This is a genomic window from Kitasatospora sp. NPDC056076, from assembly GCF_042266305.1.
Lineage (GTDB): Bacteria > Actinomycetota > Actinomycetes > Streptomycetales > Streptomycetaceae > Kitasatospora.
On the sequence record NZ_JBHJWG010000001.1, the window covers coordinates 240094 to 297764 of the forward strand.

A 57671-nucleotide genomic window follows, 5' to 3' on the forward strand; every position below is an offset into this window, starting at 1 on the left:
CGCCCCGCACGGCCCGAGCGTCACCCGGGGCCGCAGCGGTGCCAGGGCGCCCGTCAGGCGGGCGAGTTGGGTCGCGTTGGCGGCGGTGGTGTGCAGGTCCACCGGGCAGTCCGCCTCCCGGGCGGCCTCCAGCAGCAGTTGGACGTACCCGGCCGGGTCCGGGTCCAGCTCCGGGCAGCCGCCGGCCGCCGTGGCGCCCAGCTTGAGGGCCTCGCGCAGCTGGGCCCGCCCGTCCGTGCCGGCCCGGCCGGTGAGCAGTCGGGGCATCGCCACCGCCTGGAGTTCGGCCAGGCCACGCAGCGCCTGGCGGGCGGTGAGCACCGCCTCCAGCTGGCGCAGCCCGTGCACGTCGCCGATCCGGACGTGGGTGCGCTGGGCGGTGGCGCCGTAGCCGAGCGAGGTGAGCGCGGCCTCGGTGATCCGGCGGGTGAGGTCGGCGGGGGTGTCCGGGGGCGGGGCGGGCAGGGCGGCGGAGAAGGCGCAGTCGTAGTGGGCGTGCGCCTCGGCGGGGGCGGGGAGCAGCAGGTAGCCCTTGAGGTCGATCCGGGCGCCGGTGGTGACGGTGGGGGCGCCGGGCAGGGCGGGCAGCGGGCCGAGGCTGCCGACGGTGCCGACCGCCTGGATCCGGTCGCCGCTGACCCGCACGTCCACCACCCGTCCGTCGGCCAGCCGGGCCCCAGTGAGCAGGAGGACCGGGCCGTGCCCGAGCGGGTTGGCCGCCGGGCCGGGGCCTGAGTGCGGCCCGTCGGCGGCTGCGCTGTCCATCGCCGGCTCCTTCTCGCGCTGGCCAGTGGGCCCGTGGGGGATCGGGCCGGTGCCCCGGCCAATGAGCGTCGAGCCTATGGCGCACGGGGGCGGGGCGCCGGGAGGCGGGCAATAGTCGTATCGGCTCGGGGCGCACGGCTCGTCGGCCGATCGAACGCCCGGCCTTGGATCGTCCGTCCGTGCACCTCGCCGACCTGCGGTCTTCGCCCCGGGATACGGATTTCACCTCTGGGCGCGGAACGTGTAATCTCTTCCTCGTTCGCCCCTATAGCTCAGTCGGTAGAGCGTCTCCATGGTAAGGAGAAGGTCTGCGGTTCGATTCCGCATGGGGGCTCTGGTGAAAGGCAGTTCGGCTTCGGCCGGGCCGCTGATCACTGTGGCGGTGTAGCTCAGTTGGTAGAGCAAGCGGCTCATAATCGCTGTGTCACCGGTTCAAGTCCGGTCACCGCTACCCCGCGTAGTCGGTCGGGAGATCGCACTCCCGGTCGGCTACTCTTGTTGTGTTCTTATTCGTTGTCCAAGGAAGGCACTCCCGTGGCTGCCACCGACGTCCGCCCGAAGATCACGCTGGCCTGCGTGGAGTGCAAGGAGCGGAACTACATCACCAAGAAGAACCGGCGTAACGACCCGGACCGTCTTGAGATGAAGAAGCACTGCCCCCGCTGCAACTCGCACACCGCGCACCGCGAGACCCGCTGACCCTGCTGCAGGGCGCCGGGCCTGTGTGATTCAGGTCTTCGACTCCGGGCCGTATCCCTCAACAGGGGATGCGGCCCGGAGTCTTTTTTCGTACCCGTCCGGGTATCCACCCGCGTTCCGAGGAGCTGCCGTGGCACTCGACCCCTCTTTCATCGGGCGTAGCTACCCGCCCACCGCCCCGTACGAGGTCGGCCGGGAGAAGATCCGCGAGTTCGCGGTCGCGATCGGGGACGCCAACCCGGCGTACACCGACGCGGAGGCCGCGAAGGCGCTGGGCCACCGGGACGTGATCGCCCCGCCGACCTTCCCGTTCGCGATCGCCTTCCAGGCGGCCGGCCAGGTCGTCGAGGACCCGGAGCTGGGGCTGGACTACAGCCGGGTGGTGCACGGCGACCAGAAGTTCCAGTACACCCGCCCGGTGCAGGCCGGCGACCGGCTGACGGTCGCGGTGACCATCGACAACATCAAGTCGCTGGCGGGCAACGACGTGCTCACCGTGCGTGGCGAGGTGGCGGACGAGATCGGCGAGCACGTGGTGACGGCGATCATGACGCTGGTGGCCCGGGCCGCCGACGAGGCGGGGGAGTGAGCGCGATGGCGATCAACTACGACGAGGTCGAGGTCGGCACCCAGCTGCCGGCCCAGTCCTTCCCGGTGACCCGCGCCACACTGGTGCAGTACGCGGGCGCCTCCGGTGACTTCAACCCGATCCACTGGAACGAGAAGTTCGCGCTGGAGGTCGGCCTGCCGGACGTCATCGCGCACGGCATGTTCACCATGGCCGAGGCGATCCGGGTGGTCACCGACTGGGTCGGCGACCCGGCCGCGGTGGTCGAGTACGGCGTCCGCTTCACCCGGCCGGTGCCGGTGCCGAACGACGGGGTCGGCGCGGTGATCGAGGTCTCCGCCAAGGTCGCCAAGAAGCTGGACGACCGCAAGGTCCAGGTCGACCTGCTGGCCACCTCGGGCGGCCAGAAGGTGCTGGGGATGTCCCGGGCGGTCGTCCGGCTCGCCTGAGGCCTTCGTCACTCCGACCGCCCCGGGGCCCGTTCGACGGGTTCCGGGGCGGTCGGGTTTTTTCGGTGCCGAGCCCTTGCCGAGATAGTGATTGGTCACTAACTTAGAGCCCATGGCGAAGACGAGCATGCGGATGAGCGCGGAGGAGCGACGCGAGAGCGTCGTCCGGGCCGCGATGATCGAGTTCGCCAGGAACGGCTACCGCGGGACGTCCACCGAGTCGATCGCCCGCCGGGTGGGCGTCTCGCAGCCGTACCTGTTCCGGCTGTTCCCGGGCAAGCAGGCGATCTTCACGGCGGCCGCCGAGCGCTGCATCGAGGAGACCTGGAAGGTCTTCGACGTGGCGTCGGCCGGGCTGACCGGCGAGGAGGCCGCCGCGAAGATGTCCGAGGCGTACATGGGCCTGGTCGAGGACGGCGAGCAGCTGATGATGCAGATGCAGCTGTACGTCTCGGTGTTCGCCTCCCGGATGGCCGGCGAGGACGAGATCGGCGAGACCGCCCGGCGGCTGTGGGGGGAGCTGTTCGAGCGGGTGCGGGAGCGGGTCGGCGGCGACGTGCAGGGGACCACCGAGTTCTTCGCGTACGGGATGCTGATCAACGCCCTGGTGGCGCTGGGCTTCCCCCGGGAGCACCGGATCTGGGACGGCTTCGGCGAGCGCGAGGAGGCCGGGTAGCGGGTCGCGCGGCGCGGTCCGGGCGGCCCATTTTTCGGCCCTCGAAAGTTAGTGATCAATAACTATCCGGGAAATCCTGGGGGGACGTTCATGACGGAGCACACAGCAGGAAGCGCGACCGGGGCCGAGGCGGCGGAGGCGGCCGAGGGGGCCGAGGTGGCGAAGGCGACCGGGGCCGAGGTGGCGGCCACGGAGCGGCCGGGCCTCGGCCGCACCGGCGTCTGGACCTTGGTGATCACCGCCCTCGCGGGCTTCATGGCCGCGCTGGACAACCTGGTCGTCACCACCGCGCTGCCCTCCATCCGCGAGGAGCTCGGCGGCGGGCTGTCCGACCTGGAGTGGACGGTCAGCGCCTACACCCTCTCCTTCGCCGTGCTGCTGATGTTCGGCGCGGCGCTCGGCGACCGCTTCGGCCGCCGCCGGATGTTCGTGATCGGGCTCACGCTCTTCACCGTCGGCTCGGCCGCGGCCGCGCTCTCGCCCGGCATCGGCGAGCTGATCGCCGCCCGTGCCCTCCAGGGCGTGGGGGCCGCGGTGGCGATGCCGCTCACCCTCACCCTGCTGACCGCCGCCATCCCGGCGGCCAAGCGCGGGATGGCCTTCGGCATCTGGGCCGGTGTCAACGGCCTCGCCATCGCCACCGGACCGCTGGTCGGCGGCACCCTGACGGAGAACTTCTCCTGGCAGTGGATCTTCTGGGTGAACGTCCCGGTCGGCGTGGTCCTGGTGCCGCTGGCCGCCGTCAAGCTGCGCGAGAGCCGGGGCGCCAACCCGGCCCTGGACGCGGTCGGCACGGTGCTGGTGAGCCTCGGCCTGTTCGGCGTCGTGCTCGGCCTGATCCGCGGCAACCCGGACGGCTGGACCAGCCCGCTGGTGCTGGGCGCACTGGCCGGCGGCGTCCTGCTGCTGATCGCCTTCGTCCGGTACGAGCGGCGCGGCGCGAAGCACCCGATGCTCCCGATGCGGCTGTTCCGCAACCGGACCTTCACCGCCGTCAACGCCTCCGGCCTGCTGATGTCGCTCGGGATGTTCGGCTCGATCTTCCTGATCAGCCAGCACCTGCAGACCGTCGGCGGCTACACCCCGGAGGAGGCTGGCGTCCGGATGCTCCCGTGGACCGGGGTGGGGCTGATCGTCGCCCCGCTCGCCGGGATCCTGGCCGACCGGCTCGGCGGCCGCCCGATCGTGGTGCTCGGGCTGGTGCTGCAGGGCGTCGGCCTGGCGCTGTACGCGGCGATCAGCGTCGGACTCGGGCACTACGCCTACGGCCCGGTGGTGCCCGCCGTGGTGATGTGCGGGGTCGGCATGTCGATGTACTTCGCGCCGACCGCCGCCATGGTGATGGACAGCGTCCGGCCCGAGGAGCAGGGCATCGCCTCCGGCGCCAACAACGCGCTGCGCGAGGTCGGCGGCGCGCTCGGGGTGGCCGTGCTGGCGGCGGTCTTCTCGGAGCAGGGCGGGGACGGCTCGGCCGGGACCTTCGTCCACGCGATGGGGCCCGCGCTGTACGTCGGAGCCGCGGTGGTGCTGGCGGCCGGGGCCTGCGCGCTGCTGCTGCCGGGCCGGACGGCGAAGGCCGGGGCGGTGGTCGCCGGAGCGGTGGCCGCCGAGCAGTCCGCCGCGATCGAGCGGGCGGCGGACACCGAGGGCGTCGAGGGCATCGAGGGCGTCGAGGGCATCGAGGGCGTCGAGGGCGTCCAGGGCGCCGAGGAGGCCGTCCCGGCCGAGGCCTCGAAGGCCTGAACGGTGGGGTGCGGGTCACGGGGGCGGCCGAGCGGCCGCCCCCGTCCCCGTACGCTGGTGGGCGTGCTGGTAGAAAACGACGCCCCCCTCGCCCCGCTCACCACGCTCCGGCTCGGCGGCCCGGCCCGTCGGCTGGTCACCGCCCACACCGACGACGAGGTGATCGCCGCCGTCCGCGAGGCCGACGCGGCCGGTGAGCCGCTGCTGGTCCTCGGCGGCGGCTCCAACCTGGTGATCGGCGACGCCGGCTTCCCCGGCACGGTGCTGCGGGTCGCCACCACCGGGTTCGCCCTGGACGGCACCGTGCTGGAGCTGGCGGCCGGCGAGGTGTGGTCGGAGGCGGTCACCCGCGCGGTGCGCGAGCACGGCCTGGCCGGCATCGAGTTCCTGGCCGGCATCCCCGGCTCGGCCGGTGCCACCCCCGTGCAGAACGTCGGCGCGTACGGCCAGGAGGTGGCCCAGACCGTCACCGAGGTGGTCGCGTACGACCGCACGGCGGGCGAGGTGGTCACCCTCTCGAACGACGAGTGCGGGTTCTCCTACCGGCACAGCCGCTTCAAGGCCCGGCCGGACCGCTACGTGGTGCTGCGGGTGCGGTTCGCCCTGGCGGACCACGCGGGGCTCTCCACCCCGGTCAAGTACGCCGAGGTGGCCCGGCACTTCGGTGTCGAGCAGGGCGAGCGGGTGCCGCTGGGCGAGGCGTACGACGCGGTGCTGGGGCTGCGCTCCGGCAAGGGCATGGTGCTGGACCCGGCGGACCACGACACCTGGTCGGCCGGCTCCTTCTTCACCAACCCGGTGCTCACGGCGGCGCAGTACGAGTCCTTCCGCACCCTCCCGGGTGCCCAGGACGCCCCCGCCTACCCCGCCCCGGAGGGCTGCACCAAGACCTCGGCGGCCTGGCTGATCGACCGGGCGGGCTTCGCCAAGGGCTACGGCGACGGCCCGGCCACGCTCTCCACCAAGCACACCCTGGCACTGACCAACCGCGGCGCGGCCACCGCCGAGGACCTGCTGGCCCTGGCCCGGGAGATCCGGGACGGGGTCCGCGAGGCCTTCGGGGTGGAGCTGGTGAACGAGCCCGTGATGGTGGGCGTCAAGCTCTGAGGCGTGTCCAGGGGCCCTGGCGGGCCCGTCTCCAGGGGCTCTAGCGGGCCGGGTGCCCGTCGACCAGCCAGGCGTCGATGTCCGCCAGCAGCTCCTTGCGGACGGCCTCCGGGGCGCACGAGCCGCGGACCGACTGCCGTGCCAGCTCGGCGAGTTCGGCGTCGGTGAAGCCCAGGGCGTCGCGGGCCAGGTCGTACTGGGCGACCAGCCGGCTGCCGAACAGCAGCGGGTCGTCCGCGCCGAGCGCCAGCGGCACCCCGGCGTCGAACAGCCGGCGCAGCGGTACCTCTTCCGGGTGTTCGTAGACGCCGAGCGAGACGTTGGAGGACGGGCAGACCTCGCAGGTGATCTGGCGGTCCGCCAGCCGGGCCATCAGCCGCGGGTCCTCGGCGGCCCGCACGCCGTGGCCGATCCGGCCGGCGCCCAGGTCGTCCAGGCAGTCCCGGACGGACTCCGGCCCGGCCAGCTCGCCGCCGTGCGGGGCGGCCAGCAGCCCGCCCTTGCGGGCGATCTCGAAGGCCCGGTCGAAGTCCCGGGCCAGGCCGCGGCGCTCGTCGTTGGAGAGGCCGAAGCCGACCACGCCGTGGTCGGTGTAGCGGACGGCGAGCCGGGCCAGCGTCCGGGCGTCCATCGGGGACCTCATCCGGTTCGCCGCGACCAGCACCCGGATGCCCACCCCGGTGGCCGCGGCGGCCTGCTCGACCGCGTCCAGGATCAGCTCCAGGGCGGGGATCAGCCCGCCCAGCCGGGGCGCGTAGGAGGTCGGGTCGACCTGGATCTCCAGCCAGCGGGAGCCCTCCCGCCGTTCGTCCTCGGCGGTCTCCAGGACCAGCCGGCGGATGTCCGACTCGTCCCGGAGCACCGAGCGGGCGGTGTCGTAGAGGCGCTGGAAGCGGAACCAGCCGCGCTCGTCGGTGGCGCGGAGCTTGGGCGGCTCGCCGGAGCTGAGCGCCTCCGGCAGGCGGACGCCGTGCTTGTCGGCCAGCTCCAGCAGGGTGGCGGGCCGCATCGAGCCGGTGAAGTGCAGGTGCAGGTGGGCCTTCGGGAGGCCCCTGACGTCTCGCGGGTTCAACAGGCGTTCCATTTTCCGATACTGCCGTATGAGGCCCCCAAACGGGAACCGCCCTCTTTCCGTCCCCCGAAGGGGTGAAAGAGGGCGGTGCGGCGGGTGAATCCGCCGTGTCCGGTTGACGTCGGACGTCAGTCGCGGGCCTCGCCGAGCAGCTTCTGGAGCCGGCTGATGCCCTCGACCAGGTCCTCGTCGCCGAGCGCGTAGGAGAACCGCAGGTAGCCGGGGGTGCCGAAGGCCTCGCCCGGGACGGCGGCGACCTCGACCTCGTCCAGGATCAGGCTCGCCAGCTCGGCGGAGGTCTGCGGGCGCTGACCGCGGATCTCCTTGCCCAGCAGGCCCTTGACCGAGGGGTAGGCGTAGAAGGCGCCCTCGGGCTCGGGGCAGAGGACGCCGTCGATCTCGTTGAGCATCCGCACGATGGTCCGGCGGCGGCGGTCGAAGGCGGTGCGCATCTCGTGCACGGCGGACAGGTCGCCCGCGACGGCGGCGATCGCGGCGCGCTGGGCGACGTTGGAGACGTTGGAGGTGGCGTGCGACTGCAGGTTGGTCGCGGCCTTGATCACGTCCTTGGGGCCGATCACCCAGCCCACCCGCCAGCCGGTCATCGCGTAGGTCTTGGCCACGCCGTTGACCACGATGCACTTGTCGGCCAGCTCGGGCAGCAGGGCCGGCAGCGAGGTGAAGGTCGCGTCGCCGTAGACCAGGTGCTCGTAGATCTCGTCGGTGAGCACCCACAGGCCGTGCTCCAGCGCCCAGCGGCCGATCGCCTCGGCCTCGTCGCGGGTGTACACCGCGCCGGTCGGGTTGGAGGGCGAGACGAACAGCACCACCTTGGTGTTCTCGGTGCGGGCGGCCTCCAGCTGCTCGACCGAGACCTTGTAGCCGGTGGTCTCGTCGGCGACGACCTCCACCGGGACACCGCCGGCCAGCTGGATCGACTCCGGGTAGGTGGTCCAGTACGGGGCCGGGACGATGACCTCGTCGCCCGGGTCCAGGATCGCGGCGAAGGCCTCGTAGATGGCCTGCTTGCCGCCGTTGGTGACCAACACCTGGGAGGCGTCCACCTGGTAGCCGGAGTCGCGCAGCGTCTTGGCGGCGATCGCGGCCTTGAGCTCGGGCAGTCCACCCGCCGGGGTGTAGCGGTGGTTCTTCGGGTCGCGGCAGGCCTCGACGGCCGCCTCGACGATGTAGTCCGGCGTCGGGAAGTCGGGCTCACCGGCACCGAAGCCGATCACCGGGCGGCCGGCGGCCTTGAGGGCCTTGGCCTTGGCGTCCACGGCGAGGGTCGCGGACTCGGCGATCGCACCGATCCGGGCGGAGACCCGGCGGTCGGCGGGGCGGAGGGACTGGTCGGGCTGCGGGGTGGAAGCGCTCATGCCTGCATCGTCGCAGAACCGGGACGGACCGGGCGTGGCGGTTCCAGTATCCGTACGGCCCCGTCCGCATCGCGGCCCCCGGCGATCCGCCGGTGTGCGCCCCGCCGGGCCGGACATCCGCCGGGCGGACGGTGGTCCCGGAAGAAGAGGTTCGACCAAACACCCCTCGACCACGTACACTCGCTGCTCGACGGCCCGCCGAAAAAGACCGGAGCTTTCACCGCCTGTACAGACAGCGGGGGGAGATGCGGTAGGTTGGTCGCCACCAGGGGCCGCGAGGTTCCGTAGGGCAATAGCTCAATTGGTAGAGCACCGGTCTCCAAAACCGGCGGTTGGGGGTTCGAGTCCCTCTTGCCCTGCTGCTTGATCCGCATTCAGCCCGTTCGCTCCACAGAGCGAGCGGGCTTGGTGCGGAGAGGGCTCCGATCAGCACCGCTTAAGCCGACCGCTCGTGCCTGAAACGGGTACGCAGGTGATGTTCGGCCGGACCCGGATTCAGGTGAGGACGAGTGACGGAGACCACGGGCTCCACCGCAACGCCTGAGAGCGGCAACCCCGAGGGGACCGACGGCGCTGCCGAGACCGCTGCTGTCGAGGGCGACAAGACCTCCGGCAAGCAGAAGAAGTCCGGCAAGCGGGCCAAGAAGGGCCTCTTCGCGCGGATGGGCCTGTTCTACCGCCAGATCATCGCGGAGCTCCGCAAGGTCGTCTGGCCCACCCGGAGCGAGCTCACCAACTACACGGCGGTCGTGGTGACCTTCGTCGTGGTCGTGATGGGCTTCGTCTACGGCCTCGACTACGGCTTCGCCAAGCTGAGCCTCTTGGTCTTCGGCTGATCGAGCCCCCACCTCCGAACCACCTCCCGACCCGGGCCGAATCATCGGTCCGGGTCGAGCTGTCGGCGGCGGACGTACGCGCGCGTACCGTGGACTCGGTACTGTTGAAGTCTCCGAGACCTCTCCTGGCGACCGCGCGAGCGGCTGCGCGCCGGGCCGGTTCCGGAGCGCGCCACCTTCACCATCTCCAGGAAAGAAGCAGCCACCGTGTCTGAGTCCCCCCTGTACGACGCCGACGAGACCGTCCGCGAGGCGGATGTCGCCGCCGAGCTGGACGCGGCCGAGCTGGCTGTCGACGCAGAGTCCGCCGAGCAGGTCGTCGACGCCGTGGACAGCGACGAGGACGAGGTCGAGGCGTACGACGAGGCCGAGGCCGGCGAGCCCGCCGAGGAGGCCGCGCTGCACGTGGAGGTCGACGAGGAGCTCGCCGCCGAGGAGTCGGTGGACGAGGAGCCGGCCGAGGACGAGGACGCCGAGGACGCCGAGGACGCCGAGGCCGTCGAGGCGGAGGACGCCGAGGAGGAGGCCGAGGCCGAGGTCGACCCGGTCGCCAAGTTCCGCGAGGACCTGCGCTTCATGCCGGGCGAGTGGTACGTGATCCACACCTACGCGGGCTACGAGAACCGGGTCAAGCAGAACCTGGAGCAGCGCGCCGTCTCGCTGAACGTCGAGGAGTACATCTTCCAGGCCGAGGTGCCGCAGGAGGAGGTCGTCCAGATCAAGAACGGCGACCGCAAGACCATCCGGCAGAACAAGCTCCCCGGCTACGTCCTGGTCCGCATGGACCTCACCCCGGAGTCCTGGGGCGTCGTGCGCAACACCCCCGGTGTCACCGGCTTCGTGGGCAACGCCTACGACCCGTACCCGCTGACCCTGGACGAGGTCGTCAAGATGCTCGCCCCGGACGTCGAGCGCCAGGCGGCCAAGGAGGCCGGCAAGCCCTCCCCGGTCAAGCCGAGCGAGATCCAGGTCCTGGACTTCGAGGTCGGCGACTCGGTCACCGTCACCGACGGCCCGTTCGCGACCCTCCAGGCGACCATCAACGAGATCAACCCCGACTCGAAGAAGGTCAAGGGCCTGGTCGAGATCTTCGGCCGGGAGACCCCGGTCGAGCTCTCCTTCGACCAGATCCAGAAGAACTAGTCACACGGTCTTCGGATTCGGGGCGGGGGCCGACGGCCTCCGCCCCGAATCCGTTTTGGTCCAGCGGCGCGGACGCGTTAGCCTGGCCTGATGTGTGTGCTGGCGACCGGGTGTCGCCCCGCGTCCGCACGCACCAGCAATCACCTCTCGGAAGGACCCGGAGAGACATGCCTCCCAAGAAGAAGAAGATCACGGGGCTTATCAAGCTCCAGATCAACGCCGGTGCGGCCAACCCGGCGCCGCCGGTCGGCCCCGCGCTGGGCCAGCACGGCGTCAACATCATGGAGTTCTGCAAGGCCTACAACGCTGCGACCGAGTCGCAGCGCGGCATGATCGTGCCGGTGGAGATCACGGTCTACGACGACCGTTCCTTCACCTTCATCACGAAGACGCCGCCGGCCGCGCGCCTCATCCTGAAGGCCGCCGGTATCGACAAGGGCTCCAGCGAGCCGCACAAGACCAAGGTCGCCAAGCTCACCAGCGCCCAGGTCCGCGACATCGCCACCACCAAGATGCCCGACCTGAACGCCAACGACCTGGACGCGGCGGAGAAGATCATCGCCGGCACCGCCCGGTCGATGGGCATCACCGTCGAGGGCTGATCAAGCCCCCCGTCCCGTCAGGGGCAAACCGGCTCAGCCGTCCCTGTGGTAGGGCCTGCGCAGGCCCGTCGAATACCACAACTCCAATCACCATTCAGGAGCAGCAGTGAAGCGCAGCAAGGCTCTGAAGGCCGCGGACGCCCAGGTCGACCGCGACCGCCTCTACGCCCCCCTCGAGGCCGTCCGCCTCGCCAAGGCGACCAGCACCACCAAGTTCGACGGCACCGTCGAGGTCGCCATGCGTCTGGGCGTCGACCCGCGCAAGGCCGACCAGATGGTCCGCAGCACCGTGATCCTCCCGCACGGCACCGGTAAGACCGCTCGGGTCCTGGTCTTCGCGACCGGCGAGCGTGCCGAGGCCGCGCGTGCTGCGGGTGCCGACATCGTCGGCTCCGACGAGCTCATCGACGAGGTCGCCAAGGGCCGCCTCGACTTCGACGCCGTCGTCGCCACCCCGGACCTCATGGGCAAGGTCGGCCGCCTGGGCCGCGTGCTCGGTCCCCGTGGCCTGATGCCGAACCCGAAGACCGGCACCGTGACCCCGGACACCGCCAAGGCAGTGAACGAGATCAAGGGCGGCAAGATCGAGTTCCGCGTCGACAAGCACTCGAACCTGCACTTCATCATCGGTAAGGCCTCCTTCACCGACGAGCAGCTGGTCGAGAACTACGCCGCCGCGCTGGACGAGGTGCTCCGCGCCAAGCCGTCCGCCGCCAAGGGCCGCTACATCAAGAAGACCGCGTTCTCGACCACCATGGGCCCCGGCATCCTGGTGGACCCGAACCGCACCCGCAACCTCCTCGTCGAGGAGGACCCGGCCGCGGTCTGAGCCCCAGTGCTCTAGAGCAGTCCGTACGACGGGCCCGCACCCCCTTCACCGGGGGTGCGGGCCCGTCGTCGTTCCTGCGGTGCGGTGCGGTGCGGTGCGGTGCGGTGCGGTCGGGCAGCGGCGCGGCCGGGTGGTGGGGCCCGGCGGGGCGGCGGCGGAAACGGTTGCGGGATCGGGACACGGGCGAAGGGGAACGGTTGATCGAGTCGTCGTACGCTCTGCCGGTCAGATCATGTGGAGAACCTGTGACCGCCGGAGTGTGCCGTGCCGCCCGCCCTTCGTCCCGCCGCGCTCGCGGCGGCCCTGCTGCTGCTCGGCACCACCACCGCCTGCAGCGTGCTGGCCGCCCCGAGCACCCGCGTCCCCGGTGAGCCGGCGCCGATCCCGCCCAAGCAGGTGGTGCTCGCGGCCGCCCAGGCCCTGGACGACGCCGGCGGCGCCCGGGTCGACCTGCTGCGGGAGGGCCCGGACGGCCGGCGCAGCGCGAGCGGCAGCCTGGTCTGGGGCGACCGGGACGAGGTCACGCTGGCCGTCACCGACGAGCTGGGCACCGGGCAGCTGTCCCTCCGGGACGGCGCGCTCGACCTCACGTACCAGGGCGGCGCGGCCAGGCACGCCGAGCGCGCCACCGCGGAGTCGATCGACCCGGCGGCCGGCAACGGCTCCGGCGGCTACGCGGGCGGCTGGATGACCGCACTGGTCACCAACCCGGGCAGCCGGGCGTACGCGATCGCCCAGGCCGACCGGCTCGGCTCGCTCGGCGCCGAGCAGCTCGCCGGGACGACCGTCGCGCACTACCGGGGCTCCGCCCCGGTGGCCGACTACTTCGGCGCGGACCGGGAGTTGGACCCGCAGCAGCTCGCCGCGGTGGTCGGCTGGTACCGGCAGCGCGGGGTCGGCGAGATCGGGTACGACGTCTGGGTCGGTCCCGGCCCGCGGCTGATGAAGCTCCGTGAGACGGCCCGGGGGAGCGCCGGGACCACCGTGACCACGACGGACGTCATCGCGCCCGGGGCGGGGGAGACGACCCCGGCCGCGACCGGCTGACGGGAGGGGATATCCGGTGCGGGTCGGCCCTGGCGATCCGTTAGAGTCCGGCTGAGAAGAAGCCGATGATCGGCTCTTCCGAGGAACTTACGGGGGGTACTTCCATGCGCGCTGTCCGTCTCGCGGCCACCGTCGCGACCGCCGCCGTCCTGCTGGCCGGCGCCACCGCCTGCGGCAGCAAGGGCGGCGACACCAAGAGCGCCGCCGACAGCACGGGCGCCACCGGCGGCAAGGACGCCGCCGCGGCCGCGGCCGGACTCGCCGCCGACCCGAAGGCCGCGCTCGCCGCCTCCGCCCTGGTGATGCAGAAGGCCGGCAACGGCAAGGTCGCCATGACCTCCCCGGACGCCTCCAGCCCGGGCGGCAGCGGCAGCGCCGACTGGAAGGACCCGGGCAAGGTCTCCGTGGACGTGTCCAGCGACATGGACGGCAAGAAGCTCAGGATCCGGGCGATCGGGGCCGACACCTACATCGGCGGCGACGACGCCACGGCCGCCGCCCTCCAGGGGAAGCACTGGGTCAAGGTGCCCGCCACGGAGGAGATGGGCAGCGCCTTCGTGGTGATGGGCCAGATGGTCAACCCGGTCTCCCAGCTCACCATCGCGGCCGCGAGCGGCAAGCTCAGCAAGGTCGGCCAGGAGGCCGTGGACGGCGTCCAGACCACCCACCTGCGGGCCGTCGAGGACACCGCCACCCTGGTGGCCGGGATGACCTCGCTCACCGCGGAGCAGCGCCAGTCCGTCCAGAAGACGCTGGAGCAGGACGGCAAGACCCTCACCATCGACTTCTGGCTGAACGACAAGCAGGAGCTGGTGAAGTACCAGGAGTACGGCGACACCAACGGCCAGTCCAAGGCCGTCACCGTCAAGTACTCCGACCTCGGCAAGGCCGAGAAGATCGAGGCGCCCGCCGCCGGCGACCTCGGCGCCCAGGCCGACCTGCTCAAGCTGTTCGGCTGATCCGGCCGGACACCCGGGCCGGACACCGCACCAACCACCGGCTACCACCCCGGGCGCGTCGCGCGCCCGGGGGTTCTCGAGGGGGGAACACCATGGCTGGAACCCGGAAGGCCGCCGTCGCCGTCGTCCTCGCCGCTCTGGCGCTGACCGCGACCGCCTGCAACGACAACGGCTCCGACGGTGGGAACGCCGCCCCGGCGGCCCCGACCACGGCCGCCGCCGCGACGACCGCCGCCACCCAGGCCGCCCCGCCGGTCAAGGTGAGCCCGGCGGTCTTCCTGGAGCAGGTCACCAAGAAGACCGGCGCGGCCAAGTCGGCCAAGGTCACCGAGGAGATCTCGGTCGGCCAGGTCACCATGAAGGGCCAGGGGGCGCTGGGCTGGTCCGACGGCCTGGAGGCCGACCTGACCATGGACCTCACCGGCTCCCCGATGGCCAAGGCGCTGGAGCCGATCACCGGCGGGCCGAAGGTGCACTACCTGTACACCGCGGACGCGATGTACATGGGTCTGGGCGGTCAGATGGTCCAGGGCGGCGGCCCGCGCTGGCTGCGCTACAGCAAGGAGGAGATGTCCAAGCTCTCCGGGGGCTCGACCGACCAGCTCCAGAGCGCGGACCCGGTCCAGGGCGTCCGGACGCTGATCGCCACCGGCAAGGTCACCGAGGTCGGCCAGGAGACGGTGGACGGCAAGGCCGCCACCCACTACTCCGGGGAGCTCGCCGTCGCCGACCTGGTCAAGGCGACCGGCCGGGGCGTGACCCAGGAGCAGGCCGACCGGCTCAAGCAGAACCTGGACAAGGCCGGCGTCGCCAGTGAGCAGGTCGACGTCTGGGTCGACGCCGACCAGCTGGTGGTCAAGCGGACCGAGCGGGCCGACACCAAGAACGGACCGGTGAACATCGCCGTGACCTACTCGGACTACGGCACGCCGGTCATCGCCGCCACCCCGGGGGACTTCATCACCCTCGCCGACCTGGCGAAGGCCGGCGGCACTCCCGCCGGCAGCTGACGCCGGCCCCCGACCCGGCCGATCAGGTGGACGGGGCGGGGGCTGCCACCGGCCGGACCCGGTCCGGGTGGCAAGGTGGGCCCGGTGAGAGAGGAACGGACGATGGCGCGACGGCAGCGACTGGCGGCGGTGGCCGTCGTCGCCGTGCTCGCGAGCGGCCTGACCGGCTGCGGCGGCGGGGACGCGCCCGCCACACCCTCGGCCGGCGCCAGCGCGAGCACCGCCGCCGCGACCGCCGCCACCCCGACCGGGCCGGCCAAGCCGACCGACCGCTCCCCGCACGGCGTGCTGCTCTCCGCCCAGCTGGCCATGCAGACCGCCCGCCGGGCCAAGGTCGGCTACCGGCTGGGCGCGGACGCCGGCTCCGGCTCGCTGTTCTGGGCGCCCAAGACGGCGGCCCAGCTCAAGCGCTCCACCCCGGGTGACGCCGAGCAGCTGATCGTCGTGGACACCGTCGGCTACCAGGGCGGCGACGCCGCCACCGCCGCCAGGAACGGCGGCAGGCACTGGGAGCGCTTCTCCGTCCCGACCGACCCGGACGGGCACAAGGCGGTCCCGTACGCGGGGCTGCTGGACCTGCTGAACCCGGTCGAGGCACTGGCCGCGGCCACCTCCGACGGGGTGGAGCCGGCCTTCGTCGGTGAGGAGAAGTTCGAGGACTCCACCGTCGAGCACTACCGGGTGACCACCACCGCCGAGAAGTACGCGGCGGCCCAGACCCAGCTGACACAGGCCCGCCGGGACGGCCTGCGGGCCGCACTGGCCCCCGGCGGCTCGCTCGAGCTCACCCTGGACCTCTGGCTGAACGACAAGGACCAGCTGGTCCGGCTGCAGCGCACCGGGAACGGGGACAGCGGCCGGGCGGACGACTCGGTGATCTACTCCGACCCGGCCGGCGCGCTGCTCTCGGCCCAGGCCCCGGCCGAGACGGACACCGTGGACACCGGCGTCCGGACGGTCTCCCCGCTGGCCCGCTGAGCCCGCCGGGGCCCGTTCCGGTTCACCCGTCCGAGGGCGATTTGCGTCGTCCGGACGAGTCCGGTTACTGTTGCCGAAGCCAAAGACCGCTGGTTGTCGCCGCCCCCGTCAGGGAGTCGGTGGCCGAAGGATCTGCGCTTCGTCGCAGGCAGCCCGCGCAGGTGTGTCTGGAGCTTCGACTTCCGGGTCCCGCGTTCGCGCTGGTGCCCGTCGAGGTCGCTACGAGCCCCGTGCGCCTGCGCACCGGGGCTCATTGCATTTTCTGCAAGGGCTTTCCTTCCGTCCGGCCGGTTCGAGGTGTGAATGGTCGACTTTCGCGGTCGGCCGGACTTCGACATCACGGAAGGAGGCGTAAGCCTATGGCCAGGCCCGACAAGGCTGCCGCCGTCGCCGAGATCACGGACAAGTTCCGTGGCTCCTCCGCGGCGCTGCTGACCGAGTACCGCGGTCTCTCGGTGAAGCAGGTCAAGACCCTGCGTCGCTCGCTCGGCGACAACGCCGAGTACGCCGTGGTGAAGAACACGCTGACCAAGATCGCGGCCAATGAGGCCGGGATCTCCGAGCTCGACGACCTGTTCAACGGTCCGACGGCTGTCGCCTTCGTCACCGGTGACCCGGTGGAGTCGGCGAAGGCTCTGCGTGACTTCGCCAAGGAGAACCCCGCTCTCATCATCAAGGGCGGTGTCCTTGACGGTAAGGCGCTGTCCGCCGATGAGATCAAGAAGCTCGCGGACCTCGAGTCCCGCGAGGTGCTGCTCGCCAAGCTGGCGGGTGCCCTGAAGGCCAAGCAGTCCCAGGCTGCCGCGCTCTTCCAGGCCCTGCCGTCGAAGCTCGTCCGCACTGTGGACGCGCTGCGCGACAAGGTCGAGCAGGGCGGTGCCGGTACGCCGGCTCCCGCCGCCGAGGACGCCGCCGCCGAGTAATCGGCAGGCTCACGCCTCGCTGCGGGCCCGTGCCCGCCCAACCCGTACATCCGGCACCACCTGCCGATTTAGTGGAAGGACGCCATCATGGCGAAGCTGTCCCAGGACGAGCTGCTCGCGCAGTTCGAGGAGCTCACCCTCATCGAGCTCGCCGCCTTCGTGAAGGCCTTCGAGGACAAGTTCGACGTCACCGCCGCCGCTCCGGTCGCCGTTGCCGGCATCGCCGGCCCGGGCGCCGTGGCCGAGGCCGTTGAGGAGCAGGACGAGTTCGACGTCATCCTCGACGGCGCCGGTGACAAGAAGATCCAGGTCATCAAGGAGGTGCGCACCCTGACCTCCCTCGGCCTGAAGGAGGCCAAGGACCTCGTTGACACCGCTGGTGCCAAGGTCCTGGAGAAGGTTGCCAAGGACGTTGCCGAGAAGGCCAAGGCCGCCCTCGAGGGTGCCGGCGCCAAGGTCACCGTCAAGTGACTTCTCGCCCCCTCTGAGGGGGCCTGAGACCGGGCCGATCACCCTTGCGGGTGGTCGGCCCGGTCTTTTGTGTTTCCGGGCCCGCCCGCCCTCCCCGCCGCCCGCGGCCGGCCGGCCACCGGTGTGGCCGATCGCGCACTCGGTACTGTCGGCGACGAGGAGTATGGTGATCACCGTCATCGACGGTGGCCCCGACCACGGCTTCTGTAACGCCGGAGGGGTTCGGACCGATGAACGGGTCGAGGCCCGCCCCGCCGGCGGGCCCTTGACGAACCTGGCGAGGCGCGCGATTCTCAAGGCGCGAGTCCGCCCGGTTGGTTCGCCGCTGGATGCATAACCAGCGGCTCGGGCGGGAAATGACTCCACGTGAGTTAGAGCAGTACCCGGTGGGCGCCCGCGCCCCCGGCTACCGGGAGGAGTCTCCGATTCGGTTTCCGAATCAGAGCTGGACAGCAGTGTGGCCTTTGGCTACACTGTCCCTTTGCGCTGCCTGTTAGCTGCTCCGTGACTCGTCGCCCGGAGTTTGCGTTGCCCTGAAGGGGTCTGGCACCGCCTCCGCAAAGCGGCTCTGACCTGGGGTTTCGACCCCGGCGGAGGCCAGCTGCGAGGGAGACGGAATCCAGGCTCAAGCAGGCCCGGCTGGTACGCGCGTAGTGAGCTCCGAGCCCTCGGAAGGACCCCCCTCTTGGCCGCGCCGCGCAACGCCTCGAACAATTCCGCCGCATCCACCGCCCCGCTCCGCGTCTCGTTCGCGAAGATCAAGGAGCCCCTCGAGGTCCCGAACCTCCTGGCCCTGCAGACCGAGAGCTTTGACTGGCTGCTCGGCAACGCGGCCTGGAAGTCCCGGGTCGAGCAGGCGTTGGAGTCTGGTCAGGACGTCCCCACCAAGTCCGGTCTGGAGGAGATCTTCGAGGAGATCTCGCCGATCGAGGACTTCAGCGGGTCGATGTCCCTGACCTTCCGCGACCACCGTTTCGAGCCGCCGAAGAACTCCATTGACGAGTGCAAGGACCGCGACTTCACGTACGCGGCCCCGCTCTTCGTCACGGCCGAGTTCACCAACAACGAGACCGGTGAGATCAAGTCTCAGACGGTCTTCATGGGCGATTTCCCGCTCATGACCCACAAGGGCACGTTCGTGATCAACGGCACCGAGCGTGTCGTCGTGTCGCAGCTCGTCCGCTCCCCGGGCGTGTACTTCGACTCCACCCTGGACAAGGTGTCCGACAAGGACATCTACTCCTGCAAGGTCATCCCCTCGCGTGGTGCCTGGCTCGAGATGGAGATCGACAAGCGCGACATGGTCGGCGTCCGCATCGACCGCAAGCGCAAGCAGTCCGTCACCGTGCTGCTCAAGGCTCTCGGCTGGACCAACGAGATGATTCTCGAGGAGTTCGGCGAGTACGAGTCGATGCGCAACACCCTGGAGAAGGACCACACCCAGGGCCAGGACGACGCGCTGCTGGACATCTACCGCAAGCTGCGTCCGGGCGAGCCGCCGACGCGCGAGGCCGCGCAGACGCTTCTGGAGAACCTGTACTTCAACCCGAAGCGCTACGACCTGGCCAAGGTCGGTCGTTACAAGCTGAACAGGAAGCTGGGCAACGCCGAGTCGCTGGACTCCGGTGTGCTCACCGAGCCCGACATCATCGGTGCGATCAAGTACCTGGTGAAGCTGCACGCGGGCGAGACCGAGTGGCGTGACGAGACCGGCCGCGACATCGTGGTCGAGGTCGACGACATCGACCACTTCGGCAACCGCCGCCTGCGCAACGTCGGCGAGCTCATCCAGAACCAGGTCCGTACGGGTCTCGCCCGTATGGAGCGCGTCGTGCGCGAGCGCATGACCACCCAGGACGTCGAGGCGATCACGCCGCAGACCCTGATCAACATCCGGCCGGTCGTCGCCTCCATCAAGGAGTTCTTCGGCACCAGCCAGCTGTCGCAGTTCATGGACCAGACGAACCCGCTGTCGGGCCTGACCCACAAGCGTCGTCTGTCCGCCCTCGGTCCCGGTGGTCTCTCCCGTGAGCGCGCCGGCTTCGAGGTCCGTGACGTGCACCCCTCGCACTACGGCCGCATGTGTCCGATCGAGACCCCGGAAGGCCCGAACATCGGTCTGATCGGGTCGCTGGCCTCGTACGGCCGGGTCAACGCCTTCGGCTTCATCGAGACCCCGTACCGCAAGGTCGTCGACGGTGTCGTCACCGAGAAGGTGGACTACCTCACCGCCGACGAGGAGGACCGCTACGTCATCGCCCAGGCGAACGCCCCGCTGACCGCGGACCTGCACTTCGCCGAGCCCCGTGTCCTGGTCCGTCGCCGCGGCGGCGAGATCGACTACATCCCGGGCTCCGAGATCGACTACATGGACGTCTCGCCGCGCCAGATGGTGTCGGTCGCGACCGCCATGATCCCGTTCCTCGAGCACGACGACGCCAACCGCGCGCTCATGGGCTCGAACATGATGCGCCAGGCGGTGCCGCTGCTGAAGAGCGAGGCCCCGCTGGTCGGCACCGGCATGGAGTACCGCTGCGCCGTCGACGCCGCCGACGTCATCACCGCCGAGAAGTCCGGCGTGGTGCAGGAGGTCTCGGCCGACTACGTCACCGTGGCGAACGACGACGGCACGTACACCACGTACCGCGCCGCCAAGTTCACCCGCTCCAACCAGGGCACCGCCTTCAACCAGAAGGTGCTCGTGGACGAGGGCGCCCGGGTCGAGGTCAACCAGGTGCTGGCCGACGGCCCGTGCACCGACGAGGGCGAGATGGCCCTCGGCAAGAACCTGCTCGTGGCGTTCATGTCGTGGGAGGGTCACAACTACGAGGACGCGATCATCCTGTCGCAGCGCCTCGTGCAGGACGACGTCCTCTCCTCGATCCACATCGAGGAGCACGAGGTCGACGCCCGTGACACCAAGCTCGGCCCCGAGGAGATCACCCGGGACATCCCGAACGTCTCCGAGGAGGTCCTCGCGGACCTGGACGAGCGCGGCATCATCCGGATCGGCGCCGACGTCGTCACCGGTGACATCCTCGTCGGCAAGGTCACCCCGAAGGGTGAGACCGAGCTGACCCCCGAGGAGCGCCTGCTCCGCGCGATCTTCGGCGAGAAGGCCCGTGAGGTCCGCGACACCTCGCTCAAGGTCCCGCACGGTGAGTCCGGCAAGGTCATCGGCGTCCGCGTCTTCGACCGCGAAGAGGGCGACGAGCTGCCCCCGGGCGTCAACCAGCTGGTCCGCGTCTACGTGGCCCAGAAGCGCAAGATCACCAACGGTGACAAGCTCGCCGGCCGTCACGGCAACAAGGGTGTCATCTCCAAGATCCTTCCGGTCGAGGACATGCCCTTCCTCGAGGACGGCACCCCGGTCGACATCATCCTCAACCCGCTGGGTGTCCCGTCCCGAATGAACCCGGGACAGGTCCTGGAGATCCACCTCGGGTGGCTCGCCAAGCAGGGCTGGGACGTCTCCGGCCTCGCCGACGAGTGGGCCCAGCGCCTCCAGGCGATCGGCGCCGACCAGGTCAGCGGTGGCACCAACCTCGCCACCCCGGTCTTCGACGGTGCCCGCGAGGACGAGATCACCGGTCTGCTGGACAACACCACCCTCACCCGTGACGGTGAGCGCCTGGTGAACTCCACCGGCAAGGCCCGCCTGTTCGACGGCCGCTCCGGCGAGCCGTTCCCGATGCCGGTCTCGGTCGGCTACATGTACATCCTCAAGCTGCACCACCTGGTCGACGACAAGCTGCACGCCCGTTCGACCGGTCCGTACTCGATGATCACCCAGCAGCCGCTCGGTGGTAAGGCGCAGTTCGGTGGTCAGCGCTTCGGTGAGATGGAGGTGTGGGCCCTCGAGGCGTACGGCGCCGCGTACGCCCTGCAGGAGCTGCTCACCATCAAGTCCGACGACGTGCTCGGCCGCGTGAAGGTCTACGAGGCCATCGTCAAGGGCGAGAACATCCCCGAGCCCGGCATTCCCGAGTCCTTCAAGGTTCTCATCAAGGAAATGCAGTCGCTCTGCCTCAACGTGGAGGTGCTGTCCTCGGACGGCCAGTCCATCGAGATGCGGGACTCCGACGAGGACGTCTTCCGCGCCGCCGAAGAGCTCGGCATCGACCTGTCCCGGCGCGAGCCGAGCAGCGTCGAAGAGGTCTGACGGAGGTCGGGCCGGCTCGCGCTTCTGAATCAAGCAGAGCGCGCAGCCGGCCCGCCCCCAGGCCCCCCTCAGACCACAGACAAACTCTCGAATCACGAAAGAGGGCTTGACGACCAGTGCTTGACGTCAACTTCTTCGACGAGCTCCGCATCGGCCTGGCCACCGCCGACGACATCCGCCAGTGGTCGCACGGCGAGGTCAAGAAGCCGGAGACCATCAACTACCGCACCCTGAAGCCCGAAAAGGACGGCCTCTTCTGCGAGAAGATCTTCGGCCCGACCCGGGACTGGGAGTGCTACTGCGGTAAGTACAAGCGCGTCCGCTTCAAGGGCATCATCTGTGAGCGCTGCGGCGTCGAGGTGACCCGCGCCAAGGTGCGCCGCGAGCGGATGGGCCACATCGAGCTGGCCGCCCCGGTCACCCACATCTGGTACTTCAAGGGCGTGCCGTCCCGCCTCGGCTACCTGCTCGACCTGGCGCCGAAGGACCTCGAGAAGGTCATCTACTTCGCCGCCTACATGATCACCTGGGTCGACGACGAGCGCCGCCAGCGCGACCTGCCGTCCCTGGAGGCGCACGTCTCGGTCGAGCGCCAGCAGATCGAGAACCGCCGCGACTCCGACCTCGAAGGCCGCGCCAAGAAGGCCGAGTCCGACCTCGCCGAGCTGGAGGCCGAGGGCGCCAAGGCCGACGTGCGCCGCAAGGTGCGCGAGGGCGCCGAGCGCGAGATGAAGCAGCTGCGCGACCGCGCGCAGCGCGAGCTCGACCGCCTCGACGAGGTGTGGGCCCGCTTCAAGAACCTCAAGGTCCAGGACCTGGAGGGCGACGAGCTGCTCTACCGCGAGCTGCGCGACCGCTTCGGCACCTACTTCTCCGGCTCGATGGGCGCCGCGGCCCTCAAGGACCGCCTGGAGACCTTCGACCTGGCGGAGGAGGCCGAGCGCCTCCGCGAGATCATCCGCACCGGCAAGGGCCAGAAGAAGACCCGTGCGCTCAAGCGCCTCAAGGTCGTCTCCGCGTTCCTGCAGACCAGCAACAAGCCCAACGGCATGGTGCTGGACTGCGTCCCGGTCATCCCGCCGGACCTGCGTCCGATGGTGCAGCTGGACGGTGGCCGCTTCGCGACCTCCGACCTGAACGACCTGTACCGCCGCGTGATCAACCGCAACAACCGCCTGAAGCGCCTGCTCGACCTCGGTGCCCCCGAGATCATCGTGAACAACGAGAAGCGCATGCTCCAGGAGGCCGTCGACGCGCTGTTCGACAACGGCCGCCGCGGCCGTCCGGTCACCGGCCCGGGCAACCGCCCGCTCAAGTCCCTGAGCGACATGCTCAAGGGCAAGCAGGGTCGTTTCCGTCAGAACCTGCTCGGCAAGCGAGTCGACTACTCGGCCCGTTCGGTCATCGTCGTCGGCCCGCAGCTCAAGCTGCACCAGTGCGGTCTGCCGAAGGCCATGGCGCTGGAGCTCTTCAAGCCGTTCGTGATGAAGCGCCTGGTCGACCTGAACCACGCGCAGAACATCAAGTCGGCCAAGCGCATGGTCGAGCGCGCCCGCCCGGTCGTGTGGGACGTGCTCGAAGAGGTCATCGCCGAGCACCCCGTCCTGCTGAACCGTGCGCCCACCCTGCACCGCCTCGGCATCCAGGCCTTCGAGCCGCAGCTGGTCGAGGGCAAGGCCATCCAGATCCACCCGCTCGTCTGCACCGCGTTCAACGCGGACTTCGACGGTGACCAGATGGCCGTCCACCTGCCGCTCTCCGCGGAGGCGCAGGCCGAGGCCCGCATCCTGATGCTGTCCTCGAACAACATCCTCAAGCCGGCCGACGGTCGCCCCGTCACCATGCCGACCCAGGACATGGTGCTCGGCCTGTTCTTCCTGACCTCGGACCGCGACAACGTGAAGGGCGCCGGCCGCACCTTCTCGTCGACCGCCGAGGCGATCATGGCCTTCGACGCCCGCGAGCTGGACGTCCAGGCCCCGATCGAGCTGCGCCTGGCCGCCGGCACCGTCCCGCCCCGTGGCTGGACCCCGCCGGTGGACGAGGAGGGCCAGTCGACCTGGTTCGACGGCGAGCCCTTCCGCCTCAGCACCACCCTGGGCCGCGCGCTCTTCAACGAGCTGCTGCCCGAGGACTACCCGTTCGTCGACTACGAGGTGGGCAAGAAGCAGCTCTCCGCGATCGTCAACGACCTGGCGGAGCGCTACCCCAAGGTCGTCGTCGCGGCGACCCTGGACAACCTCAAGGCGTCCGGTTTCCACTGGTCGACCCGCTCGGGCGTCACCGTCTCGATCTCCGACGTCGTCGTCCCGCCGAACAAGCCCCAGATCCTCGAGGGCTACGAGGCGAAGGCGGAGAAGGTCCAGCGTCAGTACGAGCGCGGCCTGATCACCAACGACGAGCGCAAGCAGGAGCTCATCGGCATCTGGACCCAGGCGACCAACGAGGTCGCCGAGGCCATGAACGAGAACTTCCCGAAGACGAACCCCATCTTCATGATGGTCGACTCGGGTGCTCGTGGAAACATGATGCAGATGCGCCAGATCGCCGGTATGCGTGGTCTGGTGTCCAACGCCAAGAACGAGACCATCCCGCGACCCATCAAGGCGTCGTTCCGTGAGGGTCTCACCGTGCTGGAGTACTTCATCTCCACCCACGGTGCCCGTAAGGGTCTGGCGGACACCGCCCTCCGTACCGCCGACTCCGGCTACCTCACCCGTCGTCTGGTCGACGTCTCCCAGGACGTCATCATTCGCGAGGAGGACTGCGGCACCGAGCGCGGCCTCAAGCTGTCGATCGGCTCCGTGGGCGCCGACGGCGTGCTGCGCAAGGCCGACGACGTCGAGACCAGCGTGTACGCCCGCATGCTCGCCGAGGACATCACCGTCGACGGCAAGCTGCTCGCCACCGCCAACACCGACCTCGGTGACGTGCTGATGGACGAGCTGATCCGCCACGGCGTGTCCGAGGTCAAGGTCCGCTCGATCCTCACCTGTGAGTCGGCCGTCGGCACCTGTGCCTTCTGCTACGGCCGTTCGCTGGCCACCGGCAAGCTGGTCGACATCGGTGAGGCGGTCGGCATCATCGCCGCCCAGTCCATCGGTGAGCCCGGCACCCAGCTGACCATGCGTACCTTCCACACCGGTGGTGTGGCCGGTGACGACATCACCCAGGGTCTGCCGCGTGTCGTCGAGCTCTTCGAGGCCCGCACCCCCAAGGGTGTGGCCCCGATCTCCGAGGCCACCGGCCGCGCGCGGATCGAGGACACCGAGAAGACCCGCAAGATCGTCATCACGCCGGACGACGGCACCGACGAGATCGCCTACCCGGTCTCGAAGCGTGTCAAGCTGCTGGTCAGCGAGGGCGAGGCGGTCGAGGTCGGCCAGAAGCTGACCATGGGTGCCACCAACCCGCACGACGTCCTGCGCATCATGGGCCAGCGCGCCGTCCAGATCCACCTGGTCGCCGAAGTCCAGAAGGTCTACAACTCGCAGGGCGTGTCGATCCACGACAAGCACATCGAGATCATCATCCGGCAGATGCTCCGCCGCGTGACGATCATCGAGTCGGGCGACGCCGAGCTGCTCCCGGGCGAGCTCGTCGAGCGCGGCCGCTTCGAGACCGAGAACCGTCGCGTGGTCTCCGAGGGCGGTCACCCCGCCTCCGGCCGTCCGCAGCTGATGGGTATCACCAAGGCCTCGCTGGCCACCGAGTCCTGGCTGTCGGCCGCCTCCTTCCAGGAGACGACCCGGGTCCTCACCGACGCGGCGATCCACGCCAAGTCGGACCCGCTGCTGGGCCTCAAGGAGAACGTCATCCTCGGTAAGCTCATCCCGGCCGGTACGGGTCTGCCCCGCTACCGCAACATCCGGGTCGAGCCGACCGAGGAGGCCAAGGCCGCCATGTACTCGGCCGTCGGCTACGACGACTACGACCTGTCGCCCTTCGGCGCTGGCTCCGGCCAGGCGGTTCCGCTGGACGACTACGACTACGGCCCGTACACCGGCTGAGTCGAGCGTCACTGATCGCAGGGCGGTCACCCCTCACGGGGTGGCCGCCCTGCGGCGTTTCCGACCGGTGCTCCCGGCGGGTGTTCCGGGCCGGCGCTCCTGGCCGGCGTTCCGGGCGCTACCGGGCCGGGGCGGCCGCGGCCGCGCGCCAGTCCTCCAGCCGGCGGATCCGGGTGTGGGTGTCCGGGTGGCTGGACAGCAGCCGCCGGCCCAGGCCCGGGCCGACGGCCCGGCCCCCGTTCTCCCGCGCGGCGGCCGCCAGGGCCTCCTCCTCGTCCCGCAGGAAGCCGTGGAAGACCTCGATCATGGCGTCCGCGAAACCGAGTTCGGCGGCCTGGACGTCCGCCCTCAGCTCGGAGCGGCGGCCGACCGCGGCCAGCAGGTACGGCGTGACCAGGACCAGCAGCAGCGGCGGGAAGGAGAGCGCCACGGCCACCACCAGGACCACCGAGACCAGCCCGACCACCAGGGCGCCGAGCAGCGAGAACACCGAGGCGATCCGGAACGCCACGACCGCCGCGATCCGGAAGACCGCCCAGGCGATCCGGGCCGGCATCGAGTACCAGTAGCCGAGCAGGGTCGCCCAGGCGTGGCCGCCGCGGTGGTGGCCGAGCTCGTGGGCGAGCACGGCGGCCAGCTGGGCGTCGGGGAGGGTCTCCAGCGCGTACCGGGTGACCCCGACGATGTGGCCGGCGGCCGCGGTGGCGTTGACGGCCTTGTGGTCCTCGATCCACAGGTCGTACGTCTCCGGGTTCACCCCCGCCTTGGCGGTCACCTGGTGCCAGATCGGCTCCAGCCTGGTCAGCTCGGAGTGCAGCGCCGGACGCATCCGGAACAGGTAGCGGGCGAGCACCTTCTCGGTCGGGCGGTGGAACACCAGCGAGCCGGAGGCGATCCAGAGGCCGATCAGCACCAGGTTGAGCGGCTCGGGGAGGAGCAGCGAGACCAGCGTGACGACCAGCAGGCTGCACAGGAAGTGCGGCAGCTGGAGCAGCAGTTGGCCGACCGCGGTGGCGTCGGCGCCGCGCTGGCGGGCGGCCAGGTGGACCCGGCCGGTGTGCGGGTCGATGTCGACGGTGGGGTCGAGGACCGGCGGCCGGGGCGGGGCGGGCGGCGGGGCGAAGCCCTGGGCGGGGACGCGCGGGGGGTGCTGGGGCTGCTGCTGGGGCTGGGGCGGGGGAGCGTACTGGGGCGGGACGGCGGTGGGGTACTGCGGTGGGGCGGGGGGCTGCGGGGCCGGCGCGGGGTACGGGGGCGGCGGCGGGGGAGCGGCGGTCGGGTAGGCGGGCGGCTGCGCCGTCGGGTACTGCGGGGCGGCCGTGGGGTACTGGGGCGGGACGGTCGGGTACTGCGGCGGGGCGGCCGTCGGGTACGGCGGCGGTGTGGCGTCCGGGTAGGTCGGTTCGGTCATGGCGGGGTCCTCGGGGACGGGACGCGCGCACGGCGGCGTCCGTACGGTGACGGGTTGGGCAGGACGGTGCTGGGCGGTGCTGGGCAGGCCGGTCAGCCCAGGAACAGGGCGGTGACCAGCGGGAACAGACCGGCGCCGAAGGCGAGGATGCCGACCCGGACCCAGGAGTGCTTCCGCGCGGCGATCAGGCTGTTCTCCGCGAGCGCGGCCCGGACGGCCTCCGCGGCCAGCCGCTCGGTGTCGGCCAGGGCGTCGGTGAGCAGCCCCCGTTCGGCGGCCAGCCGGATGTCCCCGAAGTAGCCGAGCGGGCGGCCCGGGCGCCAGGTGCTGCGCCGGAAGCGGGGCAGCACCGCGAGCAGCAGCGAGACCAGGGAGACGGCGATGCCCAGGCCGCCGAGGGCCAGCAACGCCTTCGCCGCGCCGGAGAGCTGCTGCGGCGCCCAGCCGGTGCTGGTGAGCAGGCCGCCGAGCACTCCGACGATCACGCCGAGGGCGGCGACCAGGACGGCCGCCTTGCTGTCCGCGCGGGCGATCTCGGTGCGCAGCTCGGCGAGCAGGGCGGTACCCGGCGGCGGGGGCACCGGGGCGGTACCGGCGGGGGCGGACACGGCGGGACTCCTCGGGTTCACTGCGGCAACGGCGGGTTCGGGCCCTTGTCGAGCCGGGGCGTGCCTGGGCCCGCGGGCCGGTGGCGCAGGATCGCTTCGAGCGCGGCCTTCGCCTCCTGGCGCGGGCCCTCCAGCTCGAACTCCTCCAGGCCGTTCTGGTCGAGCAGCCGCTGGATCACCTGGAGCTGGCCCTGGACCAGCTCCTGCTGCTCGTCCTTCAAGTACGTGAGGGCGGCTTTCAGGTCCTCGGGGTGAGCGGCCACCTGGAGGGCCCAGGCGGTCACCCCGCCCTGCTCCAGGTGGTACTGGTAGAACTTCGCCTTCGCGGCGAGGACCTCGTTGGACTCCTGGACCTGCCGGAGGGCGTGCGGGTGGGCCTGGGTGTCGAAGTGGTAGCCGCGCAGCCGCTCCTTCTGCTCGCGGGCGGCCTGGTCGATGTCCAACTGGACGGTGCAGCGCACCCGCAGGCCCTCGGCCTCGGCGACCGGGAAGCCGTCCAGCTCCTCCTGGACGGCGGACTCGGCCTCGCCGCTCCGGTCGGTGGAGAGGTGGCGGGTGACCGCCCGCATCCGCTGCCGGATCCGCGGGACCAGCAGCGCGGGGACGTCGCGGATCCGGCTCGCCACGACCAGCTCCGCGGCCGACACCTGCCAGTCGATCTCCACCACGGCCTCGAAGGCTCCGACGTCGTCCCGGCCGGGCAGCCGCTCCTCGGCCCGCAGGTGGTGCAGGCCGAGGTCGACCTCGTACGCGGACTGGTAGTTGCGGCCCACCAGGTCGCTGAACCCCGGGCGGTGCGGGGGCAGGTAGACCTGGTGCTCCCCGGACGGGGTGGTCAGGACGAGGGCGGAGTCGGCCCGGGCGGCCGGGCGCTTGGGCAGGCCGAGCGCGCGGCCCAGCGGGTGGACCGTCAGGACCGGGTCGGTCAGGTCTCCGTGGGGGAGGTCGGGGCGGTGTCGTGCCGACATGCGCGGGTGCTCCAGGATCGGGACGGGTCGGACGGTGCTGTGTCAGTTGCCGGGCAGCGCCGCGGTCGCCGGGCCGTCGGCGCGTACGGTGCGGACCAGGTGGTCGAGCCGCCGGCGGTCGCGCTCGGTGACGGCCAGGTCGTCGAAGAGTTCGGTGAGCCGGGCGGTGGTGCCGGGCTGGTCGGCGGCGCCGACCAGCCAGCCGCGCAGCACGCCCAGGGCGGCATCGCGGTAGTGCGGGTCCTCCAGGGCCGTGCGCCACAGGGCGACCAGCAGCGCCCGGACCGGCGCGGGCTCCTCGGGCGCGGGCAGCACGGTGACGCTGCGCACACCTCCCGGCTCGGGTCGCGGGCTCCGGGCGTACCAGTCGAGCAGCAGCGGCCGGCCCACGGCGGTGTCCTCGGTGCGCTGCGCGGTGGTCAGGAAGGCGGCCAGGGCCAGCTGGCGCAGGGCGGCCGGGCCGGAGAGCCAACGGACCAGGGTGCGCAGGGTCAGCTCGGCCTCGGCGGAGAGCAGCATCAGCTCGGCCGCTTCGAGCAGCCCGAGCGCCTGGTGGCGGTCGGGCTGCTCCGACGGCCGCGCGCCGGGCCGGAACCCGGCGGTCAGCTGGTCGAGCTCGCCGGCGGTCAGCCGCTCGGCGGCCAGGGCGAAGGCCTCCAGGGCCTGGGTCGGCAGCAGCGGGCCGAGCAGGGCGTAGCAGCGGATGGCCGTCCAGCGGCGGCGGGCGTTGTCGTCGCCGGCCCAGCCGCGCAGGATGCGGGGCACGGCCGCGGTGCCCGCGTGGTAGGCGAGGGCGAGGCTGTTGGCGGCCTGGAGGCAGAGCCGGAAGTCCTTGGCGCCGGACCAGGGACCGAGCAGCCCGCTCATGGCGGCGGAGAGGTCGACCGAGGCCAGCAGGGCGGTGGTGGAGGCCACCCGGGTGCGGACCAGGGCGCGGGAGTCGGTGGCCAGGGCGTTCAGCCAGCCGGTGATCGCGGGGCGGGCGGAGGGGTGGCTCGTCCAGACCTCGCGCAGCAGGGTGGGGGAGGTGCGGGGGTCCAGGAAGGAGGCCATCCGCTGGGGGACCGGGCCCCAGGGGGTCTGCTCGGACTCCTCGGTGAGCTCGGCCCGGGCGAGGGCCATCCGGTCCTCGACCGAGCTCCCGAACGGCGGGATGCCGTCCGGGCGGCCGGGGGTGCGGATGGTCTCCAGGCGGCGGAACAGCTTGTCGGCGCACTCGGCGGCGAGGGTGTAGGGGGCGTGGTCGAAGACGGCCAGGGAGATCAGGAAGGCCTTGTCGTGGAGGGGGAGTCCGTCGTCCCCGAACCAGCGGCCGACCTTCTCCTGGACCGCGCCCCGACCGAAGTCGGCGAGGTCGGAGGGCCTGCCGGTCGACGGGGAGTAGGCCGCCAGCCTGACGGCGAACTCGGCGATCTCCCGGATCGGCGGGTACTTGGCCAGGAACCCCTCGACGGGGTCCAGGGCGAGCAGCTGCTCGAAGGGGACGCCGTCGTCCCGCAGTGCCCGCAGATGGGCACCGAGGACGAGCCCCGGGTCGGGCGGTGACCAGCCGACCGTGGGGAGTTCGCGGAGCGTGGGGGAGGGGGTGGTGGTGATGACCAGGTAGCCGTCCTGCTTGGCGAGTGCCTCGCGCAGGCGGTGGAGGTCGGATCGGAGCAGTGGGCGGGTGCGGGAGGCCGTGTAGTCGGTGAGCACGTACCCCTCGGCCCGTTCGACGCCGTTGAGCAGGGCGGTGGGACTGACATCCGGGTCCAGGTTTCGAATCCGGTCGATGCCCAGCTCACGCAGCAGCATCAGTGCGGCGGCGCGGCGGCCGGTGTCCGCCCGGCCGGTGAGGACCAGGACCCGTTGCTCGCGGAGGTGCACGAGAGCCTGGTCGAAGGCCGGTCCGGGCCGGAAGACCTCGACCAGGGCGATGAGTTCATCGGTCGGGACCAGCCCGGAGGCGTGCAGTGCGGCCCCGCCGACCTGGTAGATCGTGGTCTTGTGGCCGGTGACGACGTCGCCGTGGACCTGGCCGCCGGAGACGGTGTGCCGGTCGCCGCCGATGAGGTCGCCGCCGAAGCCGGGGGTGCCGCCGGCGAAGAGGTAGGTGCGGCCGGCGAAGGAGTCCGGGACGTGCTCCAGGAGTTCCTGGACGGCCTCCACGGCGTTCTGCGGGTCCTCGGGCGGGGCTTCCTGGAGGCCGTCCTCCTGGTCCGTGGCCTCCGGCTCGGCGGTGGTGGTCATCGGTCGCCGCCGACGGTGTTGCCGGTGTTGACGTCGCCGTGGACCTGGCCGCCGGAGACGACGTGCTGGTCGCCGCCGATGAGGTTGCCGCCGAAGGTGGGGGTGCCGCCGAGGAACTGGAAGGTGGCGGCGCCCTGGGCGGCCGCCGGTGCCGGGGGCGGTGCCGCTGCCAGGGCCCAGGTGGTGGTCAGGGTGCTCGCCGGGGCGGGTTCCGGGGCGTCGGGGGCGGGTGCGCCGTGCAGCCAGGCCGGGAACTCGCCCTCCTTGCCCTGGACGGTGACCCGGTGGAACGCCTCCGGCGCCAGGCCGCCGTGGCCGTGCCGGACGATGCCCTGGTAGAGCGCGTCGGACACGGCGAGGGCGCAGGGCCCCTCGCGGTGCCGGAGGGCCTCCCGGAGCGGGGTCGAGTCGAGCAGCCGGAAGGCCTGGTTGAGGTCCCAGCCGACGGCGCCGCCGAGGGCTCCGCCGAGTTCCTGGACGGCGACCTCGCCGGAGGCGAGCACGATCCGCAGCCGTACCCGGGCGCCGGCGGCCGCGAGGCGGTTGTTGGCGTGCAGCAGGGTGGGGGTCTCGTTGATCAGCGCGTGCAGCAGCCGGGCCTTGGGGACGGTGGCGTTGATCAGGGCCATCACCGAGTCGCCACGGTCCTCCAGGCGCTGTTCGGCGGGTTCGACCCCGGCGCTGCGCAGCGTCTCGTGCAGGACGGAGTAGAGCATGCGGCGCATGAAGGCCTGCTCGACGTCGTCCCGTCGGCCGAACTGTTCGATGTCCAGCAGCAGGATGGTGTGGTTCACCGGATCGGTCATGGTCGCCTCTCGATTCGTCGTCGGCCTCAGCCTGCCCGTGCCGGGCAGGTCGGCGTGAGCGCCGTTGAGGTACTCGCTCTGTGACGGTGTGCACAGAACTGCTGTGCGGATCAGCGGAGTTGGCCGGGCCTCCGGAGCAGGTCGGGGCGCGCGACGACCAGGGAGCGGCGGCGGGTGACGACGATGCCGCGGTCCCGCAGGGACTTGAGCAGGCGGGCGACGGCCTCGCGGGAGGCGCCGACGGAGCCGGCGAGTTCCTGTTGGCTGAGCGGGACGGAGACGACGATGCCCTCGGCGGTGCGGCGGCCGTGGGTGCGGGCGAGTTCCAGCAGGAGGTCGGCGAGGCGTTCGCTGACGCTGAGCGAGGCGAACTTGAGCCGGTGCTGGTCGGCGGCGCGCAGCCGGTCGGTGGAGAGTGCCAGGAGCTGCATCGCGGCGGCGGGGGTGTTCTGCAGGTAGGTGGTGAAGGCGGCCCGGTCGACGGCGGTGGCGGAGACCTGCTCCAGCGCGGTGACGGTGGCGGCCCGGGGCCGGCCGCTGAGGGCGGCGGACTCGCCGACGATGTCGCCCGGCCCGCGCAGGGCGAGCAGGGCCTCGTAGCCGTTCTCGGCGAGGGCGGTCACCTTGAGCCAGCCGTGCAGGACGAGCAGGACGTGGTCGGAGGGTTCGCCCTCGCGCAGTGCGGTGGAGCGGGCGGGGTAGTCGAGCCGGTGGCCGAGGGCGAGCAGGGCGGTGCGGTCGGCGTGGTCGAGCCGGGCCAGGAAGGGCACGCGGTCGTCCAGGCCGTGCCCGGTCGCGGGACCCGGTCCGCCGGGCGGGGTGTTGGCCATTGCCTGATCAGCCCTCGTCGTCAGTGCCTGGGCGTGGTGCGGCTCCGGGAGGTTGAGCGCGGGCAAACAAGCTACCGGCGAAGCGGCGGCCGCGCCGGTGAATCCGTGAATTGCCCGCCATCCCCCGCACGGGGGAGGGGCGGGAACCGCTCCGCGGAGGGAGGTGCCGAGGGGGCCGGTCGCGGGAGGGTTCTCGGTGTCGGGACGGCGGGGCTTTGCGAAGGGGGCCGGACATGAAGCGGGTGCTGGGCGCGGTGGCGATCACGGCGGCGGTGGTGCTGGGGATGCAGGGGTGCCTGCCGTTCCTGGAGTCGGACGAGCACCGGACGGTGACCTACGGGGTGGCCGAGCCGGTCGGGGAGCTGGTGGTCGAGGGGGAGAACGGCGGGGTCGTGGTGACCGGCACCGGTGACTCGGTGCACGTCGTCGAGAAGCAGAGCTACCGGGGGTCCGCGCCGAAGAGCACCCACGAGGTGAAGGACGGCGTGCTGCGGCTGGGGTACTCCTGCGACTCCTGCGGGGTCGGGTACGAGGTGCAGGTGCCGGCCGGCACCAAGGTGCGGATCAAGGAGGAGAACGGCGGGGTGCGGTTGACGGGGCTGTCCGCCGCGGTGGAGGCCGCGGTGGAGAACGGCGGGGTCGAGGCCACCGGGCTGACCTCCCCGACGGCGCGCCTGAGCGCGACCAACGGCGGCGTGCGGGCCGACTTCGCGGCGGCGCCGTCGGCGCTGGAGGCCCGGGTCGGCAACGGCGGGGTGCGGCTGCGGGTGCCGTCCGGGGAGGCGTACGTGGTGGACGCGCAGGCCGGGAACGGCGGGTCGGACGTGAGCGTCCCCTCGCGGCCGGGTGCGGCGCACAGCATCACGGCGCGGGCGGAGACCGGCGGTGTGACGGTCAGCGGTGTCTGACCGGGCGGTGTCCGGCCGAGCGGCTCCCGGCCGGGCGGTGGTGTCCGGCCCGGCGGTGTCCGGTCGGGCGGTGTCCGGTCGGGCGGTGCCGGTGGTTCTGCCGGTAGGGCATGATCTTCTCCGCGGGGACGGGGTCCCCGGGTACGGGGGAGGTACGACGGTGGAGCGCGCGGCGCGTTGGCGGAGCCGGACGGCCGGGCTGAGCCCGTACGTGCTGGACACCTTCCTGGCGGTCTGCTCGGCGGCGGTGTCGGTCTGGTCGGTCTACAACGACGACACCGACTGGCCCTGGTGGGTGTACCCGCTGGCGGTGTCCACCGCGCTGTTCCTGCCCTGGCGGCGCAAGGTCTCGCTGCTGGGCCTGATCGCGGGCGCCGTGCCCTCGCTGGCGCTGTCGGTGGTGGCGCACTCCGCGAACCCGCAGGTACCGCTGTACGCGGTGATCGGGATGTACACCATCGCGGAGCGCTTCCCCGACCGGCAGCGCTGGCCGGTGCTGGCGGTCGTGGTGGTCGCCAATGTGATCGGCACCCATTCGCCGAACGGCGCGCTGTTCAGCGTGCTGACCTCGGGCGGCTCCTTCGTCTTCGGCGCCCTGGTGCGCACCCAGCGGGAGCTGGCCCGGATGCAGGCCGAGCGGGTGCGGGAGGCGGGGGTGCGGGCGGCCAGCGAGGCGGCCCGGGCGGTCGCCGAGGAGCGGGCCCGGATCGCCCGGGAGATGCACGACATCCTGGCGCACGCGGTGTCGTTGATGGTCATCCAGGCCGAGGCCGGGCCGCTGGTGGTGCGCGACAACCCGGACCGGGCGATCCGCGCCTTCGACACCATCGCCGACGCGGGCCGCGACGCGATGGTGCAACTGCGGCGGGTGCTCGGCGTGTTGAAGGACCCGGAGGCGGAGCGGGAGCTGGCGCCGCAGCCCCGGCTGGCCGAACTCGCCGACGTGGCCGAGCGGGTGCGCGGGACGGGCCTGCGGGTGGACCTCGAACTCGCGGACGGGCTGGGCGGGTTGCCCGCCGACGTGGAGGCGGCCGCGTACCGGATCGTGCAGGAGGCGCTGACCAACACGGTCAAGCACTCCGGGGCGGACCGGGTGGCGATCCGGGTGGGGCGGGCCGACGGGGTGCTGGAGGTGGTGGTCTCCGACAACGGTCGCGGGATGCCGCCGGCCGCCGACCGTACGGTGGCCGGCTGGTCCGGCGGGCGCGGGCTGGTCGGCATCCGCGAGCGGGCCGCGGCCTGCGGCGGCCGGGCCGAGGCCGGTCCGGGGCCGGAGGGCAGGGGTTTCCTGGTGAGTGTCCGGCTGCCGCTGGGGCCGACGGGCGTGGTGGAGAGGGTGGGCGGATGACGCCGATACGGGTGGTGGTCGCGGACGACCAGGAGCTGGTGCGGGCCGGGTTCGGGATGATCCTGGACGCCCAGCCGGACATCGAGGTGGTCGCCGAGGCCTGCGACGGCGCCGAGGCGGTCGAGGCGGTGCGCGCGCACAACCCGGACGTGCTGCTGCTGGACGTCCGGATGCCGGTGATGGACGGCCTGGAGGCGGCCCGCCGGGTGTGCGAGGAGTTCCCGGCCACCAAGGTGATCATGCTGACCACCTTCGACGTCGACGACTACGTCTTCGACGCGCTGTACGCGGGCGCCAGCGGCTTCCTGTTGAAGGACGTCCGCCGGGACGACCTGGCGCACGGGGTGCGCATGGTGGCCTCGGGCGAGGCGCTGCTCGCGCCCTCGGTGACCAAGCGGCTGATCGGCGAGTTCGCGGCCCGCCGCCCGGGCGGCCGGGAGCGGGCGGTGCGGCCGCCGTCCAAGCTGCTGGAGCAGCTGACCCTGCGCGAGCAGGAGACGCTGCAGCTGATCGCGCGCGGGCTGTCCAACGCGGAGATCGCGGCCGAGTTGGTGGTCAGCGAGCACACCGTGAAGACCCACGTCAGCAATGTGCTGAGCAAGCTCGGACTGCGCGACCGGGTGCACGCGGTGGTGTTCGCGTACGAGGCCGGGGCGGTGGTGGCGGGGGAGTCCTGAGGGGACTCCCCCTTGCGGGGGAGGGGCCGGTTTCGCCGGTACGGGCGATCCGCGACGAGGGGTCGGACCGGGAGGCTCTGCGGTGTCGGAACGGACCACGGACACCGCAGGAGATCGTCAGATGAACGCCATCCGGAACACCCGCCTCACCGCTTACGCCGCCGTCGGCGCCCCCGCCCTGATGGCCCTGTACGGCGGCATCCGCCTGGTGCCCGGCTCCCGCGAGCCGGGTCTCGGCTGGACGCTCGGCCACACCGCGATGTTCGCCGGGCTGCTGCTGTTCGCCCCGGTCTTCCTCGCGCTGCGCCGACTGCTCGCCCCGCGCGGCACCACCGCCGGGCGGCTGGCCGCGAACGCCGCGCTGGGGACGGCGTTCGCGGGCCTGGCGGCCTCGCTGGCGCAGATCGGGATCGACCTGTGCGTCGGCCTGGCCGCGGCGGACAAGGCCGAGCAGTCGCGGCTGTTCGACCGGGTGCAGTCCGTCCCCGGGGTGCTCCCCGCCGTCTACCAGGTCGGCCCGCTGCTGTTCTATGTCGGCCTGTTGGCCCTGCTGGTCGCCGCCTCGGTCGGCGCGGCCCGGACGCTGCGCTGGTGGAGCCCGGTGCTGATGCTGGTCGGCACCGTCGCCTCGGCGGCCGACCTGGCCTTCGTCCCGCTGGCCGCCGCCTGCTACCTGGTGGCGCTGTCCCCGCTGGTGCGGCCCGGCGCCGCCCCTGCCCCGGCGCTGGCCTGACCGTCCGGTGGCTCGTTGGCCCGTCGGCCCGTCAGCTCATCCGGAAGACCGGTCCGCGCGGGGTGAACGGCAGTCCGGCTCCGCGCGGGACGAGGAAGGCGTGCTCCCGGCGCAGCCGCAGCACGTCGCACATGCCGTCGGTGATCACCAGGACCGGCGCCCCGGGCGGGAAGTCCTCGGCCCGCTCCAGCAGGTCGATGCCCGGCTGGAGGACGGTGCCGCCGCGCCCGTGCACCCGCAGCCGCCCGGCGATCTCCTCGACCGGGAGGTACCCGGCGTCGTGCGGGGCGGCGTCGCAGTGCACCACCCGGGCGGCCGGGACGTCCCGGGCGGCGGCGTAGGAGGCGATCGCGCCGAGGGCCTTGCCGAGCAGCGTCCGGTCCATCGAGCCGGAGGTGTCCAGGACCACCCCGAAGGTGCAGCGCGGCACCTCCTCCTCGGGGTGGTAGCGGCCGGCCCGGGGGATGTCCGGGGTGGCGGACTGCCGGCGGGCCGGGCGGGAGTAGCTGCGCACCGGCTCCGGGCGCGGCACGAACTCGTCGAACCAGCGCGCCAGCCGCGCGTCCCAGGGGAGCGGCGGGTGGGCGAGCGCGCGGATCTCCTCGACCAGCCCGGCCGGGAGCAGCCCGCGTTCACGGCCGTGCAGCTCGAAGCCCTGCTGGAGGCCGCGCCGGTAGAAGTCGTCCAGGTCGACGTAGTCCCGCGGCGGTCCCAGCGGCTCGCCGAGGATGTCCGGGCGGTTCTTCCCGGCGAGGGTGGCGAGCCGGCGGATCCGGCGCTGGTCGCGGGCGATCCGGTCGTACACCTCCTCGGCCGACAGGCCCTTCACCTGCGGGTCGTGCAGCAGCCCGTCGGGCATCTCGCCGACGTTCATCTCCAGCAGCCAGCCGTTGATGACGTAGTCGGCGGCGACGTTGAACAGGAACGGGTCCCGCCCGCCGCGGCGCTCGCCGTGCCGCAGGGCGGCGTGCAGGATCTCGTGGCCGAGGATGAACCGCCACTCCTCGTCGGAGTGGTGGCGCAGCGGGTTCACGTAGATCTCGGCGGCCTCGGCGTTGACGGCGGCGACGGCGATGCCGTGCGCCCGGGCGAGTTCGGCGTCGGCGACGACGGTGAGGCCGGCCGCGATGCCGCCGAGCAGCGGGTACGAGGAGACGAACCAGTTGAGCGCCCGGTTCCAGGGCCGCTCGGGCAGGCGCTCGCCGGTCTCGGCGTCGATCCGGCCGCCGGCCCGGTCCATCGCGGCGGACATGGTGCGGGTGAGGGCGGCCGCGAAGGCCGCCGGCCAGTCCTCGCGGGCCCGGCCGTGCCCGCGCCACTCGACCAGCAGCTGGTCGCAGTCGGCGGTGCCGGCCGTCCCGGCGGTGCCGGGCAGGGGCAGGCCGTCGCGGCGCCAGCGCTCGGCCAGCTCCTCCTCGTCCCCGCCCGGGTACTCCTGCGGGAGGGTGACCGGGGCGCGGCCGACCGGGAAGGTGGCGAGGAAGCGGTTGACCACGGCGCAGCGGGCGGCGACCTGGTACGGGTCGGGCTGGGTGCGGGTGCCGCGGTCGCCCGGGAGGTGGCCGAAGCCGAGGTGCAGCAGGCCGTGCGCCAGCACCCAGGCCCACTCCTCGGGTTCGGCCCGGCGGCGCGGGTTGACGTGCAGGGTGCCGTCGGAGTCGGCCACCGCCCAGCCGTCGGGCGGGGCGGTGGTGCACTCCTCGGAGCGGCAGACGTCGGCCCGCAGGGCGGCGAGGGCCGGGTTGCCGCGCAGCAGCCGGACGCCCTCCTCGAAGGCCACGGTGCCCGGGTCGGGCTTCTTCGCGGCGGCCTTGGCCGGCCGCTTCACCGGCGGGCCTCGACCAGTCGGGGCATGTCCCGGGCGGCCTCGATCAGGAACCAGGAGGGCAGCACCGGGTTGCCGTCCGCGCCGTCCGCGATCACCGTCTGGGCGACCTCCACCGAGATCTCGGCCAGCTGCACCAGCAGCGACTTGGCCCGGAAGGCGGTCTGCCGCTGCGCCCCGGAGGCGTGCTCCTTGCTGGCGGGCAGCTCCTTGACCAGCCGGCCGCGGAAGGCGTCGGCCAGGTAGTAGAGCAGGTCGCGGTCCTCCAGCCGGTGCGGCCAGCGGGCGTCGCCCTTGAGGATCGCCTCCAGGCCGTAGGAGTTGCGGACGATCTTCGCGTAGCCGCAGAAGGCGATCGCGTGCTGCGGGGTGAGCAGCCCGTACGTGACCACCTTGAGGGTCTCCTCGTCCAGGGTGGGGCCGAAGGAGTTCAGCGCGTCGGAGAGCATGTGCCAGGCGCGGGGGGTGGAGAACGGCTCCTCGGTCTTGGGCGGGGCGGACCACAGGTGGTCCGGCCGGTCGGTGAGGTGGTCGAGGATCCAGGGGTGGATCCCGGCGCCGGCCGCCCAGCGCAGCCAGTCCTCGGCGCTGGCCCGCAGGTGGACGTGGACCATGCGGTTGACCAGCGCGGAGGCCATCGGGCGGGCGAGCGCGCCGTCGGTGGCGCGGTTCCCGGCGCCGATCACGATGGAGCCGGGCGGCAGCTCGTAGGAGCCGATCCGGCGGTCCAGGATCAGCGAGTAGAAGGCCTTCTGGACGTCCGGCGAGGCCGCGTTGAGCTCGTCCAGGAACAGGCAGTACGGCTCGTCGCGGGCGATCTGCTCGGGCGGGCAGAACCGGGAGCGGCCCTCGGGGGTGAGCTGCGGGACGCCGATCAGGTCCTCCGGGGCGAGCTGGGTGCCGACCAGGCTCACGCACTCCAGACCGAGCGACTCGGCGAACGCCCTGACCAGGGAGGACTTCCCGATCCCGGGGGCGCCCCAGAGGAACACCGGGCGGACGGTGGCCAGGCCGAGCAACAGCTCGGGGATCTGGGCGGGCGAGACGCTGACTGCTCCCTGCACGGGGCTCCTTCACGGCAACGGTGGGTGACCGGCCCAGTGTGCGGCGGGAGTTGACGGGGCGCATCCGGATTTTCGGTGGCCGCCGCGCCCCGCCGCCCGTACCGTCCGGAGCATGAACGCGAAGCGCCCCCTGATCGCCGTGCTCACCGGCGCGGGCATCTCGACCGACTCCGGCATCCCCGACTACCGCGGCCCGCAGGGGCTGTGGCGCAAGGACCCGTCGGCCGAGGAACTGGTCACCATCGGCCCGTACCGGGACGACACGAAGGTGCGCGCGCGGGCCTGGCGGATGCGGCTGGAGACGGCCGGGCTGGCCGCCGAGCCGAACGCCGGGCACCGGGCGCTGGTCGACCTGGAGCGCTCCGGGCTGCCGCTGCGGGTGCTCACCCAGAACATCGACGGGCTGCACCAGCGGGCCGGCCTGACCGCCCGCAAGGTGCTCGAACTGCACGGCAACGTCCGGGAGACCCAGTGCCTGAGCTGCCGGGTGGTCGGGTCGATGGCGCAGGCGCTGGCCCGGGTCGAGGCGGGGGAGCCGGACCCGGCCTGCCGGGAGTGCGGCGGCATCCTCAAGCCGCGGATCGTGATGTTCGGCGAGAACCTGGACCAGGAGGTGCTCGGTCAGGCCGACTCCGTCGCCCGGGCCTGCGAGGTCTTCATTGCGATCGGCACCAGCCTCCAGGTGTTCCCGGTCGCCGGGCTGCCGTACAACGCGGTGCGGAGCGGCGCGAAGCTGATCATCGTGAACGCCGAGGAGACCCCGTACGACGCGGCCGCGGCCGAGGTGATCCGGGAGCCGATCTCCCGGGCGCTGCCGAAGCTGGTGCGCCGGTTGGTGCTGGAAGGGGCGTAAGGACCCTTTACGGACGTACCGCACGCATACGATGATCTTCCCGGCTTCCCCTCACGGCCTGGAGTGATCGAGCGATGACGACGACGGCGAAGTTCGACCCCTGGTCGGCGGAGTTCGTGGCCCACCCGTACGACGCGTACGCCGAACTGCGCGAGCACGCGCCGGTGACGTACCACGAGCCGACGAACCAGTGGCTGGTCTCCCGCCACGAGGACGTCAGCGCCCTGCTGCGCGACCGGCGGCTCGGCCGCACCTACACCCACCGGTTCAGCCACCAGGAGTTCGGCCGCCCCGAACCCGACCCGGCGCACGAACCCTTCCACACCCTCAACGACCACGGGCTGCTCGACCTGGAGGCCCCCGACCACACCCGGATCCGCCGGCTGGTCTCCAAGGCCTTCACCCCGCGCATGGTCGAAGGGCTGCGGCCGACCGTCCGGCGGCTCGCCGGGGAACTCGTCGACGACCTGCTCGCGGCCGGCGGCGGAGACCTGATCTCCGCCGTCGCCGAGCCGCTGCCGGTCGCCGTGATCGCCGAGATGCTCGGCGTGCCGGAGGGCGACCGGCACCTGCTGCGCCCCTGGTCCGCCGACATCACCGGGATGTTCGAGCTCAACCCGAGCGAGGAGGCCGCCCGCCGGGCCGTCACCGCCAGCACCGAGTTCTCCGACTACCTGCGCGCCCTGATCCGCGAGCGCCGGGGGAACCCGGGCACCGACCTGATCAGCGCGCTGATCCAGGCCCAGGAGGGCTCCGACGCGCTCAGCGAGCAGGAGATGGTCTCCACCTGCGTGCTGCTGCTCAACGCCGGCCACGAGGCGACCGTCAACACCACCGGCAACGGCTGGTGGGCGCTGTTCCGCCACCCCGGCGAGCTCGCCCGGCTGCGCGGCTCGGTGGACGCCCTGCTGCCCACCGCCGTCGAGGAACTGATGCGCTGGGACACCCCGCTGCAGATGTTCGAGCGCTGGGTGCTGGAGGACATCGAGGTCCGCGGGGTCACCGTGCCGCGCGGCGCCGAGATCGCCCTGCTCTTCGGCTCCGCCAACCGCGACCCGGAGCGCTTCGCCGACCCCGACCGCCTCGACCTCGGCCGCACCGACAACCCGCACGTCACCTTCGGCGCCGGAATCCATTTCTGTCTGGGCGCCCCCCTTGCCAGACTGGAGCTCACCGAGTCCTACGGCACGCTGCTGCGCCGGGCCCCGGGCCTGCGGCTGGTCCGCGAGCCCGAGTGGAACCCCGGCTACGTGATCCGCGGGCTCAAGGAGCTGTTGGTCGACGTGTGACGGGAAGCGGGGGAGAAGGCCGTGGGCAAGGCGACGGGGGCACTGCTGGGGCTGGCGATCGGCGACGCGATGGGCCGGCTGACCGAGTTCCAGGACGTCGAGCGGATCGCCGCCGACCACCCGGACTGGCGGCGACTCCCGCTGCCGCAGAAGGCGTTGGTCACCGACGACACCCAGATGACGCTCGCCCTCGCCCGCGGCCTGCGCACAGCCCTGGCCCGCGGCCCGCTGACGCCGCTGCGGCTGGCGCGCCCGGTCCGCGAGGAATTCGTCTACTGGTGGCGCTCCCCGTCGAACAACCGCGCCCCCGGCATGACCTGCCTGCGCGCCTGCGAGCGGCTCAGCCACGACGAGTACCGCTGGCAGCAGGCCAGCGACGTGGGCTCCAAGGGCTGCGGCGCCAACATGCGGGTCGCCCCGCTCGGCCTGATCCGCGACCTGGACGCCCGGCAGCTCTCCGGCGCCGCCCAACTCCAGTCCGCGCTCACCCACGGCCACCCGACCGCGCTCGCCGCCAGCGACCTCACCGCCTACGCGGTGCGCAAGCTCGCCGAGGGCGTCCCGCCCGCCGGACTGCCCGCCCTGCTGCGGGCGTACGCGCTGGCGAGCCGCGAGCGCTACGACGAGTTCTGGCTCGGCGACCTCGCCGACCGCTGGTACGGCGCCTCCCCGCAGGCCGTCATCGCCCGCGGCTGGGACGACTGCCTCACGGTCCTCGACCAGCTGGACGCCGCCCTCGCCGCCCCCGACGTGGAGGCCGACCCCTGCCTGGCCACCGGCGAGGGCTGGGTCGCCGAGGAGGCCTTCGGCACCGGTCTGCTCTGCTTCCTGCTGATGCCCGACGACCCGGTGGCCGCCGTCCGCCGGGCCGCCTACTCCAGCGGCGACTCCGACTCGCTCGCCTGCCTGACCGGCGCCTTCGCCGGCGCCCACCACGGCGAGGCGGTCTGGCCCGCGGAGTGGGTCGAGCGGATCGAGCACCGGGACGAACTGCTGGAGTTCGGCGCGCTCTGGGACTGAGCCGGAACCGGGCGGAGGGGTGCCGCGTCGAAGGGCCATGACGAACAGCAGCAGCGGAACCCGTCGTCGCCCGCCCCGCCGCCCCGCGGCACTGCTCCTCGCCGCCGCGCTCGCCGCACCGCTGGTCAGCGGCTGCGGCAGCACCGGCCCCGGCACCGCCGCCACCGGGGAGCAGCGGGCCTCCGCGCCGGCCACCCGGCCCGCCGTCGACCAGGCCTCGGTGGCCGCCACCGCCAAGGCCACCGACGCCTTCGGCCTGGACCTCCTGCACACCCTCACCGCGAAGCCGGACACCGCCGGGCAGAACCTGGTGGTCTCGCCGTCCGGGCTGTCCACCGTGCTCGCCATGCTGCTGCCCGGCGCGCGCGGTGCCACCGCCGAGGAACTCGCCAAGGCCCTGCACACCGACCTCGACCCGAAGCAGTACGCCCTCGCCGTCGGCGCCCTCGACCGGCCCGTCCCGGCCACCGACGGACCCACCCTGCGCCGCAGCGACCAGGTCTGGACCCAGCAGGGCTTCGCGGTGAAGCCCGACTACCTGGCCACGCTCGCCACCGCCTTCGACGCCGGGGTGCGCACCACCGACTTCGGCAAGGACCCGAACGGCTCCCGCGAGGCCGTCAACTCCGCCGTGGAGAAGGCCACCGAGGGGCAGATCAAGGACCTCTTCGCACCGAACACGATCAACGCCGACACCCGGCTGGTCCTCACCGACGCGCTCTACCTCAAGGCGAAGTGGGCCTCGGCGTTCAAGCCCGGGCAGACCGCGGACCGCCCGTTCCACAAGCTCGACGGATCCGCCCCGGCCGTCCCGTCGATGAGCCAGGCCGGTGAGTTCAAGTACGCGGACGGCCCCGGCGGGATCGTCGGCGAGCCCTGGCAGGCCGTGGAACTCCCGTACCAGGGCGGCGGTCTGGCGATGGACCTGATCGTCCCCGCGCAGGGCGGTTTCGCCGCCTTCGCCAAGGGGCTGGACCAGCCCCAGCTCGACCGGATCCTCGGCGCCCTCGCCGAACGGCCGGTCGACCTCCAGCTGCCGCGCTTCCACTTCGACACCTCGAACGAGCTGAGCCCCGCGCTGCGCTCGCTCGGCGTCCACTCGGTCTTCGACCGGGCCGACCTCGGCGGCATCGCCGACCAGCCGCCGCTCGCCGTCAGCACGGTGGTGCAGAAGGCCACCGTCCAGGTCGACGAGGAGGGGACGGTCGCGGCGGCCGGCAGCGGCGTCGGGATCGGCGTCGCGGCGGCGCCCGCCCCGGACCGGCCCGTCCAGCTGCACATCGACCGGCCGTTCCTGTTCCTGATCCGGGACACCGCCACCGGGCGGCCGCTGTTCCTCGGCCAGGTCACCGACCCCGGGGCGAGCTGAGGAGCGTCCGGCTACCAGGCGGGGTAGCGCCCGCCGAGCGCCGGGTGGCCCGGGTCGCGGCTGCCGAACAGCACCAGCAGGTCGTCCGCGACCGTCAGCAGTTCGGCCCGCCCCTCGACCGCCCCGACCCAGTCGGCGGGCAGCGCCGAGGCGCCGTACGCGGCCCCGACCAGGTTGCCGCAGACCGCGCCGGTGGAGTCGCTGTCCCCGGAGTGGTTCACCGACAGCAGCAGCGCGGTGCGCACCGGATCGGGGTCGAGGGTGGCCGCCAGCAGCGAGTGCACCGCGATGGCCAGGCACTCCTCGGCGATCCAGCCGAGCCCGACCCGCTCCACGGTGTCCGCCGAGGGCTCGGCCTCCTGGGCCAGCCGGACCGCCCGGGCCAGCGCCTGCACGGTCTCCTTGGACTTCGGCAGCTCGCGGATCTGCTCCACCGTCTCGCCGACCGCCGCCCACGGCTCCGTCCCGGCCGCCAACCGCTCGACCAGCGCCGCGAAGGCGCCCGCGGCGAGGTAGCCGGTCGGGTGCCCGTGGGTGAGCTGGGCGCACTGCACGGCCAGCCCGAAGGACTGCTCGACCCCGAGCCGGGCCAGCCCGAACGGCGCCGCGCGCATCACCGAACCGCAGCCCTTGGAGCCGGGGTTGATCGGCCCCGGGCTCCCGATCGGGGCCGGCGCCTCGAACACCGGGTGCTCGGACACCCCGCTCAGACAGGCGTTGCCCGGCGCCCGCCGCGCGTACAGGAACGGCCGGCCGAGCAGCCAGCCGTCGTACGGGCGCGGCTGCGGCTCGGTGTCCGGGGCGCCCTGGTACTGGGTCCGCAGCCAGCGCCGGTACGCGCCGTGCACCGCCTCCGGCACCGAGCCGCCGCCGCCGGACCAGCCGCGGACGAAGCCGCGGATCAGGCCCTCCGCGGTGAACAGCGTCATCTGGGTGTCGTCGGTGACCTCCACCGACCCGGCGCTCCCGGGCGGCAGCGCGGTCACGCCCTGCGGACCGAACCGCTCGCGGATCTGGTGGAGCTGCTGGAACTCCACCGGCCAGCCCAGGGCGTCGCCGATCGCGCCGCCGAGCAGCGCGCCGCGCACCCGGTCCCGGTATCCGGACTCCGCTGTCGACTCCGTCACGTCGGATCCCCCTTCGTTCGTGGCGGGTCGTTTCTATCAGGCGGGCGGCCGGTTGTGGATCTCGCCCCGCCCGTGCAGGGCGGCGCGGTCGGCCGCGGCCCGCCCGGCCGCCCAGCCCTCGCCGTCGCTGACCCGGACCCGCTGGGAGACCAGCTTCGGGAACAGCCGGCCGACCTCGTCGTCCACCGCCGCCGAGCGGGCGGCCAGCGCGGGCAGCAGCCGCTCGTCGGGCAGCAGCTGCTCCTCGGTGCCGTCCTCGCGCAGGTGGCGGCCGGCCGCGGCGGCGCTGGTGGCCCGCTCGGTGGCGGCGGTCAGCCGCTCGCGGATCCGGGCCGCGTACGCCACCAGGAAGGACTGCCGGAACGCCTTGCTGCGCGAGTCCTTTCCGGACCCGGCCTTGTTGAGCGCGTGGGTGGCCTGCACCAGCAGCGAGGTGTAGAGCAGTTCGACGCCGTCCAGGTCCCCGTCGAAGCCGATCACGGTGCAGAAGCCGAACTCCTTGGCCCACACCACCCGGCACCGGTTGGCCGCCGCGACCGCGTCCAGCAGCATCGTCTTGGGCCCCTCGTACGGGTTGTCCACGCCGATCCGCAGCGCCGCCGGGGTGTTCCGGTCGGCCCCGGCGGCGGCCAGCAGCGCGTCGTCGATGCTGTGCTGGGCCATCAGCTGCTGGGCCTTGGCGGTCAGCGCCTCGGCCTCCTCCGGGAACTCGGTGGACTCGGCCTTGGCCAGCAGGGCCCGGATCCGGGCCAGCATCCGCGGCTCCCCGGCCGACGCCCCGGGATTTTGCGGCCCGGCCGGGCGCCGCACCGGCCCCTGTTGCCCGGGGGCGGGGCCGACCGGGGCGATCGGGGGCAGCCGGCCCCAGCTGCGCAGCAGCTCCAGCAGGGCGGTGGCGAGCGCGAAGCGGTCCAGCCGGTGGCGGTGGGCGAAGGCGCCGAGGTACTGCTCGTCGGCGGGCCACCAGACCTCGGCCTCCAGCTCGCGCAGCTGCTCCTGCCAGCGCCGGTCCAGGGCGGCGGCGGGGTGGCGGCGGGCCTCGGCGGCGATCAGGTCCACCGCGAGGGCCAGGTGGACGGGCTTGAGCCCGCGCCGTACGACCCGCACCAGGTCGGCCGGGCGCCAGCCGGCGGACCAGCAGCGGCCCACCGCGGTGTCCGCGTACCCGAGCACCGACCGGCTGACCGCCGGCCACTGCCCGGCCGAGGCGGCCAGCAGCGAGGCCCCGGTGTCCAGGGCGAGGTCCAGCCCCTCGTCGGGGGCGGTGAGCACCGAGCGCACCGCCTGCTCCAGCAGCGGCCCGGCGTTCCCGTCGCCCTGCTGCGCGCGCTTGCCCACGGTGTGTCCCTGCTCTCCTCGACGGCCCCGCCCCTCCGGCCCATGATGCCGGAGCGGCCGGGCCGACCGAGCTACCGTTCGATGGCCTTGGCCATGATCTCCGGCACACGCTCCAGCAGCCGGGGGGCCGCCAGCCGGATGCCGAGGGTGGCGACCAGGGCGCCGTAGGCCGGGCCGAGTAGCAGCAGCGGCCAGGTCGGCCCGTCCGAGAGCAGTGCCCAGAGCAGGTAGCCGCCGACCGGCAGGGAGAGCACCGCGACGCCGAGCATCGAGCCGAACTGGTTGAGCAGGATCAGCCCGCCCTGCCCGGGGGCGGCGTTGCGCATCGGGTTGCTGTCGGCGGGCATGGTGTACGGCGCGAGCACGCTGAACACCGAGCCGAGCGCGATGCCGCCGCCGAGCACCGCCAGCGCGAGGCCGAGGGCGGACGGCAGCCCGCTCCAGTCGCCGGTGACGGCGGCCAGCACCAGCCCGAGCACCACGGTGACCGGCACGGCGTACGACAGCACCGCGTACGCCCGGCCGCGCAGCTCGTCCCGGGCGTCGGCCGGGGTGCGCAGGGTGGCGGCGACCATCCAGAACGCCGAGCCGTCCATGCCGAACAGGTTGAGCATCTGCAGCCCGAGGAAGGTCCCGGTCATCGCCAGCAGGTAGACGCTCGACCAGCCCTGCACCACCGACAGCAGGCAGATCACCAGCGTCATCCCGACGCTGGTGAACAGCGCGGCCTTGGCCCGCGGCTCGCGCCAGGCGTACCGCAGGTGGCGCTGCATCACCGCGCCGGTGCGGCCCTCCGGCAGGAAGCGCCAGCCGCGGGCGCTCTGCACCCCGCGGGCCACCTCCAGGGTGGAGGAGTCGGCGGTGACCATCAGCTCCTGGAGGCTGCCCCGCCACCAGCGCAGCAGCAGGACGAGCAGCGCACCGGCCGCGGCGAGCTGGAGCAGCGCCGCCCCGTACTCGCCCGCGCCGACGCTGCGGGGGGCGTCCACGGCGCTGACCGGCGGGATCCAGCGCAGCACCGCGGCGATCGGCCTGAGCGGGCCGAGGTCGATGTCCTGGCCGTGCTGCCGGCCGAAGATGCTCTGCGAGCCGACGTTGGCGCCCTGGACGAGCAGGGCGAAGGCCAGCCCGCCGAAGATCGCGAAGTCCTTGCCGCGCCGGCTGGAGAGCATCCGGGCGTTCCCGGCCGCGACCGCCCGGGACAGCGTGACCAGGCAGAGCAGGGCGAGCGGCACGGCGACCACCGCGGTGGCGGCCGCGGCGCCGCCGGTGGCGCCGGACAGCACCGCGCCGGTCACCAGCACCAGGCTGATCAGCGGGCCGGGCCCGATCAGCGAGGCCAGCAGCGAACCGCGCAGCAGTGGGCCGGGCCGCAGCGGCAGCATGGTGAGCCGGGTCGGGTCGGCGCTCTCGTCGCTGGAGAACAGGAACAGCGGCAGCGCGGCCCAGCCCAGGGTGAGCACGCCGGCCAGCATCACCCCGGTGTTGCCGGAGCCCTCGTAGCGTCCGTTGAGCATCGCCATGCCGAAGGCGATCAGGCCCGCGAAGCCCAGGCCGAGGACGCCGCCGAGGACGTACACGGCCGCCCGGCCCCGGCTGCGGCGCAGCCCGTTGCGCAGCAGCCGCAGCTTGAGCGCGACCAGGCCGCGGACCACCGTCCGGTCGTCGGGTACGGCGGTGACGGGCGCGGTGGCGGCGGTCACCGGGTGTCCCCGGTGCGTCCGCCGCCGAGCCAGCCGAGGGCCTGGCCGTCGTCCTCGCGGACGCCGATCAGCTCCAGGAAGGCCGCGTGCAGGCTGCGTCCGCCGCGGACGGCGTCCAGCGGGCCCTGGGCGATCACCCGGCCCGCGTTGACCACGGCGACCCAGTCGCAGAGCTGCTCGACCAGCTCCATCACGTGGCTGGAGAAGACCACGGTGGAGCCGGCCGCCGCGTACCGCTTGAGCACGCCGCGGATGGTCTGGGCGGAGACCGGGTCCACGCCCTCGAAGGGCTCGTCCAGGAACAGCACGTCGGGGTTGTGCAGCAGCGCGGCGGCCAGCCCGATCTTCTTGCGCATGCCGGTGGAGTAGTCGGCGACCAGCTTGTCGGCGTCCCGGCGGAGGTCCAGGACGGCCAGCAGTTCCTCGGCGCGGCGGTCCACCTCGGCGCCGGGCAGGCCGCGCAGCCGGCCGGTGTACTGGAGCAGTTCGCGCCCGCTGAGCCGCTCGAACATCCGCAGGCCCTCGGGCAGGATGCCGATCCGGGCCTTGACCGTGACCGGGTCGGCCCAGACGTCGGTGCCGTGCACCAGCACGGTGCCCTGGTCGGGCCGGAGCAGGCCGGTGGCCATGGACAGCGTGGTGGTCTTGCCGGCGCCGTTCGGCCCGACCAGGCCGATGAACGACCCGGCCGGGAGCTCCAGGCTGAGCCCGGCGACGGCGGCCTGGGTGCCGAAGTGCTTCCACAGCCCCTGGATGCTGACGGCGGACGGGGTGCCCGGTCCGGGCCGGCCGGCGGCGGTCGGTTCGGAGGGCGACGGTTCTGACGCCTGCATGGCGGCCTTCTGTCTCTGGTCGTGGGTGGACGCGCGGTGGCGGGGCGCTCCGGAGCCAGCCTGGCACCGGCCCGACGGGCTGTCGCCCGCTTTGAGCATCCCCTGAGCCTGTCCGCCGAACGGGTGGGGCGCGCCGCCCGGCGACGGTCTCCGGGAGCTGCCGGTCCGATTCGGCAACTACTCAGTTCCCCGGTTCGTCCTGCACTATGAGGACCAGTGAGCGCGCGGGGGTGCCGCGGCGCCCGGGAGGTGGCGGATGTCCGTTCAACCGTGGGGCGAGTCCCGCCCCACCGATCGGTACGGCCGGAAGGCGGCCGGCTGGCAGGCCGCGCCGACCCCGCAGTCGGTGATGCGGGCCAGCCACGCCGACCGGGACCGGACGGTGGACGTGTTGAAGGCCGGGTTCGCCGAGGGCCGGCTGTCCGTCGAGGAGTACGGGCAGCGCCACGAGGCGGCGGCCCGGGCGGTGACCTACGGCGAGCTGGCCGCGCTGGTGGCCGACCTGCCGTCCGGACCGATGGCGGCGCCGTTGCAGGCCGCGCAGCCCGTCCCGGCGACCTTCCTGGTGCCGCCGCCGGTGCCGCAGGCCCGGCCCACCAGCGTGCTGGCAGTGGTCTCCCTGGTGTGCGGCCTGACCGGTTTCCTGGCTCTGCCGGTGGTGCCCGCGGTGATCACCGGCCACCTCGCCCGCCAGCAGATCCGCGAGCGCAACATGGACGGGGACTGGGCGGCGGTGCTGGGCCTGGTGCTCGGCTACCTGGGCGGCGCCTTCTGGCTGCTGGTGATCATGTTGGGCATCGCCTCCTAGGCCGCCCGGGTCGCCCAGGCCGCCCGTCGCCCCGGCCGCCCCGCTGGCGGGTGCCCGCCGACTGTGGTAGAGCGGGTGGAGGGCGGCCCGACACCGGCCGGTCGCGTACGGGACACCGGGGCGACACCCGGCCGAAGGCCGCGACCTGCGGCGTTGCATTTGTTTTGACCGAGCCCCATGCGCTAGGTACGCTCTGACCTTGTGCCTGGGGTGTCCCCGGGTCCTTGTGCGTGCATGCACACCGGTCGCCGCGCCGAGCCGGAGCGCCTCAAAGCGCGCCGCGCGTAGAGCGCCGTCGCTGTACATCAGCCATGGGATTCCGTGTCGGAAAAAGCCCAACACACCCGACCGCGTGGGTCGACCACGGGGTTGTGTGCAAGGGAGACACCGCAGGTTAGTTCCACCAAGCCTTGGCACACAGAAAACGGAGAAACGGTGCCTACGATCCAGCAGCTGGTCCGAAAGGGCCGGCAGGACAAGGTCGAGAAGAACAAGACTCCCGCGCTGAAGGGCTCCCCGCAGCGCCGTGGGGTCTGCACGCGTGTGTACACGACCACCCCGAAGAAGCCGAACTCGGCGCTTCGTAAGGTCGCCCGTGTGCGCCTCACCAGCGGGATCGAGGTCACCGCTTACATCCCGGGCGAGGGCCACAACCTGCAGGAGCACTCCATCGTGCTGGTGCGCGGTGGTCGTGTGAAGGACCTTCCTGGTGTCCGCTACAAGATCATCCGCGGTTCGCTCGACACCCAGGGTGTCAAGAACCGCAAGCAGGCTCGCAGCCGCTACGGCGCCAAGAAGGAGAAGTAAGAATGCCTCGTAAGGGCCCCGCCCCGAAGCGCCCGGTCATCATCGACCCGGTCTACGGCTCCCCTGTCGTCACCCAGCTGGTCAACAAGATCCTGCTGCACGGCAAGCGCTCCACCGCCGAGCGGATCGTCTACGGCGCCCTCGAGGGCGTCCGTGAGAAGACCGGCTCGGACCCGGTCGTCGCGCTGAAGCGCGCGCTGGAGAACGTCAAGCCGGCCCTCGAGGTCAAGTCCCGCCGTGTCGGTGGCGCGACCTACCAGGTTCCGGTCGAGGTCCGTCCGGGCCGCGCCAGCACCCTGGCGCTGCGCTGGATGGTCGGTTACTCCCGCGCCCGTCGCGAGAAGACCATGACCGAGCGCCTGATGAACGAGATCCTCGACGCCAGCAACGGCCTGGGCGCTTCCGTGAAGCGTCGCGAGGACACCCACAAGATGGCCGAGTCCAACAAGGCCTTCGCGCACTACCGCTGGTAGTCCCTACCCCGTCACTAGACAGAGAGAGAACGAGCCACCATGGCTGCAACCTCCCTTGACCTCGCCAAGGTCCGCAACATCGGGATCATGGCGCACATCGACGCGGGCAAGACCACCACCACCGAGCGGATCCTGTTCTACACCGGCGTGTCGTACAAGATCGGTGAGGTCCACGATGGCGCTGCCACCATGGACTGGATGGAGCAGGAGCAGGAGCGCGGCATCACGATCACGTCGGCCGCGACGACCTGTCACTGGACCGTCGACGATGCCGACCACACCATCAACATCATCGACACCCCGGGTCACGTCGACTTCACCGTCGAGGTGGAGCGTTCGCTGCGCGTCCTCGACGGTGCCGTGACGGTGTTCGACGGTGTCGCCGGTGTCGAGCCCCAGTCCGAGACCGTGTGGCGGCAGGCTGACCGCTACGGCGTCCCGCGCATCTGCTTCATCAACAAGCTGGACCGCACGGGCGCGAACTTCTTCTTCTGCGTCGACACCATCGTGGAGCGCCTCGGCGCCACCCCGCTGGTGATGCAGCTCCCGATCGGTGCCGAGGCGGACTTCCAGGGCGTTGTCGACCTGGTCCGCATGAAGGCGCTGATCTGGTCGGCCGAGGCCGCCAAGGGCGAGATGTACGACATCGTCGACATCCCGGCCGAGCTGCAGGAGCAGGCGGACGAGTACCGCGAGACGCTGATCGACACCGTCTCCAACGTCAGCGACGAGATCATGGAGCTCGCCCTGGAGGGCGAGGAGATCCCGGTCGAGCTGCTGCAGGACGCGATCCGCAAGGGCACCCTGAACTCGGACTTCACCCCGATCTTCTGCGGTACCGCCTTCAAGAACAAGGGCGTTCAGCCCCTGCTCGACGCGGTCGTCAAGTACCTGCCGTCCCCGCTGGACATCGAGTCCGTCGAGGGCACGAAGCCGAACGACCCGGAGACCAAGATCTCCCGCAAGGCTTCGGACGACGAGCCGCTGGCCGCGCTGGCGTTCAAGATCATGTCCGACCCGCACCTGGGCAAGCTCACCTTCGTCCGGATCTACTCCGGCCGCCTGGAGTCCGGCACCTCGGTGCTGAACGCCGTCAAGGGCAAGAAGGAGCGCATCGGCAAGATCTACCGCATGCACGCGAACAAGCGTGAGGAGATCGAGTCGGTGGGCGCCGGCGACATCGTCGCCGTCATGGGCCTCAAGCAGACCACCACCGGTGAGACGCTGTCCGACGAGAAGAGCCCGGTCATCCTGGAGTCCATGGACTTCCCGGCCCCGGTCATCCGCGTCGCGATCGAGCCCAAGTCCAAGGGTGACCAGGAGAAGCTGGGTGTCGCCATCCAGCGTCTCGCCGAGGAGGACCCGTCCTTCCAGGTCAACACGGACGAGGAGACCGGCCAGACCATCATCGCGGGTATGGGCGAGCTGCACCTCGAGGTGCTGGTCGACCGTATGAAGCGTGAGTTCAAGGTCGAGGCCAACGTCGGCAAGCCGCAGGTCGCGTACCGCGAGACGATCCGTCAGGCCGTCGAGCGCATCGACTACACCCACAAGAAGCAGACCGGTGGTTCCGGTCAGTTCGCCAAGGTGCAGATCGCGATCGAGCCGCTCGAGCAGGCCGAGGGCTACGAGTTCGTCAACAAGGTCACCGGTGGCCGCGTCCCGCGGGAGTACATCCCGTCGGTCGACGCCGGTTGCCAGGAGGCCATGGAGTTCGGCATCCTCGCCGGCTACCCGCTCCAGGGTGTCCGCGTGAGCCTGCTCGACGGCCAGTCGCACGACGTCGACTCCTCCGAGCTCGCGTTCAAGATCGCCGGTTCGATGGCCTTCAAGGAAGGCGCGAGGAAGGCCAAGCCGGTCCTCCTCGAGCCGATGATGGCCGTCGAGGTCACCACGCCCGAGGACTACATGGGCGACGTGATCGGCGACATCAACTCTCGCCGTGGCCAGATCCGGTCCATGGACGAGCGTCACGGTGCCCGCGTCGTCACGGCGCTGGTGCCCCTCTCCGAGATGTTCGGCTACGTCGGTGACCTGCGCAGCAAGACCTCTGGTCGCGCGAGCTACTCGATGCAGTTCGACTCGTACGCCGAGGTCCCCAAGGCCGTGGCTGAGGAGATCATCGCCAAGTCCAAGGGCGAGTGACCTCCCGATATTCGGGATGATTCACACCCCTTAGGCTCTTAGGAGGCGACCTGGGAGGATCCGTCCGGATCCTCCCAGGGCCTCCGGCCCCCAACCACGGGGCGGCGAGAGGTGCTTCGGGCACCCAGGCCGGGCCCGTATCAAAGACCAACTGACGTCAGCACGGCGTACAGGAACTGTCCTCAGGAGGACTCAGTGGCCAAGGCGAAGTTCGAGCGGACGAAGCCCCACGTCAACATCGGCACCATCGGTCACATCGACCACGGCAAGACCACGCTGACCGCGGCCATCACCAAGGTGCTGCACGACGCGTACCCGGAGATCAACCCCTTCACGCCGTTCGACCAGATCGACAAGGCCCCGGAGGAGCGTCAGCGCGGTATCACCATCTCGATCGCGCACGTCGAGTACCAGACCGAGGCGCGCCACTACGCCCACGTCGACTGCCCGGGTCACGCGGACTACATCAAGAACATGATCACCGGTGCCGCCCAGATGGACGGCGCCATCCTGGTGGTCGCCGCCACCGACGGCCCGATGCCGCAGACCAAGGAGCACGTCCTCCTGGCCCGCCAGGTCGGCGTCCCGTACATCGTCGTCGCCCTGAACAAGGCCGACATGGTGGACGACGAGGAGATCCTGGAGCTCGTCGAGCTCGAGGTCCGCGAGCTGCTCTCCGAGTACGAGTTCCCGGGCGACGACCTGCCGGTCGTCCGCGTCTCCGCGCTGAAGGCCCTCGAGGGCGACGCCGAGTGGGGCCAGAAGCTCCTCGGCCTCATGCACGCGGTCGACGAGAGCATCCCGACCCCGGCCCGCGCCGTGGACCAGCCGTTCCTGATGCCGATCGAGGACGTCTTCACGATCACCGGTCGTGGCACCGTCGTCACCGGTCGTATCGAGCGTGGCATCCTCAAGGTCAACGAGACTGTCGACATCATCGGCATCAAGGAGACCAAGACCACCACCACGGTCACCGGCATCGAGATGTTCCGCAAGCTGCTCGACGAGGGCCAGGCCGGTGAGAACGTCGGTCTGCTGCTCCGTGGCATCAAGCGCGAGGACGTCGAGCGCGGCCAGGTCATCATCAAGCCGGGTTCGGTCACGCCGCACACCGACTTCGAGGCCCAGTCCTACATCCTGTCGAAGGACGAGGGTGGCCGCCACACCCCGTTCTTCAACAACTACCGCCCGCAGTTCTACTTCCGTACCACGGACGTGACCGGCGTCGTGACCCTCCCCGAGGGCACCGAGATGGTCATGCCGGGCGACAACACCGCCATGACCGTCGCGCTGATCCAGCCGATCGCCATGGAGGAGGGCCTCAAGTTCGCCATCCGTGAGGGTGGCCGCACCGTCGGCGCCGGCCAGGTCACCAAGATCATCAAGTAATTGGTGCTCTGACCTGCCTGCCCCGTCAGGCTCGTCCGAAGGGCCCCACGCACCTTGCGGTGCGTGGGGCCCTTCGGCGTCTAACCCCGCGCTCACCTGGGCGCACTTCCTCTCACGGGCAGCTCATGGCCGACTGTTATGGTCGGCTCACCATCCAGTCCCGCCGTCGCGGAAAGTGGGATCCATCGCATGTCTACGGCACCGCTGTTGTCCGTCGTGATGCCGATCTACAACGAGCAGGAGGCGCTCCCGCTCACCGTCGAGCGACTGCGCCCGATCCTGGACGGGCTGGGGGTCGACTACGAGGTCGTCGGCGTGGACGACGGCAGCCGGGACGCCACCCCCGTGCTGATGCAGAAGATCCGGCAGGACTGGCCGGAGTTCCGCATCGTCCGCTTCGCCCGCAACTCCGGGCACCAGGCCGCGCTCACCGCGGGCATCCACCGGGCCATCGGCGACTACGTGGTCAGCATCGACGCCGACCTCCAGGACCCGCCGGAGAAGATCCCGGAGATGCTCGACCTGGCCCGCGAACAGGGCCTCGACGTGGTCTACGGCGTGCGCGGGGACCGCGGCACCGACACCGCCTTCAAGCGCCGCAGCGCGGGCGCGTACTACTGGCTGATGCGCCGGCTGGTCGGCAAGCGGATGCCCAACCAGGCCGGCGACTTCCGGCTGCTCAGCCGGGCCGCCGTGGACGCCCTCAAGCAGCTGCCCGAGCACCAGCCGGTCTACCGGCTGCTGGTGCCGTGGCTCGGCTTCCCCAGCGGCGAGGTCGTCTACGTCCGCGAGGAGCGGGTCGCCGGCGGCACCCACTACCCGCTGTCCAAGATGGTGCGGCTCGCGCTGGACAGCATCACCAACTTCTCCGCCGCCCCGCTGCGGCTGGCCACCTACCTCGGCCTGGTCAGCTTCGTGGTCTGCATCGCGCTGGGGATCCACGCCACCGTCTCGTACGCGCTCGGCTCGACGGTGCCCGGCTGGTCCTCGCTGTTCATCGGGATGCTCTTCCTCGGCGGGGTGCAGCTGATCTGCGTCGGGCTGCTGGGGGAGTACGTGGGCCGGATCTACTCGGCGGTGCAGAACCGCCCGACCTACTTCGTCGGCTACGACTCGGCCGAGGACGACGACGAGCGGGGCCGGGGCCGGTGACGCTCACCGAGGAGCCGGTCGGGCCCGCCTCCGGGGCCCGCCGCCAGCTGCCGTCCTTCCTGGTCATCGGCGTCCTCAGCACCGTCTTCTACCTGGGGCTGTTCGTCGTCGCGCGGCGGTTCACCGACCCGCAGGCGGCCAACCTGATCGCCCTGGCGGTCAGCGCGGTGGCGAACACGGCCGCCAACCGGCGCTTCACCTTCGGGGTGGTCGGTTCGCAGGGGATGGTCCGCCACCAGCTGCAGGGCGCCGTCGCCTTCCTGATCGGGCTCGGCCTCAGCTCCGGGGTGCTCGCCCTGCTCGACCGGGTGGTGCCGGACGCCTCCCGGCCGGTGGAGGTCGGCGGGCTGGTCGTCGCCAACGGGCTGGCCACGGTCGCCCGGTTCGTCCTGTTGAAGGTCTGGGTCTTCCGGGGCGGATCCGCCGGGCAGCCGGACCGCTCCGAGGCCTGACCAGGGGATCCGCTCCACCGCCGACCGTCCGGCGTTCCCGGGGCCGACGGACCGTGTGCGCGCCCGGTGGTTCGCAGGCGGCCCACAGGGCCCCTGGGAGGTCTGGACCAATGGGGCCCTCGGTATGCTGGGCGCTTGCAGCCTGCCCGCAGACGGTGGCGGAAGTCCGGACCCGGTAGGGGGGAGACGGGCGGCAGGGACTTGACCGGAGGGGCACGGCACCGTGTCGACCATACAGAGCTCACCCGACAGCGAGACCGGGCACAGAACCGTGCCACCGGGACCGCCGTCCCCGCCCGCCGACAGCAGACGGCCGCGGCGCAACCCGTTCGTCCTGGCAGGCGGGCTCGCCCTGTCCTGGCTGGTGCCGGCCGGCCTGGTCGCGCTGCACCTGGGCGTCGTGCTGCTGCCGCTGCTGCTGCTCGCGGTCGCCGCCGTGATCAGGGTCGGCGGTGTGCTGCTCGACCGGCTCTTCGTCGCCGGGCTGATCCTGGTCGGCGCGGTGCTGGCCTTCGGCCTGGCCTTCTCGCTCTGGCCCTGGGGCCTGTCGCCGACGGCCACCAGCGGTGTGCTGTTCAGCGTGCTGACCACGGCCGCATGGGCCGCCCGGCGCGCCCCCCGGCTGCCGCTGCGCTTCCGCTGGTCGGACCTGCTGGTGGTGGGCACCTTCGCCGGGATGTGGCACTACCTGTTCCACCCGGTCGCCGGTGCGTCGGCCGCGGAGCGGGTCGCCTTCTTCGCCACGGCGGAGGACCGGCTCTCGCACTTCTCCTTCTTCTCCGGCATCCAGGGGGTCGGGGGCTTCGCCTTCCTCCACCAGGACGCCGCCAGGTCCTACCTGATCCCGCCGTCCGAGGTGACCTACCCGCAGGGCTCGCACTTCCTGCTGGCCTGGATCGACGGGCTGGTCCACTCCGCCGCCGACCCCGGCGACATGATCCACACCATGAACCGGTACTTCCTGTACCTGCTGGTGGCGTACGCGCTGTTCTGCACCGTGCTGGTCTGGGCGGCGCGCTGGATCGGCGGGCCGCGGCTGCGCGGCTGGCGGGCGGCGGCGGTCTGCGCGACCGTCGGCGCGATCATGTTCTCCACCAACTACCTGGACCTGCTGGTCCACGGCTTCGACTCGACCTTCATCGGCCTGCTGCTGATCGCGCTCGCCTTCGCGGTGCTGATCCGGCCGGCGATGGGCCGCACCGAGTTCGTGCTGGCCGCCTCCGCCGGGCTGATCTCCGTCACCTACACGTACAACATCTACGGCGCGTTCGTCGGCGTGCCGCTGCTGGGCGCGCTGGTGGTGCACCGGCGCAGGTTCGCCGGGCGCTGGTGGTGGACGCTCGGCGCACTGGCGTGCGCGCTGGGCGTGGCCGCGCTGCCGAGCGTCCTGTCGGTGATGGGCGACCTGAACGTCGCCGACGCCTCGAACATGAGCGGCCCGAGCGTCGCCGCGGACCGCTCGATCCTGATCGGCGGCGGGCTGCTCGGCCTGCTGGCGGCGGCCATGCCGCGCAACCGCCGCACCGCCACCGGGCGGGCGCACCTGGCGGTGCTGCTCGGCACCGGCGGCCTGCTCAGCGCCTTCGCGGTCTACCAGCTGCAGACCATCGAGAAGTACTCGTACTACTTCCACAAGATGACGGCGGTGGGCGTCGTGGTCGCCCTGGTGTCGATCGGCGCGGTCGGGGCGGTCCTCCAGACACCCCACCGGGGCACCGGGAACACGCTGAGCCGGCGCCTGGGCGAGCTCGCGCTCTCCGGGCTGACGGTCGCCGCCGCGCTGAGTCTCTTCGCCAACGTGCAGTGGGGCTTCCTGGCCACCAAGGAGGCTCCCTCCGCGTGGTCCAACAACCCGCTGGTGGTCTGGAGCCGCGGCGAGGCCGAGACCGACATGGGCCCCAAGGGCATGGACGGGTTGCGGGCCCTGCGCAGCGACGGACCGGTGATCGCGCTGGTCTCCAACGACGAGGTCAAGAACCTCAAGGCCACCTGGCTCGCCTCGCTGATGAACCGGCGCGGCGGTGACATGAAGGCGCTGTACGACATCCACTGGGTGGGCATCGGCGGTCCGCAGGCGAAGG

The 57671-nt window shown here is 72.0% G+C and carries 49 protein-coding genes and 3 tRNA genes (2 of these 52 only partly in view); 37 read left to right on the plus strand and 15 right to left on the minus strand.

Features of this window, described 5'->3' with window-relative positions:
- Positions 1-765 carry the 5' portion of a hydrolase gene (locus ACFC1T_RS01160; RefSeq protein WP_375881970.1) on the minus strand. The gene continues 504 nt to the left of window position 1, outside the view, so only the first 765 of its 1269 coding nucleotides appear in the window; the start codon lies at positions 763-765; the stop codon falls past the left edge of the window.
- A 261-nt stretch (positions 766-1026) separates the two neighbouring features.
- Between ACFC1T_RS01160 and ACFC1T_RS01165 the strand changes: the two genes are divergently transcribed.
- The 8 genes from ACFC1T_RS01165 (at position 1027) to ACFC1T_RS01200 (ending at position 6007) form a co-directional block, all read left to right on the plus strand.
- Positions 1027-1099: transfer RNA gene (locus ACFC1T_RS01165), tRNA-Thr, on the plus strand.
- Between the two features lie 44 nt (positions 1100-1143).
- Positions 1144-1216: transfer RNA gene (locus tag ACFC1T_RS01170), tRNA-Met, on the plus strand.
- Positions 1217-1299: 83 nt separating this feature from the next.
- Positions 1300-1464: a 50S ribosomal protein L33 gene (rpmG, locus tag ACFC1T_RS01175; RefSeq protein ID WP_006604855.1), complete on the plus strand. Its 165-nt coding sequence runs from the start codon at positions 1300-1302 to the stop codon at positions 1462-1464.
- A 130-nt stretch (positions 1465-1594) separates the two neighbouring features.
- The gene (locus ACFC1T_RS01180) at positions 1595-2053 is read left to right on the plus strand and encodes a MaoC family dehydratase N-terminal domain-containing protein (RefSeq protein ID WP_375881971.1); all 459 of its coding nucleotides are present in this window, start codon (positions 1595-1597) and stop codon (positions 2051-2053) included.
- A 5-nt stretch (positions 2054-2058) separates the two neighbouring features.
- Positions 2059-2481, plus strand: a complete 423-nt coding sequence (locus ACFC1T_RS01185; RefSeq protein WP_363427484.1) for a MaoC family dehydratase — start codon at positions 2059-2061, stop codon at positions 2479-2481.
- Between the two features lie 112 nt (positions 2482-2593).
- Positions 2594-3157: a TetR/AcrR family transcriptional regulator gene (locus tag ACFC1T_RS01190; RefSeq protein ID WP_375881973.1), complete on the plus strand. Its 564-nt coding sequence runs from the start codon at positions 2594-2596 to the stop codon at positions 3155-3157.
- 255 nt (positions 3158-3412) lie between these two features.
- Positions 3413-4900, plus strand: coding sequence for an MFS transporter (locus tag ACFC1T_RS01195; RefSeq protein ID WP_375882349.1), 1488 nt, complete (start codon positions 3413-3415; stop codon positions 4898-4900).
- A 63-nt stretch (positions 4901-4963) separates the two neighbouring features.
- Positions 4964-6007, plus strand: a complete 1044-nt coding sequence (locus ACFC1T_RS01200) for a UDP-N-acetylmuramate dehydrogenase (RefSeq protein ID WP_375881974.1) — start codon at positions 4964-4966, stop codon at positions 6005-6007.
- A gap of 40 nt (positions 6008-6047) precedes the next feature.
- Here ACFC1T_RS01200 and ACFC1T_RS01205 read toward each other — a convergent pair whose 3' ends face one another.
- Together ACFC1T_RS01205 and ACFC1T_RS01210 are read right to left on the minus strand one after the other, a co-directional pair.
- Entirely contained in the window at positions 6048-7091 is a 1044-nt protein-coding gene (locus ACFC1T_RS01205) for an adenosine deaminase (protein ID WP_375881976.1), read from the minus strand.
- Between the two features lie 116 nt (positions 7092-7207).
- Positions 7208-8455 carry a pyridoxal phosphate-dependent aminotransferase gene (locus tag ACFC1T_RS01210; RefSeq protein WP_375881979.1) on the minus strand — a complete coding sequence of 416 codons (1248 nt, stop codon included), beginning with the start codon at positions 8453-8455 and terminating at the stop codon, positions 7208-7210.
- A gap of 286 nt (positions 8456-8741) precedes the next feature.
- Here ACFC1T_RS01210 and ACFC1T_RS01215 point away from each other — a divergent pair.
- From ACFC1T_RS01215 to ACFC1T_RS01275, 13 genes are all read left to right on the plus strand, one after another.
- Positions 8742-8814, plus strand: a tRNA-Trp gene (locus ACFC1T_RS01215).
- Between the two features lie 150 nt (positions 8815-8964).
- A complete protein-coding gene (secE, locus tag ACFC1T_RS01220) occupies positions 8965-9291 on the plus strand; it encodes a preprotein translocase subunit SecE (RefSeq protein WP_360226154.1) in 327 nt (108 codons plus the stop codon).
- 207 nt (positions 9292-9498) lie between these two features.
- Positions 9499-10434 carry a transcription termination/antitermination protein NusG gene (gene nusG, locus ACFC1T_RS01225; RefSeq protein ID WP_375881982.1) on the plus strand — a complete coding sequence of 312 codons (936 nt, stop codon included), beginning with the start codon at positions 9499-9501 and terminating at the stop codon, positions 10432-10434.
- 167 nt (positions 10435-10601) lie between these two features.
- On the plus strand, positions 10602-11036 hold the full coding sequence (rplK, locus tag ACFC1T_RS01230) for a 50S ribosomal protein L11 (RefSeq protein WP_375881984.1): 435 nt from the start codon (positions 10602-10604) through the stop codon (positions 11034-11036).
- A gap of 106 nt (positions 11037-11142) precedes the next feature.
- Positions 11143-11865 (plus strand): 50S ribosomal protein L1, encoded by a 723-nt coding sequence (gene rplA / locus ACFC1T_RS01235; protein WP_375881987.1) that lies wholly within the window; start codon positions 11143-11145, stop codon positions 11863-11865.
- A gap of 264 nt (positions 11866-12129) precedes the next feature.
- Complete coding sequence (locus tag ACFC1T_RS01240; RefSeq protein WP_375881989.1) at positions 12130-12912, plus strand: hypothetical protein; 783 nt, start codon at positions 12130-12132, stop codon at positions 12910-12912.
- Positions 12913-13016: 104 nt separating this feature from the next.
- Positions 13017-13871, plus strand: coding sequence for a hypothetical protein (locus tag ACFC1T_RS01245; protein ID WP_375881990.1), 855 nt, complete (start codon positions 13017-13019; stop codon positions 13869-13871).
- A 92-nt stretch (positions 13872-13963) separates the two neighbouring features.
- Complete coding sequence (locus tag ACFC1T_RS01250; RefSeq protein ID WP_375881991.1) at positions 13964-14881, plus strand: hypothetical protein; 918 nt, start codon at positions 13964-13966, stop codon at positions 14879-14881.
- Positions 14882-14983: 102 nt separating this feature from the next.
- Entirely contained in the window at positions 14984-15859 is an 876-nt protein-coding gene (locus tag ACFC1T_RS01255; RefSeq protein WP_375881993.1) for a hypothetical protein, read from the plus strand.
- A gap of 359 nt (positions 15860-16218) precedes the next feature.
- Positions 16219-16782: a 50S ribosomal protein L10 gene (gene rplJ / locus ACFC1T_RS01260; protein WP_350503606.1), complete on the plus strand. Its 564-nt coding sequence runs from the start codon at positions 16219-16221 to the stop codon at positions 16780-16782.
- An 87-nt stretch (positions 16783-16869) separates the two neighbouring features.
- Positions 16870-17253: a 50S ribosomal protein L7/L12 gene (gene rplL / locus ACFC1T_RS01265; RefSeq protein ID WP_375881995.1), complete on the plus strand. Its 384-nt coding sequence runs from the start codon at positions 16870-16872 to the stop codon at positions 17251-17253.
- Positions 17254-17938: 685 nt separating this feature from the next.
- Positions 17939-21415 carry a DNA-directed RNA polymerase subunit beta gene (gene rpoB, locus ACFC1T_RS01270; protein ID WP_375881997.1) on the plus strand — a complete coding sequence of 1159 codons (3477 nt, stop codon included), beginning with the start codon at positions 17939-17941 and terminating at the stop codon, positions 21413-21415.
- Positions 21416-21531: 116 nt separating this feature from the next.
- Positions 21532-25425 carry a DNA-directed RNA polymerase subunit beta' gene (locus ACFC1T_RS01275; protein ID WP_375882000.1) on the plus strand — a complete coding sequence of 1298 codons (3894 nt, stop codon included), beginning with the start codon at positions 21532-21534 and terminating at the stop codon, positions 25423-25425.
- A gap of 118 nt (positions 25426-25543) precedes the next feature.
- Here ACFC1T_RS01275 and ACFC1T_RS01280 read toward each other — a convergent pair whose 3' ends face one another.
- The 6 genes from ACFC1T_RS01280 to ACFC1T_RS01305 form a co-directional block, all read right to left on the minus strand.
- Complete coding sequence (locus ACFC1T_RS01280) at positions 25544-26836, minus strand: M48 family metalloprotease (protein WP_375882003.1); 1293 nt, start codon at positions 26834-26836, stop codon at positions 25544-25546.
- A gap of 92 nt (positions 26837-26928) precedes the next feature.
- Positions 26929-27444, minus strand: coding sequence for a Pycsar system effector family protein (locus tag ACFC1T_RS01285; RefSeq protein ID WP_375882006.1), 516 nt, complete (start codon positions 27442-27444; stop codon positions 26929-26931).
- A gap of 17 nt (positions 27445-27461) precedes the next feature.
- Positions 27462-28412, minus strand: a complete 951-nt coding sequence (locus ACFC1T_RS01290; protein ID WP_375882009.1) for a hypothetical protein — start codon at positions 28410-28412, stop codon at positions 27462-27464.
- 42 nt (positions 28413-28454) lie between these two features.
- The gene (locus tag ACFC1T_RS01295; RefSeq protein WP_375882010.1) at positions 28455-30641 is read right to left on the minus strand and encodes a hypothetical protein; all 2187 of its coding nucleotides are present in this window, start codon (positions 30639-30641) and stop codon (positions 28455-28457) included.
- A complete protein-coding gene (locus ACFC1T_RS01300) occupies positions 30638-31447 on the minus strand; it encodes a hypothetical protein (RefSeq protein ID WP_375882013.1) in 810 nt (269 codons plus the stop codon). Before ACFC1T_RS01300 ends, ACFC1T_RS01295 begins: the two co-directional genes overlap by 4 nt.
- 110 nt (positions 31448-31557) lie before the next feature.
- On the minus strand, positions 31558-32277 hold the full coding sequence (locus ACFC1T_RS01305; RefSeq protein WP_375882015.1) for a Crp/Fnr family transcriptional regulator: 720 nt from the start codon (positions 32275-32277) through the stop codon (positions 31558-31560).
- A gap of 233 nt (positions 32278-32510) precedes the next feature.
- On the opposite strand from ACFC1T_RS01305, the gene ACFC1T_RS01310 reads away from it, so the two are divergent.
- The 4 genes from ACFC1T_RS01310 (at position 32511) to ACFC1T_RS01325 (ending at position 35943) form a co-directional block, all read left to right on the plus strand.
- Positions 32511-33185 (plus strand): hypothetical protein, encoded by a 675-nt coding sequence (locus tag ACFC1T_RS01310; RefSeq protein ID WP_375882018.1) that lies wholly within the window; start codon positions 32511-32513, stop codon positions 33183-33185.
- A gap of 160 nt (positions 33186-33345) precedes the next feature.
- Positions 33346-34533 (plus strand): sensor histidine kinase, encoded by a 1188-nt coding sequence (locus ACFC1T_RS01315; protein WP_375882021.1) that lies wholly within the window; start codon positions 33346-33348, stop codon positions 34531-34533.
- Positions 34530-35210 carry a response regulator gene (locus tag ACFC1T_RS01320; RefSeq protein ID WP_375882023.1) on the plus strand — a complete coding sequence of 227 codons (681 nt, stop codon included), beginning with the start codon at positions 34530-34532 and terminating at the stop codon, positions 35208-35210. Before ACFC1T_RS01315 ends, ACFC1T_RS01320 begins: the two co-directional genes overlap by 4 nt.
- Positions 35211-35331: 121 nt before the next feature.
- Positions 35332-35943 carry a hypothetical protein gene (locus tag ACFC1T_RS01325; protein WP_375882026.1) on the plus strand — a complete coding sequence of 204 codons (612 nt, stop codon included), beginning with the start codon at positions 35332-35334 and terminating at the stop codon, positions 35941-35943.
- Positions 35944-35974: 31 nt separating this feature from the next.
- On the opposite strand, the gene ACFC1T_RS01330 is transcribed toward ACFC1T_RS01325, so the two are convergent.
- Together ACFC1T_RS01330 and ACFC1T_RS01335 are read right to left on the minus strand one after the other, a co-directional pair.
- A complete protein-coding gene (locus tag ACFC1T_RS01330; protein ID WP_375882029.1) occupies positions 35975-37771 on the minus strand; it encodes a hypothetical protein in 1797 nt (598 codons plus the stop codon).
- Positions 37768-38832: an ATP-binding protein gene (locus ACFC1T_RS01335; RefSeq protein ID WP_375882031.1), complete on the minus strand. Its 1065-nt coding sequence runs from the start codon at positions 38830-38832 to the stop codon at positions 37768-37770. Before ACFC1T_RS01335 ends, ACFC1T_RS01330 begins: the two co-directional genes overlap by 4 nt.
- A gap of 112 nt (positions 38833-38944) precedes the next feature.
- On the opposite strand from ACFC1T_RS01335, the gene ACFC1T_RS01340 reads away from it, so the two are divergent.
- From ACFC1T_RS01340 to ACFC1T_RS01355, 4 genes are all read left to right on the plus strand, one after another.
- A complete protein-coding gene (locus ACFC1T_RS01340) occupies positions 38945-39685 on the plus strand; it encodes an NAD-dependent deacetylase (protein ID WP_375882033.1) in 741 nt (246 codons plus the stop codon).
- A 74-nt stretch (positions 39686-39759) separates the two neighbouring features.
- Positions 39760-40974 carry a cytochrome P450 gene (locus ACFC1T_RS01345; protein ID WP_375882036.1) on the plus strand — a complete coding sequence of 405 codons (1215 nt, stop codon included), beginning with the start codon at positions 39760-39762 and terminating at the stop codon, positions 40972-40974.
- A gap of 21 nt (positions 40975-40995) precedes the next feature.
- Complete coding sequence (locus tag ACFC1T_RS01350) at positions 40996-41994, plus strand: ADP-ribosylglycohydrolase family protein (RefSeq protein ID WP_375882038.1); 999 nt, start codon at positions 40996-40998, stop codon at positions 41992-41994.
- A gap of 37 nt (positions 41995-42031) precedes the next feature.
- Positions 42032-43363, plus strand: coding sequence for a serpin family protein (locus tag ACFC1T_RS01355; RefSeq protein ID WP_375882041.1), 1332 nt, complete (start codon positions 42032-42034; stop codon positions 43361-43363).
- An 11-nt stretch (positions 43364-43374) separates the two neighbouring features.
- Here the strand turns inward: ACFC1T_RS01355 and ACFC1T_RS01360 are convergent, their stop codons facing one another.
- The 4 genes from ACFC1T_RS01360 to ACFC1T_RS01375 all read right to left on the minus strand — a co-directional run bounded on the left by ACFC1T_RS01360 (position 43375) and on the right by ACFC1T_RS01375 (position 48364).
- Entirely contained in the window at positions 43375-44490 is a 1116-nt protein-coding gene (locus ACFC1T_RS01360) for an ADP-ribosylglycohydrolase family protein (RefSeq protein WP_375882043.1), read from the minus strand.
- A gap of 36 nt (positions 44491-44526) precedes the next feature.
- Positions 44527-45828, minus strand: coding sequence for a DUF2786 domain-containing protein (locus tag ACFC1T_RS01365; protein WP_375882045.1), 1302 nt, complete (start codon positions 45826-45828; stop codon positions 44527-44529).
- Positions 45829-45899: 71 nt separating this feature from the next.
- The gene (locus ACFC1T_RS01370; protein WP_375882048.1) at positions 45900-47531 is read right to left on the minus strand and encodes a transporter; all 1632 of its coding nucleotides are present in this window, start codon (positions 47529-47531) and stop codon (positions 45900-45902) included.
- Positions 47528-48364, minus strand: a complete 837-nt coding sequence (locus ACFC1T_RS01375; protein ID WP_375882050.1) for an ABC transporter ATP-binding protein — start codon at positions 48362-48364, stop codon at positions 47528-47530. The genes ACFC1T_RS01370 and ACFC1T_RS01375 overlap by 4 nt, the downstream gene beginning before the upstream one ends.
- Positions 48365-48620: 256 nt before the next feature.
- Here ACFC1T_RS01375 and ACFC1T_RS01380 point away from each other — a divergent pair, with 256 nt between their 5' ends.
- From ACFC1T_RS01380 to ACFC1T_RS01415, 8 genes are all read left to right on the plus strand, one after another.
- A complete protein-coding gene (locus tag ACFC1T_RS01380; protein ID WP_375882052.1) occupies positions 48621-49172 on the plus strand; it encodes a DUF1707 and DUF4190 domain-containing protein in 552 nt (183 codons plus the stop codon).
- A gap of 435 nt (positions 49173-49607) precedes the next feature.
- Entirely contained in the window at positions 49608-49979 is a 372-nt protein-coding gene (gene rpsL / locus ACFC1T_RS01385) for a 30S ribosomal protein S12 (protein WP_014144289.1), read from the plus strand.
- A 2-nt stretch (positions 49980-49981) separates the two neighbouring features.
- Positions 49982-50452: a 30S ribosomal protein S7 gene (gene rpsG / locus ACFC1T_RS01390; RefSeq protein WP_148644378.1), complete on the plus strand. Its 471-nt coding sequence runs from the start codon at positions 49982-49984 to the stop codon at positions 50450-50452.
- 39 nt (positions 50453-50491) lie between these two features.
- Positions 50492-52597, plus strand: a complete 2106-nt coding sequence (gene fusA / locus ACFC1T_RS01395; protein WP_375882056.1) for an elongation factor G — start codon at positions 50492-50494, stop codon at positions 52595-52597.
- Positions 52598-52792: 195 nt separating this feature from the next.
- Positions 52793-53986 (plus strand): elongation factor Tu, encoded by a 1194-nt coding sequence (gene tuf, locus ACFC1T_RS01400; RefSeq protein ID WP_375882058.1) that lies wholly within the window; start codon positions 52793-52795, stop codon positions 53984-53986.
- Between the two features lie 189 nt (positions 53987-54175).
- A complete protein-coding gene (locus tag ACFC1T_RS01405; protein ID WP_375882061.1) occupies positions 54176-55138 on the plus strand; it encodes a glycosyltransferase family 2 protein in 963 nt (320 codons plus the stop codon).
- Positions 55135-55590, plus strand: a complete 456-nt coding sequence (locus ACFC1T_RS01410; RefSeq protein ID WP_375882063.1) for a GtrA family protein — start codon at positions 55135-55137, stop codon at positions 55588-55590. Before ACFC1T_RS01405 ends, ACFC1T_RS01410 begins: the two co-directional genes overlap by 4 nt.
- A 223-nt stretch (positions 55591-55813) precedes the next feature.
- Positions 55814-57671, plus strand: partial view of a hypothetical protein gene (locus ACFC1T_RS01415; RefSeq protein WP_375882065.1) — the 5' portion only. 215 nt of this gene lie beyond the right edge of the window; the window shows 1858 of its 2073 coding nt (coding positions 1-1858); the start codon lies at positions 55814-55816; the stop codon falls past the right edge of the window.

Excerpts from the sequence above, each read along its gene's own strand:
- rplK (WP_375881984.1), top strand. The coding sequence starts at position 10,602 with ATGCCTCCCAAGAAGAAGAAGATCACGGGGCTTATCAAGCTCCAGATC.
- ACFC1T_RS01250 (WP_375881991.1), top strand. The coding sequence starts at position 13,964 with ATGGCTGGAACCCGGAAGGCCGCCGTCGCCGTCGTCCTCGCCGCTCTG.
- ACFC1T_RS01325 (WP_375882026.1), top strand. The coding sequence starts at position 35,332 with ATGAACGCCATCCGGAACACCCGCCTCACCGCTTACGCCGCCGTCGGC.
- ACFC1T_RS01345 (WP_375882036.1), top strand. The coding sequence starts at position 39,760 with ATGACGACGACGGCGAAGTTCGACCCCTGGTCGGCGGAGTTCGTGGCC.
- ACFC1T_RS01310 (WP_375882018.1), top strand. The coding sequence starts at position 32,511 with ATGAAGCGGGTGCTGGGCGCGGTGGCGATCACGGCGGCGGTGGTGCTG.
- ACFC1T_RS01280 (WP_375882003.1), bottom strand. The coding sequence starts at position 26,836 with ATGACCGAACCGACCTACCCGGACGCCACACCGCCGCCGTACCCGACG.
- fusA (WP_375882056.1), top strand. The coding sequence starts at position 50,492 with ATGGCTGCAACCTCCCTTGACCTCGCCAAGGTCCGCAACATCGGGATC.
- ACFC1T_RS01340 (WP_375882033.1), top strand. The coding sequence starts at position 38,945 with ATGAACGCGAAGCGCCCCCTGATCGCCGTGCTCACCGGCGCGGGCATC.
- ACFC1T_RS01255 (WP_375881993.1), top strand. The coding sequence starts at position 14,984 with ATGGCGCGACGGCAGCGACTGGCGGCGGTGGCCGTCGTCGCCGTGCTC.
- ACFC1T_RS01185 (WP_363427484.1), top strand. The coding sequence starts at position 2,059 with ATGGCGATCAACTACGACGAGGTCGAGGTCGGCACCCAGCTGCCGGCC.
- ACFC1T_RS01245 (WP_375881990.1), top strand. The coding sequence starts at position 13,017 with ATGCGCGCTGTCCGTCTCGCGGCCACCGTCGCGACCGCCGCCGTCCTG.
- ACFC1T_RS01375 (WP_375882050.1), bottom strand. The coding sequence starts at position 48,364 with ATGCAGGCGTCAGAACCGTCGCCCTCCGAACCGACCGCCGCCGGCCGG.
- ACFC1T_RS01320 (WP_375882023.1), top strand. The coding sequence starts at position 34,530 with ATGACGCCGATACGGGTGGTGGTCGCGGACGACCAGGAGCTGGTGCGG.
- ACFC1T_RS01380 (WP_375882052.1), top strand. The coding sequence starts at position 48,621 with ATGTCCGTTCAACCGTGGGGCGAGTCCCGCCCCACCGATCGGTACGGC.
- ACFC1T_RS01355 (WP_375882041.1), top strand. The coding sequence starts at position 42,032 with ATGACGAACAGCAGCAGCGGAACCCGTCGTCGCCCGCCCCGCCGCCCC.
- ACFC1T_RS01405 (WP_375882061.1), top strand. The coding sequence starts at position 54,176 with ATGTCTACGGCACCGCTGTTGTCCGTCGTGATGCCGATCTACAACGAG.
- ACFC1T_RS01295 (WP_375882010.1), bottom strand. The coding sequence starts at position 30,641 with ATGACCACCACCGCCGAGCCGGAGGCCACGGACCAGGAGGACGGCCTC.
- ACFC1T_RS01195 (WP_375882349.1), top strand. The coding sequence starts at position 3,413 with ATGGCCGCGCTGGACAACCTGGTCGTCACCACCGCGCTGCCCTCCATC.
- ACFC1T_RS01290 (WP_375882009.1), bottom strand. The coding sequence starts at position 28,412 with ATGTCGGCACGACACCGCCCCGACCTCCCCCACGGAGACCTGACCGAC.
- rplL (WP_375881995.1), top strand. The coding sequence starts at position 16,870 with ATGGCGAAGCTGTCCCAGGACGAGCTGCTCGCGCAGTTCGAGGAGCTC.
- ACFC1T_RS01190 (WP_375881973.1), top strand. The coding sequence starts at position 2,594 with ATGGCGAAGACGAGCATGCGGATGAGCGCGGAGGAGCGACGCGAGAGC.
- rpsG (WP_148644378.1), top strand. The coding sequence starts at position 49,982 with ATGCCTCGTAAGGGCCCCGCCCCGAAGCGCCCGGTCATCATCGACCCG.
- ACFC1T_RS01300 (WP_375882013.1), bottom strand. The coding sequence starts at position 31,447 with ATGACCGATCCGGTGAACCACACCATCCTGCTGCTGGACATCGAACAG.
- rplJ (WP_350503606.1), top strand. The coding sequence starts at position 16,219 with ATGGCCAGGCCCGACAAGGCTGCCGCCGTCGCCGAGATCACGGACAAG.
- ACFC1T_RS01305 (WP_375882015.1), bottom strand. The coding sequence starts at position 32,277 with ATGGCCAACACCCCGCCCGGCGGACCGGGTCCCGCGACCGGGCACGGC.
- ACFC1T_RS01205 (WP_375881976.1), bottom strand. The coding sequence starts at position 7,091 with ATGGAACGCCTGTTGAACCCGCGAGACGTCAGGGGCCTCCCGAAGGCC.
- ACFC1T_RS01210 (WP_375881979.1), bottom strand. The coding sequence starts at position 8,455 with ATGAGCGCTTCCACCCCGCAGCCCGACCAGTCCCTCCGCCCCGCCGAC.